A 56,000-nucleotide genomic window follows, 5' to 3' on the forward strand; every position below is an offset into this window, starting at 1 on the left:
GGGGTCATGAGCAGATCGTGCAGTTGGGCGCGCAGCACGAGTTCGGCCGAGTGGCCGTCGCGTCCCAGCGAACGCGGACGAGCGATGTCGATGTCCACGATCTGCCGCAGCCGGCCCGGTCGCGGGCTGAGTACGACGACCCGGTCGGCGAGCAGCACGGCCGTCGACCGAGTGCGTCACGAAGAGCACCGTCGAGGCGTGCTTCATCTGCAGGCGCTGGAGTTCGACCGTGAGGTCGGCGCGGGTGAGCGCGTCGAGTGCGGAGAACGGCTCGTCCATCAGCAGCACCCGCGGCTGCTGGATGAGGGCCCGGCACAGCGAGACCCGCTGCTGCATCCCGCCGGAGAGTTCGTGCGGCAGGCGCTTCTCGAAGCCGTTCAGCCCGACCAGGTCGAGCAGTTCGTGCGCGCGGTTACGGGCGTCCCGTCGGTCCTGCCTGAACACCTCGGTCGGCAGCAGCACGTTGTCGATGACCGACCGCCACGGCAGCAACGCCGGGCGCTGGAACATGAAGCCGATGTCCCGCCGTGGCCCCCGGATGGGGGTGCCGGCGACGGTTATCTCGCCCGAGGTGGCCTCCTGGAGGCCCGCCACCAGCCGCAGCAGGCTGGACTTACCCCACCCGGCGCCCGACGATCGCCACGAACTCGCCGTCGGCGACTCCCAGCGACACATCACGCAGGGCCTCCACGTCACCGGCCGGGTGCGGTAGATCTGCGAAACGTTACGAATTCCGATCATGGTTTCGCCCTCGCGGTGACGCGGCAACCAGCCGCGCGCACCGCCGTCGAAGAGGAAGTTATGGCTTTGCGATGTCGTAGACGCCGAGGTCATCGGCGCTCGGCGTCGACTTGAGGGTGCCGGTGCCGGCGAGCAGCTTGATCATCGCCTCCACCCGCGCCCGGTCGAGCTTCCCGGCGGTCCCGCCGTCGACCAGGACGTACGGGCATCTCGGTGAGTTCGGCGGCGGCGACCTTCTCGTCGGCCGTCCGGTCGTGCTTCTTGAGCAGCTGGGCGGCTTCCTCGGGGTGCTCCACCGCATAGATCAGGCCCTTGACCAGCGCCGCCGTGAACTTCTCGACCTCTGCGCGGTCGCTGTCCAGCTTCGTGGCGGAGACCAGCAGGCCGTTGCCGTACAGGTCGGGCAGCTTGTCCGCGTACGGCAGCATGGTGACGGTCTTGCCACCGGCCGCCTTCTCCAGCAGCGGCTTGCCGGCGGCGAACTGGCCGATCGCGTCCACCGAGCCGGCGGCGAGCAGCTGCGGCAGCGACTGCGGCGAGGACGGGACGAACTTCACCGACTTCGGGTCGATGCCGGCCGCCTTGGCGTACGCCGGGAAAATGATCATGTTGGGTGGAGCCGGAGCTGTCCGCGATGCTGGCGCCGGGCAGCTTCTCCGGCGAGTCGATCGCCTTGTCCAGCGAGGCGATGCCGGCCATCGACCGCTGGTGGATGGCGGCCACCGCGCGCACCGGCATCTTCTCGTTGGCCATCGTGGTGATGACCCCGGAGAGGTCGCCGGTGCCGTAGTCGGCCTGCCCGACCCGATCAGCTTCATGACGTCGACAGTGCCGGTGCCGGGCTTGATGGTGACGTTGAGCCCGGCCTCCTTGAAGTAGCCCTTCTCCAGGGCGACGTAGGCGTACGAGTCCCGACCGAACGTCCCGAAGGAGGTCAGGTAGGTGACGGAGGCGGCATCGGGGGAAGAATCGGCCTCCTCCGAACCACCACAGCCGGCGACGGTGAGGGCGAGAGCCGCTGTGGCAACGGCCGCGACGAGACGGGTACGAGCTGACATGAGACCTCCTGCATCGGCGGGATTTATCAAATGTCAAACTTCCCGACTCGTCAAGACCTTGTTTTGGAAACACCGCCCCACCCGGCGGCCCCAGCCGGCGACCTCACCCCACCAGGCCCACTGACCTGGCCGTACGCAACCCCGCCCTGGCGGCAACCACCTTCCCGGTTGGATCAAGTCACGCTCCCACCGGCGATCCCGTCGTCGCACGACTCGGCACCGACCCGGTGGTTTCAAGCTGTGCTCGGACGGCCGGTTGCATCGGAAACCGTTCGACAGAGGACTTGTACAGACTTACAATTTGTATCCATGTACAGATTTGACCGAGAGATGACATCGTGCGGGCCATGAGTCGGGACGAGGTGCGGGGTGCGATCGCGAACCTGGACGTGGTCGAGAGCAAGGTGCGTCTGCCGGCCTGGTTCGACGAGATCGCGTGGGGCAAGCTCGACTACCTCGGGTGGCGGGATCCCCGAGCGCCAATGCGCGCCTACCTGGTCACCGACATCGACGGTACGGCGTCGGGCGCAATGCTCCGCCAGAGTCCGAGCCGGGCTGAGCTCGGCGGGCGAGCGGTCATGTGCTCGCTGTGCCACTTCATGCGCCGCTTCAACGAGGTCGCCCTCTTCGCCGCACGCGCCCCTCTGCGGACAAGCGCCAGCGGCTGAGCACGCTCGGCATCCTCGTGTGCACCGACCTCGACTGCGTCACGAAGGTGCACAGCGCGCCCCGTCCTCGGGCCGCTCGACCCACCGGTCGACGAGATGATTCAGGCGCGCAGGGAGGGGCTGCGGGGTGCGTACCGTCTCGTTCCTACGCTCGGTGTCGAGCACTCCGCGAACCGTACGAGGGAGGGGATGATGGCGTACCTGGCGCGTGCAGAACGGCGACGCTCGATCGTGGAGGCGGCGGCCACCGTCGTCGAGCGCGATGGCTTGAGTGCGGTGACGGCCAGAGTCGTGGCGGACGAGCTTGGTGGGTCGCAGGGCCAGATCCACCACCACTTCGCGTCGACCGACGAGCTCGCCGGGGAGGCCTGGCGACACTACGCCGCGCAGCAGATCGATGAATACGAGCACGAAATCGACGGCCTCGATGCGTACGACGCGCTCGTGCTCTTCTTCGCCGACCTCGTCAGTACCGACGGGGACGGGCACGCACTCGCGCGGTGGGCCGAGGCGAACGCACACGCGCAGCAGCGTCCCCTCGTCGCGAAGAGCTACGTCGAGACGCTCACCCGGCTGACCGACGTCCTCGCCTCCGTCTTGGCCGGGGACTCCGACGCCGCGCGTGCGCGAACGGCCGCCTGGCGGATCCTCATGCTTGGGGTCGGGCTCGCCGGGCTCACCCGCATCACCGAGGACTCACCCGTGCCGGCCCGTGACGTCATGCTGTCGGCGATCCGAGCAGAGACGGATTGACGTCTCGCCTGCGGCGGGAGTTGCAGTGCCGATCAGCGGTACGGTTCGGGCGTGCTTGCCGTCGGCACGCGTCCGCCGATCTTTGTCGACATCGATGGTGTGCTCCTTCCGTTCCGGATCCGTCCGACTGGCGCGGATCGCCGTTCGAGCGTTGGCGCGAGCGCCGCTCCCGACCACTCCGGCAACCCGCTCCTGGAACGACTCGACCCCGGTGACGGGAAGCGTCTGCTCGGCCTGCCCGGCGACCTGGTCTGGGCGAGTACCTGGATGGCCGAGGCGAACGAGGTCGTCGCGCCCAGGCTCGGACTTCCCGCTCTGCCGGTCGTCGATTGGCCCGATGCGCGTACGGCACCAAGACCGGCATTCGGGCGGTCGCCGGGTCCGCCCGGCACGATCACGGCGAGGACGACGTCCGCCCGCGCTCGTGTGGTGTCCGGCTGCGGCGCCTGTCCGCAAACGGGCGCCGCGGGGCAGGTAGCGCGATGGTGGCGGATAGCCGCCGGGCGACCGCCTGCGATCAGTGCGCTACCGCCGGGCGGTGGCGGCCCGTGGCGTGCCGATTCGTACCAGCACGACAGTCGCGGCGGTCGCCGCGTTCAGGGAGCTGGCGGACCCGAACATGGGATCCGGACGAGTTGGTCGCATGCCTCGCGCCACCCGGAGCTGAGGCCGGTGGTCTCGTTGCCGATCAACGTCAGGGTGGGTTGTGTGAAGTCGTACTCGGCGGCGTCCAGGATGCCGTACTCATCTGTTCCCATGATGCTCATGCCGTGCCGTCGGCGCGGACGTCAGCGACCCAGGATAGAACGGCCTGGTGGGAGGGCACCCGGACCCGGGCAAGGCGAACAGCGAGCCGGTGCTCGCCCGGACGCGCTTCGGGTCGTACACGTCGGCGGCGTGGCCCGGTGACGATGACGCCGCCGGCGCCGAAGGCGTCCGCCGACCGAACGAGGTCCCGATATTGCCGGGGCTGGTGGGCCGATCGAACACGACGGTGAGCATGGTCGGACCGACCGGGATCGGCGCAGGTTGTCCTCCCGCAGCGCGACCACGGCCAGCAGCTCTGGAACCGTGTCTGCCTTACCTCCCAGTTCGTGCATCAGTTCACGCGAGACGGCGAACTTCTCGGCCCGGACTGTGTCCGGGCCTCGCGTGCCCAGCTGGACAGCTGCGCGCTGGTGTCGTAGAGCAGCTCCCGGATCTGCCAGCCGTGTTCGACGGCCATGGTGATCGGACGCACGCCCTGCACGAGGAACTCGCCGCGGTCGCTGCCGCTTGGTCCGATTGCCGAGGAGAGCTTTCCACTGCTGGACCGCGCATTGCGGCCACTCACTCGCAGAACCACTGCCACCGCCTCCGTCGCACGTAGCCCGCCCATGCCCTGCCTGCCACACTTCACCCGGCTCTGGCTCCCGAGGTTTCCGACAAGGCCTTCGGCCAGGCGCTCAGGAACGGACGGGGCTTGTCGCCCCGGCGCCGCGGTCGGTGCCGTCTCCGTCCGGACCGAGGGCGTCCTGTCCGAGACCCTGACGGATCGCGATCTCTACGGGTGAGTATGCCCCGTCGGCCCGCTCCAGTTCGTACGGTGCGGCTGGCATCAGCGGCGGTTGGGCCATAAAGCGAGGCCGCGTTCCGTGGTGCGGTTGCGCCGCGTGCACCAGGAATGGGTGGCACAGGAAGACGTCGCCCGGAGATCCGGTGGCGAGGGCGAGCGGCCGGTGTTCGGACGCCGCCACCAGGTCGGGCGCAAGGGCCAGTCCGCTCGCTCCGTCCTCCCCGTACTTCTCCAGCACCTTCGGCACGTCGAGGTGTGAGCCGACCCTGATCCGGGTCGGGGCGTCCTTCTCACCGACCTCACTGAACAGGAACAGCATCAGCAGTGCCCGGCCCCGGGAGCGCACATTGGTGAAGTACCAGCTCTCGCCCTCCGGCAGATAGCTGCCCTCGATGTGCCAGCCCGCGTCGTTCGGCTCCTCTTCGTGCGGGAAGCGCAGCGGGAATGTGCCCAGCGAGTAGCGCGGCTCCCAGCGGCCCGCGCCGACGAGCAGGTCGTACGCGTGATGGAGGAACGGGGAGTTGGGAGCGGCGACGAACGGCCCCTGCGCCATGCCGGGCACCCAGTGCACGGGCTGCGTCCACGTCGCTGGATCGTCCGGGTCGCAGCCCGTCTCCCGCCACAGCAGCCGCGCGCAGTCCGCTGCCACGCGCGGCGCGACGGCGCCCTCCAGCTTCACGAAGCCGTCGCGAAGAAAGCGGGATACCAAGGTCGTGTCATCCATGCCCCCATCGTGCGGCGGCGCCGGTCTCGATCACCCGACATTTTCCGCGCCGCTTTTGTCGGGCGCTGCCCGGTGCGCTGCGACCAAGGTTGACGTCGGACAGAGGCTTGATGATCTCGACTCCGTCTGACCGTCGAAGGGAGCGAACACGTGGACGCCCGCATCGTCGACCATCCCGAGTTCCGGCTCGTGGGGCACGCGGCCCGCGTCCGGCTGGTCCATCAAGGCATCAACCCGCACATCCAGCGGCACATCACCGCACTGCCGACCGAGGAGCACCTGCGCTTGAAGGCTCTCGGCAACACTGAGCCGAGCGGCCTGCTCGCGGTCAGCGACGACCTTGACCCCGACTACGCCGAGGGCAGCGAGCTGACCTACCTTCACGGGGTCGCCGTATCCCCGGTACGCCGGTCCCCGACGGCCTCGACATCATCGAAGTTCCGGCCGGCAGATGGTTGATCATCCGGACCACGGGCCCGCATCCGCAGACCCTGCAGAAGGCCTGGGCCACGGCCGCAGCCGCGTGGTTCCCGTCCAACCCGTGGCGTCTGCGGCCAGGTCCGGAGATCGTCGCGGCGCTTGAGCCTACGAACGACTTCAGCACCGCGACCTGTGAACTCTGGCTGCCCGTCGAACCGGCGTAACGATCTGGCGAGCATCCAGACAGCATCAGGGGTCCGGCCCGGCGGCCAACAGGATGGCCCAGCCGCGGCAACCGAGCGCGAATATCCGGATCTGCCGCCGTCCGTGCGCGCACACTGATCGCGGTTGTGGTCACGCTCAGTAGCTGATCTTGAGCCGAGCAGGCATCCTGATCTACCGAGTTGAGTGCGTTGGTTTTCCGGACGATGTAGGGTTTTCTGTCGGTTTAACGGAAGGCGATCACCGTTCCGATCGCGGCGGTGGCTGGTACGAAAAGCTCTCCGGATGCTGCTCGACAGAGCGGAACCTTATTGGTTTGGAGGAGGTCCTTCGTCGCGGCTAGGTCGCGGACTTCGACCGTGTAGGCAACGAGGGCGGGCAGTGCCGGTGGTTGCTGTCCGGGCAGAGCCTCGGCGAGGCGGGATGCCTGCACCAGGGTCAGTGTTGCCGCGCCTAGATCGAACACATACCCACGCCCGTTGGCCCTGGGTGTGCGGTCAAGGTAAGCCTCGTAGCGTGTCCGGACAGCGTCCAACCCAGAGTCGGCGATGCCGAGCGTAGCGTCGACGAGACCGAAGGCGCCGTTGGGATGGTCGGCCGCGCGGGAGCTCTGGATTCCGGGATCCAGATCCGCGGCGACGCCGATCCTGCCTTCTGCCTCCACGCCAGGTTGGACGCCGTCGATCTCCAGATATCGGACTGTTTCGACTCGGGGGCCTACTGGGCGTCGCACGGTGTTGACCCCGCCGTGCTTTATCCCGGAGTTCGTTAGACGAGCTGCCGTCGCCTCGATATCGGACGAGGACAGCATCAGGATGTGCAGGCCCTCGTACCGGTCCAGGCAGTCGGACAGGTTCGCGCTGGTGGCGTTGATCCGCTCCATCAGCGATGGCAGCACGCTGGGCGGGGCGTTCAGCGGGACCAGTCGCGCGTCGGCAGGCACTCGACTACCTACGCCGTCGACGTTGACGACGGTCACCAGTTCGACGAAGTCCTGAGGAAAGTCGGCGTGGGTGTTGGCTGCGCCGAACGGCTCGAGTGTGCCTCCGTCCTGCGGCACGATCGCGGGATAACTCGGCGTGGGCAGCGCGAACCCTAGCCGTCGATACAGCTTGAGCGCGGCGGTCATATCGCGGACCACGTGACCGATGTGGTGCAGGCGGGTGATCTCAGGAGTCATGTCGACCACGCTAGAAGTAGCCTGACCGTATGGTCAAGCTACTTTGGGGGTGGGTACCCTGAGACGAATGAGCGCGCAGCACGTAGACGGCAGGCGTCTGCGTTACCAGCACCGGCGGCCCGAACTGCTCGATGCCGTGGTCAACTACGTTCTCGCGCATGGGTTAGCGAATCTGGCGATGCGGCCGTTGGCCGAGGCAGTAGGGGTCAGCCACGGGGCTCTGCTGCACCACTTCGGCACAAAGGAGGCCCTCCTCATCGAGGTGACCGATGTGCTTCGCCAGCGGTTGGCCGACGCGGCCGGCCTGGCCGACTCATCCGGCAGCCTGGCCGACCTCGGCTCGTGGTGGCGGCGGTCGATGACCGCAGACCGCCTGCCGGTCTATCGCTTGTTGTTCGAGGTCTACGCTCAGGCCACACGAGAGCCGGAGCGCTACGAGCGTTTCCTTCAGCAAGCAATGCACGACGCGCTTGGGCTCGTACAGCGGCTAGTCTTGGCAGAAGGATGCCCCGGCGAGCAAGCGCCCATGGTCGCATCGATGATCGTGGCCCAGGCACGCGGCCTGCAACTCGATCTCCTGGCTACCAACGACCGCGAACGCGTCGACCACGCCTTCTCTGTCTTCATCGGCCTGATCGACCGCCTGAGGCAAAGCTGGACCGGCGAGCAACCACCAACGCAGCCGCGCTGACGAGGACCGCGAACTCCCACCCCCTCCTCCGAGATCGCTTCGCAGTGCACGCTCATGGCCGCGGGGTGCGCGTTGGACCGCTCGCCGATGTCCGCTAATCCTCGAAGTCGAACGCGAAGGTGCCCGCCTCGATGCGGTCGATGAGTTCGCCGACATCATCGGCTTGTCGGATGGCGTTGTCCCATCCGCTGCTGGTGATGTCGACCAGCAGTACCGGTGCGGGGTCGCTGCGCAGGTCGAGCACGAGCTGTTCACGGGATCCGTCACCGCCGATGATCGCGATGCCGGGGTGCGCGTCGGTGCTCTCGTCCCATGCGTGGTGCAGCTCAAGCATCTCGCGTGGCGTGTTGAGCCAAACATAGGCTCCGCCTGTCATCCACCCTCGCCGGAACCACGACGCACCTTGCAGGTAGGCCCGCCACGCGGCCGGTAGCGCTCTGCCCAGCGCGTGGTGGGCGTCGGTGAACTCCTGGTCGCCCACGGGACCGCGGTAGTCGGCTTCCTCGATGATCGCGCCGACGATGTGGGCGTTGAGGTCGGCAAGCTCCTCTGCGGGGATCCAGTACTCCAGCACGTCGCGGCCACCGACCTGATGAACCTCGTAACGGTCCAGGTACGCACGCTGGACCTCGAACCGGGTCACGTAGCCGACGCCACCGGCAGGAACGTTCCACTCGCGGGCGATCTTTGTGGCGTACCAGCGGTTGAGTACCGGATAGAAGATCGGCTGGTCCGGCAGGCGGGGTGGCCAAGCCCGCCATCCGGACGCCGCGACAAGGTCGAGTTCGGCCTGCCCGGTGGGCCGCCACAGGATGATCGTGTCAGAGGCGTCGATGGGCCTGCTCCCCGCATTGATGGTTATCGCGCGATCGTGGCGAGCCACGCCTGCAACTTTCTGATGCTGTCGGCCCCGGACGTTACCGCGGCCAGTTCGGCCAGGGTCGATGACACATGGAACCCAGGCACGGATCTGCCGCAGCCCGCGCGTCGTGGAGCGCAGCCGGCCGACGGAGGGCAACGCGCAACCGTGTCGTTGACAATGCACAGGTCCAGCCGGCGGCTTGCCGGCAGCCATCGGATGTCGTCGGCGCTAGTCGCCGGGCCGGGTCTCGGGCGGCGAAGGCGAGAGTGCTGCGCTGAAGCGGGCCGCGACCGTGGCCACGGCGGCATGGAGTTCGGGGCCTTCTTCCACAGAGAAGTCGAAGGGGACAACGGCCAGCCACTCCTGGGCGTACATCGCCGGGTTTCGGGTGCTGCCGACCAGTACGCACCGGTCGCCGTCCGGCTCGAGGCGGCCCATCGGTGGCCGGATCCACGGTGCCACCTTTTCCCACGACGCGTGGAACCGCACGCGGGTGCGGTACTTCCATCCTGCGCCGAGGTTTTCCTCAAGTGCGGCAACCGGATCCAGGTCGTCGGGCGGTGTGAAGCCGTGCGGCAGATGCCGCACGGCCCGAACCCGGTCGATACGGTACGTGCGGATCGCGTCCGCGCGGTACGAGTGGCACAGCAGATACCAGCGCCCGTACCGCACCACGACCGCCCACGGGTCGACCTCGGCGTCCCACTCCTCGCCGCTCTTGCCTCGATAGGTGACCAGGACGCGGCGCCGGTCGGCGACGGCGGCGACCAGGGCGCTTGTGGTGGCGGCGTCAGGACGGGCCGAATGTCGGTCAGGGGTGGCCGAGGCGTACGCCCGCAGCGCCGCCGCCTGCCGTCCGACGCTGTCGGGGAGAGCCCGGATGACCTTGCTGAGTGCCGAGCCGATCAGGTCGTCGGCGTCGATCGCGGCCGGCTGCCCGTCGAGCACGGCCATGACCAAGCCGAGCGCCTGCTCCTGGGTGAAGACGACCGGCGGTAGCCGGGTGCCGCGGCCCAGCCGGTAGCCGCCGTACGGCCCGCGGATCGATTCGACCGTGATGCCGGCCTCGCGAAGGATCCCGACGTAGCGGCGCGCGGCCCGCTCTGTCACGCCCAGGAGGGAGGCGAGCTGGTCGGCAGTAACGCCGGGACGTGCCTGCAGGATCTCGAGCGCGCGCAGGGCCCGGGCGGTGGGGCTCGGACCGGTTCGCACAGCGGAGAGAGTAGCGGAAGTAGAACGTCCGGAATCGCCTCTAGGTTGATTCCATGACTGCAGAACAGATCGTGCTCGTGGGTGGCCTGTGGCTCGACGGGTCGGTGTGGACCAGCATCGCATGCGAGCTCGAAGAGAGGGGCCGCCTTGCGGTGCCGGTGGCCCTACCGGGGCAGGGCGACGGGAACATGGCGGCGACGCTGGCCGATCAACTGACCGCGGTGCTCGCCGCCGTGGACGCGGGTCCCGGCAGGTCGGTGGTGGTGGGGCACTCCGCAGCCTGCACCCTGGCCTGGATGGCGGCCGACGCGCGGCCCGGGCGCGTGGCCAAGGTCGTGCTGATCGGCGGGTTTCCCTCAGGCGACGGGCAGCCGTACGCCGACTTCTTCGAGATCAGCGACGGTGTCATGCCGTTCCCAGGCTGGAGACCGTTCAACGGGGCGGACGCGGCCGACCTGGACGAGCAGGCCCGGCAGGCCTTCGCGGCGGCGGCGATCCCGGTTCCCGAGGGCGTGGCCAGGGGCGTCGTACGGCTGACAGACGAGCGGCGATTCGACGTTCCGGTCGTGGTGGTGTGCCCGGAGTTCACACCTGCCGAGGCGCAGGAGTGGATCGCCGCGGGAGACGTACCCGAGCTGGGCCGGGCCAAGCACATCGGCCTGGTCGACATCGACTCCGGACATTGGCCGATGATGACGCGGCCCACAGAGCTGGCGCGGATCCTCGCCGCGGTCTAGCGGGATACGGGACCGTATGTGCGGCGTCGTGGTCTGCTGCCGGCTCTATAGAGCGTGGACTCTGCTAAAACGCGGCATCCGAATCTGCCGCTGACCGTGCACCGGTCAGCGTCCGCTCCTGCCGATCACCGGATGCAGGGGATTCAACCGGACGGAAGTGCCGAGCAGCGATGGATCTACGGGCCGCTCGGCGATGCGGTTGTCCGTGCTTCGTCGCGACGAGGCAGCCGGTCAGGCTCAGGCAGGGAACGAAGCAATGCCGGCAGGGCGCCAAACACGAGGGGAAGGCCACCCAGCTCGCTGATCCTGACCCATGCGATGTCGTCATGCTCCTCAGGTGCACGGTTGGTGGGAGAGCCGACCCAGTCTCTGATTTGCCAGACGCCCACGTGGACGGCGTCCTCGCCACTGCCGGCATGCAGGTCGCCCAACCGTGACGAGGACTCCGTCACAATGTGAACCCCTAGCTCCTCGTGCATCTCACGCGCGAGGGCCTGTAGTTCAGACTCACCCGCTTCGACGTGCCCCCGGGCAGATCCAGAGATCCGGGTATGCCCGGCGGGTCGGGCTGCGGTGTACCAGCAGGACCGCGCCGTTCTCCACGAGTGCGCCGCAGACGACGACATGCATGACGGGATTAGAGCATAGGAGTAGGACAAGCCCGCTCCAGCCAGAGGGCACGCGCAGACATCCGGCTCTGCCACGCGGCGTGTGCGCTGGCCGTCGGGGCAGCGCCCGGCTGGCTGCTGCCTCCGGCGTAGCGACTCTCGGCGGTGTGCCAGCTGGGGCATTCGCCATGGTCACTGACGACGGGGCACCAGAGTTCGGGATGGGACGGAGGTTCAACCTGCCGGTGTCCTGACCTGGCTGTGAGTCGCACAGTCGGTCCCGACCCGGCAGCCCTCTTCGAGCACAACGGCACCGTAGAGGGCTGTGAAGACGCGGTCCCGCAGGATCTCGTACTGCTGGCGGCATCGCCGAGGTGGGCCCGGCGGGCGTTGCTGGACTTGACCGCCGACAACGACTTCCGGTGGCTGGAACTGGTCAGCTGTCAGGTCGACCTCGCGGCCGTCGGCCAATCGATTCCAGTAGTGGTAGCCGACCTTGACGTCTCCGGCGAGGACCTCGCCGAGGATCAGCTCTCCGCCGAGCAGGTCCTGAATGATCAAGGCAGTCACCCCGCATTGGCCACGGGCTGCGTTGCTGGCGTGCCAATCCTGCACATCGTGCGGGTCGCAGGTATCCGCTCCCCAGCCGTCGCGCAGTACCGGCCGCAGCATCTCCAGGTCAATCGCGAGAGGGACTGATCGTTGGTCGCGCTTTTCATACGTCACCCAGGAAGGGTCAGCCCTCCACCGGGTCGAGAGTCAAGAAATACCCCGCCTCGGGTCCTGGCCGGCCGAACGGCGCCACTAGCGGGCGCGCTCATCTGCCGCCGACCGCGGTGCGATACCCCGAGCACACACTCATTTGCCGCCGACAGGGCGTTGAGGTACGCGTCATGTGAGCGGCTGTGTCCGGTGCACGGTCGTGCCGATGACAGAGTGGTACCCGTGGGCAGTGCGACCGAGGTTGAGATTCGCTGGGTTGAGTCGACCTGGCAGCGTCGGATCACCAGGGTGCGGCGTCTCACGGGTGGTTGGACGTCCACCATGCTGGGCCTGACCGGACACGACGGTGAACAGGCTGTACTCCGGCTGGTGACGAAGGAGCCGTGGCGTCGACACGCTGCCGGACTGCTTTCCAGAGAGGCGGCTGTCCAGCGGCAACTGCAACGGTCATCGATCCCGGTGCCTCGAAGTATCGCCCTGGATCTGTCCGGGGAGACCGCCGGGGCACCGGCACACCTCATGTCCTGGCTGCCCGGGCGGCTTTGCTTGACCTCTGCCGCGGACGGCATCCTGGAGGCAATGGCGCAGGTTCTCGTTAGCATCCATCAATTCGCTCCTGGGCAGGACAGGCCACGGCAGTACCAGTCGTGGGCTGCGCCGGGCAAACGAGTCATGCCACCGTGGGCGCAGCGGCGACAGCTATGGCATCAGGCGTTCGAGCTGCTGGAACAACCCGTGCCGGCCTATGCCGGTACGTTTCTGCACCGAGACTTTCATCCGGGAAATCTACTGTGGTCGCACGGGCGTATCAGCGGCGTAGTGGACTGGGTCGAGACATCGTGGGGACCGGCGACCCTGGACGTCGCACACGCCGCGACCTATCTGGCCATGTTGCACGGCATTGAGGCTGGGGCCAGATTCACGAACGCGTACCGTCGCCGGGTCGATGGCCGGCACGACGAGGACGAGTTCCGGTACTGGAACGTCATGGACATTGTCGGCTACCTGCCGGACCCAGCGAAAGTCGTCCAGCCATGGCGCGACTCCGGACTGGACATCAGTGACGACCTCGCTCGCAGCCGACTCGAACAGCGGCTTGAGCACGTTCTACGAGCTCACTGACGACCCAACTGAATCCTGCTCGGTGCCTGAACCCGCCCGCCCACCAAGGCTGCGACGCTGACGTGACGCCGACGAACGGGTCTGAGGTGAGTGCGCGGATTTGCCGCAAAGCGCGCGGCACCGAAGGTGACGTCAGCGCCCGATCACTGGTGTCCGAACAGCGACAACACTCGGGTCGTGCTGCTGAGCGCGGAGGCCTTCGCCGCCCGGCAACCAGGCGACGGCCTGCTGGAGATGGAACCAGCCACCTGATCGTCGAGGTCTCGGACTACTAGCTGTTGCGGGGCAGGGGGTTGTTGACGGATCGATCGCGACCAGCCGCAGGCCCCTCGGGCGCCCTGATGCTCGGATCGTCTTCTCCGAAAGCGCGTTGGGTGAGGATCCGTAGTGCGTCTGCCGAGGAGGCATCGTTTGGGGTGTAGATCTCGAGGCGGTGATCGGGGCTGTCGGGCTGTAGCCAGACTTGGTAGGCGATGCTCGCCGCACCGACCGTGGGGTGTTGGAGATGCATGTCGCCGGTGGTGCAGTCGGCGACTTCACCGGTTGCCCACAGGGAGGCGAACTGGTCGCTGCGCATGGTGAGTTCACCGATGAGGTTCGCTAGGCGCGCGTCGGTCGGGAACCGTCCGGCGGTGAGACGCAAGTAGGCGACGTGGACCCGGGCGAGTTCGTCCCAATTGCGGTGCAGATCCCTGGTGAGAGCGTCGAGGAAGAACATCCTCGGGATCGAGGGACGACAGCCCGGGTCACGGGGCGCCTCGAAGTCGACGTGCTCGGCGAGCAGCGCGTGTCCGGTGCGGTTCCAGGCGAGGACGTCGCCGCGGCGGCCCAGCACGATCGCCGGCGTCGCCTCGGCCAGTGATTCGAGCAGCGCGAGGACGCGCCGGTGGGGCTGCTCGACTGGTGGTTCGGCGAGGCCGGACCGGGAGGGCTGGCGGGCGAGATTGTGAAGGTGTACGACCTCCACGTCGTCCAGTTCCAGAACTCGTGCGAGGGCGTCGAGAACCTGTTCGGAGGCCGTCTCCGCCTGGCCCTGCTCCAGCCGCGTGTAGTAGCCAGCGCTGACCCCTGCCAGGTGGGCGAGCTCCTCGCGGCGCAGCCCCGGAACTCGGCGGGCGCTCCCGTAGGTGCGTAGCCCGATCTCGTCTGGGGTGACCCGGTCGCGGCGGCTCTTCAAGAATGCTCCGAGGCTCTCCATGACATCGAGACTAGGCGCCCGTCGCGGATGGCTGGGTGTACCTGCTGGGTGTATGTCGGCGGCCAGTGAAAGATCCCCATAGGCGGCCATTTACCGCCCCGCTGATGGCCAGGGTTCTCCCCGTGGACGGCCAGATACCTCCCCGCTGATCATGACGAGACGCTGGTCGGCGAGGGTCGGCGGCGTGAAACGCGGCAGGGAGATCGTGGAAATTTTGGAGGCATACGACCTCACGGGTAGTTACCGTGCGGCGGCCGAGCTGGCCGGGTGTGATCACCACACCGTGGCCCGGTATGTGAAGTTGCGGGCCGAGGGACGCAGCCCCGAGGAGCGGACCCAGCGGGCTCGGCCGATCGACGAGTTCATGGACAAGATCGAGGAGTTGGTGGCCCGCTCGGGTGGCCGGGTCCGCGCCGATGTGGTGCACCGGCGGATCACCACGATGGGCTTCGCCGGCGGAGAGCGCACCACCCGCCGGGCGGTCGCGGCGGTGAAGAAGTCCTGGCAGGCCGGGCAGCGACGGGTGTTCCGCCCGTGGATCCCCGAGCCCGGTTTGTGGCTTCAGTTCGACTGGGGCGAAGGCCCACGCATCGGCGGCCGGCGGACCACGTTGTGGTGCGCGTGGCTGCCCTGGTCCCGGTTCCGGGTCGTGATCCCGGTGCTGGACAAGACCCTGCCGACGGTCGTGGCCTGCCTGGATGCCACCCTGCGGCGCCTGGGTGGGGTGCCGGCCTATGTGTTGACCGACAACGAGAAGACGATCACGGTGGAGCACGTCGCGGACATCGCCGTGCGTAATCCGGAGATCGTGCAGGTGGCCCGGCATTACGGGATGACGATCCGCACTTGCGTGCCGGCGGACCCGCAGTCCAAGGGCGGCGCCGAGAACACCGTGAAGATCGCCAAGGCGGACCTGGTCCCGACCAGCGCGAACCTGCTCGGCCAGTACCGCACGTTCGCGGAACTGGAGGCGGCCTGCCGCGACTTCACCGACGAGGTCAACGCCCGCATCCACCGCGACACCCGACGCCGCCCGGCCGAAGCCCTCCTGGACGAACGCGACCGGCTGCATCCGCTGCCGGCGCAGCCGTTCACCGTCGCGTTCGGCACCACCCGCCGAGTGAACTGGGACTGCACCATCTCCGTCGACGGAGTCCGCTACTCGGTCCCGCACCACCTGGTCGACACCCGGGTCTGGGCCCGGTTCCACGGCGACGAACTCATCGTCACCGCCGTCAGCGAGGACGGGCCGGCCGAGGTCGCCCGCCACCAGCGGGCCCAGCCGGGCCGCCCGTCGATCCTCGACGAGCACTACCCGCCCCGATCACGCCAGTCCGACACCGCCGATCGGGTGCCGCGGGCCCGCACCGCCGACGAGGCCGCGTTCCTGGCTCTCGGCCCCGGCGCCGCCGCGTGGCTGGTCGAGGCCGCAGCCGCCGGGGTCCGCGGGGTGCGCCGCAAGATGGCCGAAGCCGTCGCTCTCGCGAAGCTGCACGGCGTCGACCACGTCGACCGGGCCCTCGGCACCGCCGCTTTGGCGGGCAGGTTCGCCGACAACGACCTGATCCGCATCCTGGCCCACCAACGCGACGACGACACCCCACCCACTCGGGCCAGCGAAACCCACAGCCTGCAACCAGGCACCTCTGCCTGGTCAACCTTCGGCACGACGACTGGAGAACAGTGACCATCACCCCGTTGCGGGTCACCGGCGCAGCCGGTGACCCGCTGACCGAAGCGATCGAGCTCACCCGCCGGCTGAAACTGCCGCACCTGCGCCGGGCCATGGCCGACCTCATCCCCACCGCGAAAGCGCAACGCTGGGACCCGGCCGAAGTCGTGCGGGTCCTCCTCGCGGAGGAGGCAGCCGGCCGGGACCAGGCCAACCTGCGCACCCGGCGCAAACGCGCCGCGTTCCCCGCCGGCAAAACCTTCGGCGACTGGGACGAGCAGGCCTCCTCGATCCCGCGGCCGACCCAGGACGCCCTGCGCAGCCTGGAATGGGTGCAGCGCAAGGAGAACCTGTCCATCTGCGGCCCGTCCGGCACCGGCAAGAGCCACTTCTGCGAAGCCCTCGGCCAAGCCGCCGTCGAGGCCGGCATGACCGTCGCCTGGTTCACCATCGAAGACCTCGGCGTCATGGTCCGCCGCCACCGCCCCGACGACTCCGTCGCCCGAGCCATGGCCAGACTGATCCGCACCGACCTGATCATCATCGACGACATCGGCCTGCTACCGGTCTCCCCGGACGCCGCCGAAGGGTTCTACCGCCTCGTCGACGCCGCCTACGAACGCCGCAGCCTCGCGGTCAGCTCGAACCTGCACCCGTCCGGTTTCGACGAGATCATGCCCAAGACCCTGGCCACCGCCACCGTCGACCGACTCCTGCACCACGCCCACGTCGTCGTGACCCAGGGTGACAGCTACCGGTTCAACCAAGCCACCGCCGGACAGGGCGTCAAAGCCTTGCACTGACCCCAGCACCACCCCACAGGCGGGGAACTATCTGGCCGCCACTGGGGAGAAACCATGGCCGCCAGCGGGGAAAACTACTGGCCGCCTACGGGGAGATCTGATTGGCCGTTGACAGGTGTACCCACACCAGGTGGCTAGCTGCTCCCGGCTCTGCGCTGGAGCGTTGCCGGCATGACGCAACACACCTCACGCACGACCAACGTCCGAGCTTGGCTCGGTCTGCTGGTCGTCCTCGGCCCGGTGCTCTTGGTCTCGATGGACGGGTCCATCTTGTTCCTCGCAATGCCACGGGTCAGTCAGGCTCTCAATCCCAGCGCTGACCAAGCGCTGTGGATCCTGGATGTCTACGGCTTCTCGGTCGGCTCCCTGCTTATCGCATTCGGAAATATCGGCGACCGCTACGGGCGACTCAAGCTGCTCATGATCGGCGCGGTCTTCTTCGGCATCGGTTCGGCCGCCGCCGCGTTCGCGCCCACACCGGCGCTACTCATCGCCGCCCGTGCCGTGATGGGGATCGCCGGCGCCACCTTGCTTCCGTCCGCCTTGGCGGTGCTCAGTGAGCTGTTCACCGACCCGAAGCGTCGGGCCCAGGCCATCGGCATCTTCGCTGCGGCCTTCGCCGCGGGATTCGCAATCGGGCCGGCCATCGGTGGCGTGCTGCTGGAACGCTTCTGGTGGGGATCGGTGTTCTTGATCAACCTTCCCTTGATCGCGCTGTTCCTGTGTTTCGCACCCATGTTGCTCAGCGAGGTGCAAACCACCCGCCCCGGTCGAGTCGACCCGATGAGTGTCGTGACCTCTGCGGTCGGTCTGCTGCTAGCGATCTACGGGCTCAAGCACGCTGCCGCCGAGGGCCTCTCCGTATCGGCGGCGCTCGCCGGGCTCATGGGGGTCGCCGTGCTGGCATGGTTCGGCGTCCGTCAACGACACCTGGACCATCCACTCATCGACTTCTCTCTCTTCCGGGATCGAGTCTTCACCATCGCGGTGATCACCGGGCTTCTACCGTTGGCCGCGTGGTCAGCAGCCGCCTACCTGGCTGGCATCTACTTGCAGTCCGTCCTTGACATTCCGGTCCTGCAGGCTGCCTTGCTGGCGTTACCGGGAGCCGTTGTGCTCATCACGACTTGCATCATCACCCCTGTGGTGGTCGATCGCGTCGGGAAACGCTCCGCGCTGCTTGTCTGCCACTTCTCCATCGCCACCGGGCTGCTCCTGCTCTTGCCCACCACCATCACTGGCGGGATCGGCTGGTACGTCGCTTCCACTGCGATCGCTGGCATCGGCTATGGCATCTCCTTCGCAGTCGTCGCTGACACCGCCGTCGGCGCGGTCCCGTCCGAGCGAGCAGGCTCAGCAGGCGCGATCGCCGAGACCAGCAACGAGGTCGGTAACGCCCTGGGCATTGCACTGCTCGGCTCTCTGGCAGCACTGCTGTTCCGGCTCCAAGGGCCCGACCTCGCGCCGACCCTGGACGAAACGCTTCAGCTCACCGGCCTGACACAAACGTTGATCACCGACGCCAAGTCAGCCTTCCTCACCGGCATGCACGTGGTCGCAGCTACAGCCAGTTTGTTGCACCTCGTACTCGGCCTCATAGCACTCCGCTGGCTACCCCGTCCCGCCAGGGACGACATCCCGGCTGATGGCAAGCACGGCGAGGCGGTCGAGGCGCGATGACCTGGCAACAGGCGGTTGACGAGGCATTGTGCTTCGGTTGGATCGACGGGCAGGCCCGCAAGCGGGATCAGGAGACCTCTTGGATCCGGTTCACCCCGCGCCGGCACCGCAGTTCCTGGTCACAGCGCAACGTCGCCCACGTGGCCCGGTTGGAGACGCAGGGGCGCATGCTGCTCTCGGGCCGCGCCGCAGTGGAAGCTGCGAGGGCGGACGGGCGGTGGGCGGCTGCCTACGCTCCGCCGTCGGAAGCTGAGGTGCCGGCCGACCTCCTTGCCGCGGTCGCCGCCGACCCCGCCGTCCAGGCCATGTTCGACGTACTCACCAAGACCAACCGCTACGCTTTCATCCACCGCGTCGGCTCCGTCAAGCGGGCTCAGACACGCGAGCGAAAGATCGCCGAGTTCGTCGCGATGCTGGCCCGTCACGAGACGATCTACCCGCAGAAGGCCAAGCCTTCGAGCCCGCCGCAATCGGCACCCTTGATGATCAAGCGCGTGCTTTGCCGCGTTCGAGGATGAGCACGTACGAGAACAGGCCCGGCCGCTGCCGGTCACCCGCTCGTGGGCGGCACGGAAGTGCCGTTCACAGGGGACTCCTGTGTGGCAGGAGGTCAGTGGGGAAAGGTGCGGGGGTGCCGTCGGTCGGCTGGCCCCGCCACATCCGCCAGATCAGTGGCCCTTCGGTGGGCAGGTGGATCGGGGCGCCCTGGCGGTAGCCGAGGCGCTGGTACAGGTCCCTGTTGCGGGTGTTGCTGGCTTCCAGGTACGCCGCCCGGTTGGCCGCGTCGAGGGTCTGGTGGGCGTTGGTGAGCAGCGCCGTTCCGACGCCTCGGCCCTGGTGGCGTGGGTCGACGGCGACGTAGGCGAGGTAGTCGTGTGGAGCATGTGGGTGGTGCGTTTCGAAGATGGCGTCGAGCAGCAGGAACCTCGGGGCGTACCTGCCGGTGGCCCGTTCCACCTCGTAGTAGTGGCCGGTCGATTCCACCAGTGGAACCTGGTCGCGGGTGTACCAGATCGCGACGGCCGACTGGTCGTCGGTGGTGTCCACGCGTCCGTGCTGAAGTCCGTGGTTGAAGACGAGCTTGAAATAGCGGAAGTAGACGGTGCGGCGGTTGGCCGCCACCGCAACCCCACGAGCGATACCACCCACCGCCACCTCAGGCATCATGGCATCGGCCGGAAACGCCGTTGCCGCAGCAGCCTCCGAGAGCAGGGTATCGGCGGACCCGGCCCCGCCGCAGCGGCATCAACCCGCTGGTCGCCACCACCATCCTAGTTACCGCAGTGATGGCCTCATTCGTTGTGTGCGTGTTGGAACCGGTGGTCGGCTGCCCGCTGCTGGCGGTGGCGCTCGCCGTGTACGGGAGTGTGATCGTTGCCAGCCGGCGAGGCAAACCCGGGCGCCGAATCCTCTGAGGCCACCACCGGATGGTGCCGTAGCCGCCACCATCCGGCCACAACCGCAGTCGCCTACCCGACAACGGTGGCGACACCACCCCCGCCCGCCACCAGCATCAGCCAGGCCAAACCGCATCCGAGGAGCCACCTTGACCTACCCGCAGCCCGGACCGCCGTACGGCCCGCCGCCGATCTCCGGCCCGCCCACCAGTCCCGGCTATCCGCCCGCCGGCTACTACCCGCCGCCGCAGGTGATCGTCGCCCAGGTGCCGCCAGCGTCCGGGCTCGCCACCGCATCCATGGTGTTGGGCATCATCGGGGTGCTCGGCGGCTGGTGCCTGTTCGGGCTGCCATGCCTTGCCGCAGTGGTCCTCGGGCATATGGGGCTGCGGGACACTGCGGACGGCCGGAAGTCGGGGCGGGGCATGGCGGTGGCTGGTCTGGTGCTCGGGTATGTGTTCGTTGCCCCGATGATCGTGTTCACGGTGATGATCTTCATGGGTGGGGTGATGGGGGCGGTTTCGCCTACCCCAACCGCAACGCCCTGACAGGTCCGCAAGCTCAAGCCGCTGCTGAAAGAAGCCCGCCCCTCCGCATCAAGAACCACCCGAAGGAGCAGCATTGACCGGGAAGCTCACCCAGGCCGACCAGTACACCGTCATCGGCGACGGACTCGCCGTCGGCTGCCTCGACCTCGGCGTCACCGGACTCACCAGCCGGAAACTCGAACTCGAACTCTCCTTCAACCACGCCTGGCGAAACTTCCCCCTAGCCGCCCGGTTCCCCCAGGTCAAAGCCGACCTGAACCGCTGCGACATCCTCACCATCCTCAACCGCAGCCCCCGCCGCCGCTGGTCCCGCGGCAGCTGGATCCAGAACCGGGCATGGTGGGAGCCTCAACTGCCGGACTCGTACGACGATGCTGGCGAGGTGGCGGAGGACATCGCCAGCGTGTACGGCATCAGCCGGGACCAGTGGACCAGCCTGGCGCGACCACTGGTGGAACGCCTCGGCGACGACTGCGTCCGACGGCAGTGACCTGACGTCCTGCTAATCCATATGCAAAGAAGACCCCGGTCAAGCATCAGCTCGACCGGGGTCTTCGCCTACCCGGCAAGGGAGCGTCAGCTACCCGACACCGTTCACCCGCAGCAACAACCCGCCACTACCGTCCATGCGGTGAGCACCGAAGGTGTCGCCGGAATTGTCGGACTCGTCGCCGTCATCGGCATCGGCTACGCGTGGTGGAACCGCGACCGCGGCGACAGCCACGACGACGGCGAGTACGAAGAGGTGTGGTACGAGGAGTGGCATTACGAGGAACACTGGCGCGAGGACTGAACGCCCCAGGGGTGCTACTCGCACCGGTCTTCGGCGCCCCGCCCGTACAACTCGCAGCAGTCCGGCCGGTGCCGAAACACGGGCAGGGTGCGGCCGTGGCGTTCCTCGCGGTCGCCGGTCCGCTCGTACAGGCACGCACCCCACACGGCCGTCTCGCCGTGGCCGTCGACCACCTGCCCGTCACCGGGACCGTCCCGCAGCAACACCCTCACGCCGGCGACGCTACCCGCGAACGCCCGCGGGTTGCCGCAACTCCCGCAAGGCGCTGAGGCCGCCCAACCTGGCTGGGTTGGGCGGCCTCAGCCATCCCCGCTGGTGGATAGCCACTCGACAGGAAGCGGATTGGCCATGCCGTAAGAATCGGATAGCCTATCCGCCCCTTGCGACCTGGACTGCCGCATAGCAGGTGCTACAGCAGATGGGTAGCAAGTGCCATGGCGTTTGCCACCCGCTTGCCACCAGCGGGCCCGCTAGTCCTCGCCGGGCTCCCAGCCGAACAGGGCAGCCTGCCGGCGGGCATCCGCACGAGCCTTCGTCAGCGCGTCGATCATCGCGCCCATGTCCTCATCCGACAGCAACGACCGGCACGAAAACACCATGTCGTAGTCCCCGCCGGTCACCTGAAACCTCAGGTTGGCGTACGGGCTGTCGCAGCTCGGATCATCGAACGGCACAGCCTGCACCTCCAACACCGGCCCGTGACCCATATCCAACTCCACTCGGTAGGCGGGATGCTTCTCCGGCGGCTCCACGACGTCGCTCACGCCCCAGCACCGCCCGGCAGGGTGAGCCGGTAGTCCACGCTGTCCCCGTTGCCCCGGGTCGCCAGCAGACCCGCCGTCACCAGCTCGAACATGAACACCGACAGGGTCATCGCCGAGAACCGGTCGTAGGTGAGCTTCCAGCCCGGGTCGTCGTCCTCGTCGCGCATCGCATCCGACAGCGTGCCCTCGTAGAACTCGTTCGGCCGGTAGTCGAGGATCAGCCCTTCGCCGTCAGCAGCGAGAGACAAGCCATCCGTGAGCGACTGAAGGTAGAAGTGGCGGCGGTTGATGTAGTCCAACCGGTGCTTATCCCACTCGTTGGGGCCGACGAAGCGGGCGCCTGTGCGGTAGCCCCACCGGTCGGAGTCGGTGGTGATGTCGTCAGGGGTCAACGGCACGGGGGATCTCCAAGGGTTCCCGGAAGGGTTCCCGGAAGGGTTCCCGGAAGGGTTCCCGGAAGGGTTCCCGGAAGGGTTCCCGGAAGGGTATCGGCGGAACTGGTCCCGCTGCGGAACCAGTCTCCGTGTCGGACTAGTCCCGCTGCGGGACCACTACGCGGGCTCCAAACCGAGCGTCAGCAGCCAATCCTCAACGCCGTTGTCAGGGTCCCGCTCGGCCATGCCCTCGATGTACGCCCCCGGAAACCCGATCGGCTTCTTGGTGCTCTTGAGCTTGCGAAACGCGTTGTAAAAGGCATCCACCGTCCACACGCCCTTCCCGAAGGTGGTGCCGTCGGAGCGCAGGTGTCCAGCGTTGATGAGGCTGAGGAACGTCGCCCGATCGTCGATTCGCTGCTGGGTAAGCTTCTTGGCTGTGCTGGGTTGCCGCTGGGCGGGAGGATTCCACTCGTCGGCAAAGCGGCTTTGCGTCTCGTCGGCCCCGGAGGGAGCGAAGCGACCGGAGGGGAGGCTGCTCTGGTCTGATCTTTGGTCTAGTTCATGTTCATCTAGTTGTAGTTCTTCTAGTTCGGGTGCGCTGTGGCTCACTAGGGTGGTGTTCTTCAGCGCACTAGGGGTGGTGTGCTGTGGCGCACCACCCCTAGTGGCGGGAGTCTTCGGCCACGACACCAGCAGCAGCGTGTACCGGTTCGTGTCGTTGGCCTCGCCCTTGCGTCGCCGCTCTGTCTCGATGAGCCCCGCGGCGGCTAGCTCGGTGAGATAGCGGTCAACCGCCCGCGTATTCTTGAACTGCATCCGCTTGGCGAGGTTGCTGCGAGATGGCCAGACGTGGGCGTCGCCGCGCGTGTAGTTGATGTGCCTCAGCAGCAAGCCGTACAGCCAGGCCGCATGGATGGTGAGCTTCCCCGCGGCAACGAAATCCTGGATCTCGGTGGGGATGCGTAGGTGAGAGGTCTCATCGTCGGTGGCGCTCATCGCACACCAGCCGGTCGCACAGACGTGCGGGCAAGGAAGACTTCCACCCTAGACATGGGTCGCCTCCTGCTAGGCGATCAGGGCCCGGCGCAAAGGTGCTACCAACACCTGCCGGGCCCGTTCTGTATTTGTGCCCCCATCCTACCGTGTGTCCGGATCATGCTGACCGGGGCCGATGGGTCGCAGGCAACGATGAAGCCTCCACCGCGAGCAGGGTGGAGGCATCATCTGCGTCAGGGTGTTACCGCAGCAGACGGCGTCGCTGCGGGCGTGCCCGACGGCGGAACCGATGGGCTGACCGTGACCGCCGGAGTTGCAGGCGGCCCCAACGGGGGCAACTCCTTCGGCTTACCCGAGACGCACGAGTCCACGAAGAACGCCTCCACCTGGGCGATCCACTCCTCTTGGTCAATGGAAGTTCCCCCAACGCCCGGGGCGTCGTCATTGAGAGCAATGTGTGCGGCCTTGCACCGCTCCGCGTCCGGCTTGCCCTCCGACGATGCGATCAGGCTATGCGTCTCCGCGCCCCGGAACGCAACCGTGCGCAGGTAGTCGCGCCTGTCGTCGTAGTCGAGGGAGCAGCCGGTGAGGGTGAGGGCAACAAGTGTTCCTGCCGCCACGGCACGTCCAAGTTTCATGACCGCAGAGCGTAAACCTAGCAGTGCCAAGGGTCATCAATACGGCAGGCTGGTTACGTGCCGGCTACGGCATCAGCAGATGTTCACGCCACAGCCACGCCAACTCAAGGCACCCGGCCCCGGCGGGTGCGAGACGCCCCGCCCTCGCACGCCGGCTTCGGTGAACGGGTACCGCTCGGCCACCACCTGGCCCTCATCGTTGCGGTCCACAAAGTCGGCGGCCAACTCGTCGAACAGGTCGGTGTCGATGACGAGCACCGTCAGGATCTCCCCAACCAGAGTGAGCAAGTCCAGGGCGACCCCGAGACAGGCGACCCGCAGGCGCCCGTCGGCACGCGCCTAAGCCCGACGCTCATCCACAGGTTTCGAGCATTGCTCGGCAGCGGAATCGTGGAGGGGCGATCGTCTTACCTGGAGCTTCGCCCTCATCGATACCCGGGCTCGCCGCGCACCCTGAGCTGCAATATCAGCTCGGAAAAGAACTCGCTCCCTGCCCCTTCTAACGTATAGCGCACAGGGGGGCTTGCGACAAGACCCGGGTTGTGCCGCAGAATCGGCGGCCGGACCAGCACCGACGAGGAAATCGGGGGTACGACGTGGGTGCGTTGTCGATGGTCATTGCGGTACGGAGCACGGCTGCCGCGGAGGTATCGCAATGACCGAGCGGTACGTGTTGGACCTTCAAGAGGTCGACGAGACGCGGGGCGCGGTTGTTGGCGGCAAGGCCGCGCACCTGGGCGGGCTGTCGCGGATCGAAGGCATCCGCGTGCCGGCCGGGTTTTGCGTGACGACGGACGCCTTCCGGCGGATCATGGCGGAAGCGCCGTCGATCGACGATCGGCTCGATCAGCTGTCACGCCTGAAGCCGGACGACCGGGAGGCGATCCGCACACTCAGCGCGGACATCCGCCGGACCATCGAAGGGATCGCCATCCCCGGCGACCTGACGGCGGCGATCACCCGCGCGCTCGCCCAACTCGGCGAGCAGGCCGCCTACGCCGTCCGATCCAGCGCGACGGCAGAGGACCTGCCGACAGCCTCCTTCGCGGGCCAGCAGGACACATACCTGAACGTCGTGGGGCCGGCGGCGATCCTCCAGCACGTCAGCCGGTGCTGGGCGTCGCTGTTCACCGAACGGGCCGTGACCTACCGCCAGCGCAACGGCATCGACCACCGTGCGGTCCACATGGCCGTGGTCGTACAGCAGATGGTCTTGCCGGATGCCGCCGGCATCCTGTTCACGGCCGACCCCGTCACGGGCAACCGGAAGGTCGCCACCGTGGACGCCAGCTTCGGCCTCGGAGAGGCCCTGGTTTCCGGCCTGGTGAACCCGGACGTCTTCAGGGTGCGCGGCGGCGAGATCGTCGCCAGGACGGTCGCCGCCAAGCAGCGTGCCGTGCACGCCCTGCCGGCCGGCGGCACGCGGGAAGTGGCGATCGACCCGCGGCGGCAGGAGCAGCCGGCGCTGACGGACACTCAGGCCGTGCGGCTCGTGCAGCTCGGGCGGCGGATCGAAGCGCATTTCGGCCGCCCGCAGGACGTCGAATGGTGCCTCGTCGACGATGACTTCCAGATCGTGCAGAGCCGACCGATCACCACGCTGTTTCCCATCCCAACGGCCGGCGACTCGGAGAACCACGTCTATCTCTCCGTCGGTCATCAGCAGATGATGACCGACGCCATGAGGCCACTGGGGCTCTCGGTGTGGCAGCTGACGGCCATGGCGCCGATGCAGGAGGCCGGCGGGAGGCTGTTCGTCGACTCCACCCGGCACCTGGCCTCGCCCGCGAGCCGCGCCGGCTTCCTGGAGATGGTGGGCAGGTCCGATCCGCTGACCAGGGACGCGCTGGAGACCGTCCTGGAGCGCGACGACTTCGTCCCGGCGCTCCCGGACGCCGGTCCCGGCGGGCTGCCGGTCGGCGGCGCGCCCGCCCCGATCGAGACCGATCCGGCCATCGTCACCGAGCTGGTCGAGCGCAGCGAGGCGTCCATCGCCGCCCTGCGGCGCGACATCCGGACGAAGACCGGACCGGCGCTGTTCGACTTCCTGCTGGAGGCCTTCCAGGAGCACAAGAGGGTCCTCGCTGATCCACTGAGCATGCAGGCGATCATGGCGGGGATGGAGGCCACCTGGTGGCTCAACGACCAGCTACGGGAATGGCTGGGCGAGAAGAACGCCGCCGACGCCCTCACGCTGTCCGCTCCCGGCAACGTCACGTCGGAGATGGGGCTGGCGCTGCTCGACGTCGCGGACGTGATCCGCCCGTATCCGCAGGTGGTCGCGTTCCTGCGCGGCGTCGAGGACGACGGTTTCCTGGACGGGCTGCCGAAACTCGCGGGCGGAATCGAAGCGCGCGACGCCATCGAGGCCTACCTCGACCGGTACGGCATGCGCTGCGTCGGCGAGATCGACATCACGAGGCCGCGCTGGAGCGAACGCCCCGCCACCCTCGTGCCCGTGATCCTCGACAACGTCAGGAACTTCGAGGCGGGCGCCGCCAAGCGGCGCTTCGAGCAGGGGCGGCAGAATGCGCAGAAGAAGGCGCAGGAGGTGCTCGTACGCCTGCGGGCGCTGCCGGACGGGGAGCGGAAGGCCGACGAGACCAAGCGGATGATCGACCGGGTCCGCACCTTCGTCGGCTACCGGGAGTACCCGAAGTACGGCATCGTCAGCCGCTACTTCGTCTACAAGCAGGCCCTGCTCGACGAGGCCGAGCGCCTCGTGCGGGCCGGCGTGCTTCCCGAGAAGGAGGACGCCTTCTACCTCACGTTCCAGGAGCTTCACGACGTCGTGCGCTCGAACCAGGCGGATGGCGAGCTGATCCAGCAGCGCAAGGACGCGTTCCGGTCGTACCAGGCGCTCACGCCGCCCCGGGTGCTGACGTCGGATGGCGAGGCCATCACCGGGGCGTACCGACGCGACGACGTGCCGACCGGCGCCCTGATCGGCCTACCGGTCTCCGCCGGGACCGTCGAAGGGCGCGCCCGCGTCATCCTGGACATGGCCCAGGCCGATCTCGAACCGGGTGACATCCTCGTCACGGCCCACACGGACCCGAGCTGGACGCCCCTCTTCGTCGCCGTCGCAGGCCTGGTCACGGAGGTCGGAGGATTGATGACACACGGCGCCGTGATCGCCCGGGAGTACGGCCTGCCGGCTGTCGTCAGCGTGGTGGATGCCACCCGGCTGATTCCCGACGGGCAGCGGATCCGCGTGCACGGAAGCGACGGGTACGTCGAGATCCTGCCGTGACCGACCGCTGCCCTGCCGAGCACCTGTCGCCTGGCGTCCCCGAACCGCTCCACGTTGATGTTGTCCTGTTCCGGATGGTGAACTGATGCTGGCTCCGCTGCGGTATGGCGCGTTTCGATACCTGGCTGCTGGCCGGCTGGTCAACATGCTGGGCAACGGTGTCGCTCCCATCGCGCTGGCCTTCGCCGTGCTCGACATGACCGGCTCGATAGGCGACCTGGGTCTGGTGGTCGGCGCGCGATCGGTGATGACCGTGCTGTTCGTGCTGTTCGGCGGGGTGGTGGCCGACCGGATTCCACGTCGGCTGGTGCTGGTCGGCTCCAATGTGCTGAGTGCGCTGACCCAGGCGGCGGTGGCCGCCCTGGTGCTCACCGGCACGGCGACGATCCCGCTGCTGCTGGCGCTCGGTGCGGCCAACGGCATCGTGAGCGCCCTGTCCCAGCCAGCCTCGGCCGCCGCGACGCCGCAGACTGTGCCGCCGGAGCTGATCCAGCCGGCCAACGCGCTCATCCGGCTCGGCATCAACGCGGGCATGATCGGCGGTGCCGCGTTCGGCGGCCTCCTGGTGGCCGCCGTCGGGCCGGGGTGGGGCCTCGCCATCGACGCGCTCACCTTCGCCATCGCGGCTGTCGCGTTCACCGGAGTCCGGGTCACTGCCTCGCCGGCGAAGCGCACCCGTACGAGCATCGTCGCCGACCTCCGGGAGGGCTGGACGGAGTTCACCGCGCGGAGCTGGGTCTGGGTCGTGGTGCTCGGCTTCATGGTCCTCAACGCGGCCCTCGCTGGCGGCGTGAACGTGCTCGGCCCGGCCGTCGCGGACGAGACGATCGGCCGTAGCGCCTGGGGCATGGTGTTGGCGGCGCAAACCGCCGGCATGGTCGTGGGCGGGTTGATCGCCCTGCGGATCCGGGTACGCCGGCTGCTGCTGCTCGGGGTGGCCTGCATGTTCGCCGAGTCGTTCCTGCTGTTGGGGCTGGCCCTGGCGCCCAACATCGTCGTGCTGTTGTCGGCCGGAGTGGCGGTCGGCATCGCCGTCGAACAGTTCGCGGTGGCCTGGGACACGTCGATCGCGCAGCAGATTCCGGCCGACCGGCTGGCCCGCGTCTACTCCTACGACATGTTGGGGTCATGGGTCGCCATCCCACTCGGCCAGATCGCGGTCGGACCGGTCGCCGCGGCGATCGGCACCCGTGACACGCTGCTGATCCTGGCGACATTGGTGGTGCTCGCCGTCCTCGGCATGCTGGCCAGCCGGGACGTCCGCCGGCTACAGGCGGTAGCCCCCGCCCCCGCTGCCGACGCAATGCAGACCGAGCCAGCCGACGGTGGACCGAGCGACAGCCCTACCACGAAGCCCACCGAACCAGCGGCCCGCGCCTGACCCGGTCCCCGATGCCAACCGCGCCCCCAGTTCAGAGCGCAGCCTCAGCCGCCGCCACGCACTTCGGCTCACTCTTGTGGCGCTGACCGTGCGCCGGTCAGCGTCCGCACATGCCGATGAGCGGATATGCGAGAAGAAGCGCCTCGGGCATCATGATCGGGTGACCGGACAAGATCCGCAGTTCTACTCCCATAAGCCCGACCCGTTGACGTGGCTTCAAGCGTGGTACGCCACACAGTGCGATGGGGACTGGGAGCACGAGTACGGCGTGTCGATCGAGACGCTTGACAACCCGGGCTGGTTCCTGAAGCTGGACTTGCAGGAAACCGCCATGGACGGCTTGACGTTTCCCAAGCGTGAGGTCCACCGAAGCCAGCACGATTGGTTCATCGCTCAGGTGGTCGAAGGCCGGTTCGAGGTCGCCTGTGGGCCACTCAATCTCGGTGAAGCGATCCACCAGTTCCGGCTTTGGGTGGCCGACCAACATCGAGGCGAGTCCTGAACCGATGTTCTGATCGTCGTATCCGCTCATGCCGCAGGTCGCGCGTCGCCCGACGACGGTGTACGGAGAGAAACGCCGCACGCCGGCTCTCGTCAGGCCTTGAGCCCGTAGCTTGCCATGAACTCGAGGAAGTCCTGGGCGACGAACTCGTCATCGCCGGCGTCGTGAAAGTGGAACCAAACCTGCTCGTGGCAGTGGCCGTCGATCACCTGGAAGCCCCAGTGGTCGCCGGTGCCGACCGAGGCGACCGCGACGAAGCTGCGTTCGGGAAACTCCCGGTCGTTGAGGGTACGGAGGTCGTGCCACGACGAGGGCACGGGCCCGATCGGGAACAACTCGACGAAGCCGAACAACTCGCCCCCGCCGTAGCGCATCATGAACGCCTTGTACTTGACCGGCAGAGCTACCGCCATCTTCCGCTCGACGCTCGCAATCTCCTCCGGGGTGGCGGTATGGCCTTCGATAAGCGCGAACCCGTACTCGGCTTGTGCCGCAGCCGACTTCCGACGAAGTGGTTCCGCCAGCGCCTCGAACTCCGCAAGCTCCATGCGCGGATACTACGATCGGCCTTACCAACCGCCGGGTCACTCAACTGCCGCTGATCGAGCGTCACAGGCCGTGACCGGTCCACGATGTGCTTCAGCTTCCGGTACTGCCGATGAGCGCTAAACCGTTTCTCGTTCCCCACGACCGGCTGACAGGATGTCGGGATGGTGTCTAGCCCCTGGCCGATGCGCGTCGGCCTTCTCCTTCTTCGGGAAGCACACGAGAGCGACATTGAGCAGATGCTGTCCTTTCGCAACGATCCCGCAGTCAACCGGTTCATGCTCCGCACGAGTGTCGACCCGGGGACGTTTCGCCAGGAATGGCTGGCTGTGCCAACCAGTGGTACCGATTTCTCCTGCGTTGCCGAGGTCGACGGGACTGTTGTCGCGATGGGCTTCCTCGATGTCGTAGACGGCATGGGCCAGCCTGGGATGCCGAAGCGCACAGAAGGGGTTATCGGATACATCGTCGAGCCGGGCTCCACGGGGAAGGGCGTGGCGAGTGATCTCGCCCGCGGCCTGCTCGCGGCGGCGTTCGACCGCCTGGGGCTTCGGCGTGTCATCGCAAGCTGTAACGCCGACAATCCTGCCTCTGCACGGGTGCTCGAGAAGGCGGGGATGCGGCGTGAGCAACACGGAATCGAGGACTCGTGGCATGCCGAGTTGGGCTGGGTCGACGGCTACCAGTACGCGATCCTCGCGCGCGAATGGCACGCCATACACAGCCCAGAGCGAACCTTGAACTGAAGTCTTCGAGTGGGTCTCGCGATTCTGCCGCGCCGCTGCCGCGCCTCCAACAGTGCGGCGCGACGTCCGGATCTGCCGCCGACAGAGCGCTACCCACCGCGACAGACCTTCGCGGAGGCCCTGCTTTCCAATCGTGCCACCGGCCGGCGTCGGCCGGTGGCGCGAGCTGGCTCCGAGCTGGGGCACCCCATCGCTGAGTGCGCTGGTCGGCCGGTTCAGCGGACTCGGTCGTAGACGAGAGCCAAGGTGCCGTGCTCGCCCGCGGCCTGGCTGACGAGCGCCCACTGCCCCGCGGGCAGGCCGTCGTCGAAGAGGCGCGGTCCGCCACCGAGGAAGACCGGGAAGATCGTCATGGCCAGCCGGTCGACCATGTCGGCGGCCAGCAACGCCTTGATGACGCTCGCGCTGGAGAGCACGAGAATGTCGCCGCCTTCGGTTTCCTTGAGGTCCGAGACCACCTCCGCGGTCGGCTTGTCGACGATTGTCGTCCGCGCCCACGGCGCCTCGCCGAGGGTGGAGGAGAGGACCACCTTGTCGGTGTCGACGAGCCACTTCGCGAAGCCCTCGTCGCGCGGGTCGGCCCCCTCCATGCCGATGACGGTGGGCCAGAAGCTGAGGAATCCCTCGGCGTTGACCCGACCGAGCAGGGCTGTCGTCGCCGACTCCCGGAGGCTGGTCATTTGGTCGCGGGCCACGTCGGTGACGGCGTACGGCATCACCCAGCCCATGTCCTCAGGGGCGTCCGGCGCAGCGTAGTGGCCGTCGAGGGAGAGGCTCATGTTGGTGACCACTCGGCGGCTGGCGCTCCGCTTCGTCATTTCGTGCTCCTTGTGTCGGTGTCGGCGCCGACAGTGTCGACGGTGTGGTGCGCGGCGAGGGTCGCCGCGAGCTTGTCGAGGCTCTGGCCGAAGCCGATCTCGATGCCTGCGATGAAGTCCGCGGAGTCGACGGTGCTGTCGGTGATCCGCCAATGGACATCGAGGTCCGTGCCGGTGTCGGTGGGCCGGAGGCCGAGGTCGACGTGGGCGGTGAAGGCGAGGCCGCCGTCGGGGAGCAGCGGGGAGAGCCGGTAGGCGAGGCGCTCGTTGGGGCGTACGTCGTCGACGACTCCCTCCGCGCTCCCGGCGACCAGGTCGGAGCGGTCTACGTCCTCGGCATCGCGGTACTCCTGGACGATTCGCCCACCCGGTCGCGTCTCGAAGACGAGTTCGGAGACGCGGAGGTCGTCGGGCGTCCACCACCCGGCGAGCAGCGAGGCCTCGGTCAGGTGACGCCAGACCAGCTCAGGGTGCCCTCTCAGCGACCGGAGGAACCTGAACGAGCGGCCGTCGGCCCACCCCGACTCGTCTGCGGCGAGCCGCTCCGTCTGGAGGCTGATCCCGTAGCGGTCGTAGGTCTCGCGGGTGCCACCGGCCTGGTCCGCGGTGTCGGCGAGCCGGCTGAGCACAGCCGCCAGGTCCCGCAGGAGAGCGGGCTGGAGCGCGTAGATGCGGCGCTGGCCGGTGCGCTGGGAGGTGACGACGCCGGCGCGCTCGAGGGTCTGTAGGTGCTTGGTCGTCTGCGGTTGGCGCGCCTTGGCGAGCTGGGCGAGGACGCCGACCGAGCGAGGTCGCTCGGCCAGCAGGTTCACGAGCCGCCAGCGGGCCGGGTCGGCCAGTGCGGTGAGGACTGCGTCCATGGGAGAGGAGCATTCTTCACAGGGAATATTCTTGTCAAGGAATAATCAGAGAAGCTCTTGCTCCTCACGCGGCGTCATGGCACATAGTCGGTGGCGTGGATGAGCACCTGACCGTGGGGCGGGTGGCGGAGTTGGCCGGTGTCAGCGTCCGCACCCTGCATCACTATGACGAGATCGGCCTCCTGGAGCCGTCCACGCGGACCGCGGCTGGGCACCGGGCCTACTCCGTGGGCGATGTGGAGCGACTCCGGGAGGTCCTCGCCTACCGGCGGCTCGGCTTCGGATTGCGGGAGATCGCGGATCTGGTTGACGATCCGGCCACCGACGCGGTCGCGCACCTGTGCCGGCTGCGCGGCCTGCTGATGGACCAGCGCGACCGCGCTGCTGCCATGGTGACCGCCATAGACAGGGAACTGGAGGCACGGGCAATGGGGATCAGGACGACGCCGGAGGAGCAACTGAGAGTGTTCGGCACACAGTTGTACGACGTCATCGGTTCTGCTTACCCGGCGACGCGGCGCACCGAGCCGCGGATAGCCGCACGCATCTGGGATGCGCTGGGAGACGCACGAACGGTGCTGAACGTCGGGGCCGGCACCGGCTCCTACGAACCACCCGACCGCGACGTCACGGCGGTGGAACCGTCGGCGGTCATGCGGGCGCAACGTCCCCCGGGCGCGGCGCAGTGCGTGGCCGCCGCTGCGGAGAGTCTGCCGTTCGAGGACCAGTCCTTCGACGCCGCGATGGCGGTCAGCACCGTCCATCACTGGCCGGACCCGGTCGCCGGGCTGCGGGAGATGCAGCGGGTGGCCCGCCGCGTGGTGGTGTTCACGTACGACGCCGATGACACCGGCTGGCGTGAACGGTTCTGGCTCACCCGTGACTACCTGCCTGAGTTCGCGGACCTTCTCGTCGGCTGGCCCTCACTGGCCGACCTGACCGGCGCGATCGGAGGACGCGCGGAGCCGGTGCTCGTTCCGTGGGACTGCGCCGACGGCTTCTTCGAGGCATACTGGCGCCGGCCCGAGGCATACCTGGACGAACATGTCCGCCGCGCGGTTTCGGTATGGACCAGAGTCGGACCGCAGGCTGAGCAACGGGCAGTCAGCACACTCCGCGAAGACCTCTCCTCGGGCCGGTGGGCCGAGCGCAACCGCGACCTCGTCGCCCTCGACACGGCAGAGCTCGGCCTCCGCCTGCTCGTAGCCTGACCACCGTGCGGCAGCCGGGTGCGACAGGACGTTCTGTCAGGAGATCTACATGCGTCTTCTCGTGTTCGGCGGCACCGGCTTCCTCGGGTTGGAGATCACGCGTCAGGCACAGCTCGCAGGTGACGACGTCGTGGGCACCTTCCACACCCGCGTTCCGGCCAGCACCGGCGTGGACTGGCGCAGGGTCGACATCCGGCGCCGCGACGACGTCACGGCGTTGGCCCGGCAGGCCCGACCCGACGTGGTCGTCAATGCCGCGTACCGGCAGACAGACTGGGCAACCACCGCCGACGGCGGCACGCACGTCGCTCTCGCGGCGGCAGCGGTGGGAGCCCGGCTCGTGCACGTGTCCAGCGATGCGGTCTTTTCCGGTACGACCGCCAGCTACGACGAGACCCGACTGCCGGACCCCACGACACCGTACGGTGCCGCGAAGGCCGCGGCGGAGACTGCGATCAAGGGCATCGACCCGACGGCGATCATCGCCCGGACCTCACTGATCGTCGGTGACGGCGGCTCCCCGCACGAGGAGTACGTACACGCGCTGGCATCCGGTGCCGTGACCGGTGCCCTCTTCACCGACGACGTGCGCTGCCCCGGGCATGTCACCGACCTGGCTGCGGCGCTACTGGAACTGGCCGCGTCCCCGTACACCGGAGTACATCACGTCGCCGGGGTCGACGCCGTCAGCCGCTACGAGCTCGGCGTGCTGATCGCCCGACGGGACGGTCTCGACCACACCGCTCTCCCCACCGGCCTACGGGCCGCCACCAGCCTTCCAGGCCCCATCGACGTACGTCTGGACTGTGTCAGGACTCAGTCGCGGTTGACCACCCGCCTCCGGGGTGCGCGCGAGTTCCTCGTGCCCTCCCCGACCTGACGCGTTCTGCTGGTCTGGCGGTCGCGACGCACGGCAGTCACCTGCGGATATCCGTCGTCAGGAGGGCCGGTGCGAAGCATGGCACCGGATTACCCTCGCCGATATGAGCCATGCCGATCCGGTCCGGCGTCCCCTTTGGCGTGATCGCAACTTCGGCGCCTACTGGGTTGCACAGTCGCTCTCCGCCGCCGGCGACTCGTTCGCCTACATCGCGGTGCCGCTGCTCGTGCTCCACGCGACCGGGTCGGTCGCCCAGATGGGCCTGCTCACGGCTGCGGCCGGTGCCGCGTCCGTCGGTGCGGGGATCTTCGGCGGCATCCTGGTCGACCGGTACGACAGGCGGACCCTGATGATCGCCGCCGACCTGGCCCGGCTGGTGCTCTACAGCCTCATTCCGCTCGCCTGGCTCGGTGGTCCGCAGATCTGGCTGCTCTTCGTCGTGCTGCCGATCTGCGAGGCGGCCGGCATGGTGTTCCAGGTCGCCGCGGTGACCGCCGTGCGCAACCTCGTCGACCGGCCCAGGATCACCGAAGCCAACGGGCGCCTGCAGGCGACGTACGCGGCGGCGGCCGTGGGTGGGCCGCTGCTCGCCGGCGTGGTGTCGGCCCGGTTCGGCCCCACGGCGGCCATCGCCATCAACGCGGCCAGTTTCGCCCTGTCGGCCGCCGGCCTCTGGCTGGTGCGGCTCCGCAGGCCAGACGAGGATGCGGGGGGCGACGGCGCGGTGGGGCGGGAAAGCCGGCTGGCCGAGTTCCTAGCCGGCGCCCGGTTCCTCTGGCATCAGCCCGTGCTCCGCTCGCTGACCGTCCTCCTGTCGGTCTTCATCTTTCTGACGTACGGCTTCACCGACGTGCTCGTCTACCACGTCAAGCACGACCTCGGCGGCTCCGACGGCACTGTCGGCACGGTGCTGGGGTTGGCGGCGCTGGGCACGATCGTCGGAGCCCTGCTGGTGGCGCCGCTGCGCCGCAGGCGTGGCTTCGGCATCACCTGGATCGGCGCGCACACGGTGTGCGGTCTCGCCATCGTGGGCATCGGCCTCGTCGGGGACGTACGTGGTGTCACCGTGCTGACGGCGGTGTACCTGTGCGGCCTCAGCGTGGGCGGAATCTGCTCGATGTCGCTGCGCCAGGAGATCACACCCGATCACCTGCTCGGACGGGTCACGTCAGCCTTCTGGAGCACGCACTACTCGCTCGGGCCGGCCGGCGCCGCCGTGCTGACCTGGGTCGCGAGCCGGTACGGCGTCACCACGGTCACCCTCGTCGCGGGAGCGGGGTGTCTCCTGGTCGGAATCAGCGGGCTGTTCACGCCGATCCGCCGAGCCGGGTCGGAGCCGATGGTCCGCCGGTCGGAGGTTCAGCAGGCCGCGACCAGCCAGGCGTCGTGAACTCGCCGGAGTTCACTCAGGTGCTTGTGGATCCCGCGACGAGTGCGCGTGCCGTGTCGGTCCACCAGTAGAAGACCTCCCGGCCCGACCTGCGCCGGTGCAGCATGCCGGCTTCAAGCAGGACCTGCAGGTGGTGCCCGACGGTACCGAGGGGCATTCCGGTGGCGCCGACCAGGCCACTGGTGCTGACCGGTTCCGCGGTGTGCTGCAGGACGGCGGCGCGCGCGGCACCCAGCAGGCGGACCAGGGATCTCGGCGTCGCATCCTCGGCACCGGTGAATATGCCGGTGACCGGATAGATGATCCCGAACCGGTGGGGCAGCCGCCAGGAGACCCAGCCGCCACGACAGTGCGTGGCGTAGAAGGCCAAGTCCCGGCCACGAAGGTTGTAGCGTTCCTGCGGCAGTTCGTCGATTTGGAGCTCGCCGCCGCCGAGCCACCGCATCCCCGGCCGCATGTCCCGCACGACCCCTTCCCAGCCCTCGCTGGCGAGCCGGTTGATCCGCGACACGACATCGGCGCGGAGCAGTCGCTTCCGGCGGGGCCACTCCGGCGCGATGCTCCGATCCCACAGCCAGCGCACCAGGGCCACCGCGCGTTCGGCCAAGCCCGGGGCCGTCAGCTGGGCGGGCAGCGGCTGGCGAACCCGTTCGAGGTCGGCCCGGATCCGGGTGTCCGAGACCGTGGCGAGTTCCACGAGTTCCTCGTCGATGGTGAGATCCGAGTGTGCCGGCGGAACGGTGAGGAAGTCGGCGATCCAGACCGGTGACACAGCGTGCGCCACCAGGGCCCCGGTCACCGGATCGTCGGCGAGGTATTCGCGGAAGGCCGGAAGGTGGGTGTCTCGCCAGGCCTGGTGCCATGGCAGCGGCCTGGGACGCATGAGGATGCTCAGGGCAGCGACGGACTCCGCGAGCTGTGAGGTGCCGAATCGGGCTCGCGCCAGCACGTCGGCGTCCACCCGAAAGATGGTCATGTTTCCGCCTGAGTCGAAACGCTGGCCCCATGGCGTCCGGTGTCACACGCTGCGGAGATGTCTGCCGATACCGCACTGCCACCTGCGCCGGCCACTTTTCGGCCGAGGAACTTCACCGCGCTCTGGGCCGGAGCCGCAGCGACCAACCTGGCCGACGGGATCTTCAAGCTCACCCTCCCGTTGTTGGCGGTGTCACTGACCAGTTCGCCGGCTCTGGTAGCCGGTGCGTCGTTGGCGAACACCCTGCCATGGCTGGCGCTGGCGCTCCCCGCGGGTGCATTCGCCGACCGGGTGGACCGCCGCAGGCTGATGATGGTCACGACGGCCGTGCGGGTGGTGCTGATCGCTCTGCTGGTGGCCGCCGTCCTGGCCGACGCGCTGCCACTGATCGGCCTGTACCTGGCTGCCCTGCTACTCGGCACCAATGAGGTGTTCGCGGACACCACCCGGATGTCGGTGATCCAGATGGTGGTGCCGCGCCATCGGACGGAATCGGCCTTCGCGAAGCTGACCGGTACCGAGACGGTGGCGAACGAGCTCGCCGGGCCTCCGCTCGGAGGGCTGTTGGCCGGCATCGGTTTCGCCCTGGCGCTGGGTGTCAGCGGTCTCGGTTACGCCCTCACGGTGGTCGCCCTGGCCGTCATGACCGGTCAGTTCCGCTCGTCCCGGTCGACAGGCGCCACCGCCCGGCCATCCGTGCTGAGCGACATCCGCGGCGGCCTGACCTATGTCTGGCACGAGCGCATCCTGCGCCTGCTGCTGCTGAGCGCCGGCGGAGCGAGTGCCTGCTGGGCGGGATGGATGGCGATCATCGTCGTCTTCGCGGTCGCCCCTGGCCGGCTTGGCCTGAGCGAATCCGGTTTCGGCCTGCTGATGGGGGCACTGGGGGTCGGCGGCGTGTTGGGCGCCTTCGCCGCCCCCGTGCTGAGCCGCCGGCTCGGCCGGCGCGTGGTGCTGGTCGGCTCGATGGCGTGTTTCACCGTCTTGATCGGTACACCCGCGGTATCGGACACGCCCGTCGTGATCGCGCTGGCGACCTTCGTCGGGGGCGCCGGCAGCGGCGCGTGGAACGTCGCCTACAGCTCGCTACGCACCTTGGTCGTGCCGGACGAGATGATCGGAAGGTACAGCGGAGTGAGCCGGTTGAGCAGTTGGGGCTCGATGCCGCTGGGGGCTGCCGCGGCCGGGGCGCTGGCCGAGTTCATCAGTGTCCGGGCGGTGTTCTGGGTGGGCGGCACGATGACCGCGGCTCTCGTGATGCTGGTGCTGTGGACCGTGTCCAGTCCCGACTTCCGGGAGATCGAGGCTCGGGCCGAGACGTCGGTTCACCCGGCCACGGCATGACCGCGAGCAGGTCGGGGTGCCTGGACCACGCCGCGGCACTCTGAAGTTCGAGTCCACCCACCCCTCCTTACGTTGAGTGACTTATTGACCGCCCGGTGCAAGTTCCATATGGTGACGCATATGAATTGAGGCACTTCCCGCGGGAAATCCGCAAAATCATCGGGGACGCAGCCGCCTGGTCCGGCAATTTGCGCTAATGCCCGGATCAGTGGTTGATGCACCAATACGAGGGTGAGGGTAACCGTTTTGACCACCGCCCCGGCCGGTCGGCTGCTGCCACGCCTCCGGATAGGCCCGGACGAACAGGCTCCCGCAAAGTCGGACGTCGCCGGACCGGCCCGATAACGGTCTGTGCCGCCACCTCGAAGGGATCCCTCGTGGCGCTCCGCACCCCGGACACACCCATCGCATACACCGCCGTCCACGATCTCGCCTTGCCGGACGGCAGCGTTTACACGTTCGTCCACGGTGCGGCCATCGCGAGCGAACAGAACGGCGCCAGAGCACTGTCGGACCGAAGCTGAACCGGTGGCGTCACGCATGTCTGGTCTTTTTCGCCCTCCCGTTGCAATATCGCCGCAAGTGGGGAGGATGGCCGCGGCGAACCTGTTCGCCAGCCTTGGATTCGGGATGTACACCGCGGGAAGTGCGGTCTATTTCACCCGCCATGTCGGAATCCCGGCGTCCCAGGTCGGTGCGGGCCTCACCGCCGCCGGCTTGTTGTGGCTGCCGCTGTCGTTGTACATCGGACGGTTCTGCGATCGGATCGGCGCTCGCACCGCGGTCGTCTGGACGGGCGCTGCTCAGGCTGTCCTGCTGCTGGCCGCCACCACCGTCCACGGTCTGGCGGGCTTCCTGATCGTGGTGACGCTGCTCGGCGTCGTCGTGCAGGGCGGATGGATCTGTCGCGAGGCGCTGGTCGCCGACGTGGTCACGGGCGACGCCCTGGTCGGGATATCCGCCTACCTTCGAAGCCTCTTCAACGTCGGAGTCATCGCGGGCGCGCTCCTCAGCGGCCTCGCCCTGAGTTGGGACAGGACCCCCGGCTACCAGGCGCTGATCATCGGCAGCGCGCTGGCCGAGGCGACGGCCGCGGTCATCTGTCTGCGGTTGCCGAAATACCGGCAGGAACATTTCGGAGTCTCGGAGGTGCCGCTCAGCGACGCGGTACGAGACGTGCCATACCTGGCACTCTCCGTCCTGCTCGGAATCCTGGCGGTGGGAGACACCATTCTGTACGTCGGCATTCCGCTGTGGGTGCTGTCTCAGCCTGCTCTCCCCCCGGGGCTGGGTGCCTGGTTGTACGGCCTCAACGCCGTCCTGGTGATCGGACTACAGGTTCGGCTGAGCCGGGCCGCTGACACCTACCGCGGGGTTCGGCGGCTCCTGATGCTGGCCAGCATCGCGACGGCCGTGTCATGTCTGGCAGTGGGGGCCAGCCAGGGGCGTTCCGTCCTGGCCGGCGTGCTCTGGCTGGTGGTCGCGGTCGTCCTGCTGTCGCTCGGTGAGGTGTGGAGTGCCGCCGCCGGTTGGAAGATCCGCTACGACATGGCTCCGCCGCAGGCCCAGGGCACCTGGGGCGGCCTGTTCGCCCTGGGCAGCTCCGTCAACCTTGTGCTCGGTCCGGTCCTGGTAACCGTGCTGACAGCGCGTTACAGCGCGATGGGCTGGGTGCTGCTGTCACTCGCCTTCGTCGCGATGACCACTGCCGTCGTGCCGGCGATGTCCTGGGCACTGCGAACCCGCGCCCCACGGACGGGTTCGTGGCCGGAGACCACCACGGGCGGCACGGCCGAAGACCCGGCACCGTACCCGGCCGCACCCCGGAGCCCGATCCCCGATCAGAGAGGATGAACGACGTTGGCGCACGAAGGTTCACCGACGCTCGACGTGGCAGACGCGATACTCCGCCGTGCTCAGGATGACCCGGATCGGCCAGCCGTTGCCGACGGCCACGGGACCTGGACCTACCGGGAGGTCAGCCGACACGCGCGCGCCATCGGAGCCGGTCTACGTGACACCGGCGTCAGGACCGGGGACATCGTCGTGGTCCAGGGACACAGCAGCCCTCGGACCATCGCCACGTTGCTCGGGGTCCTGCTCGCCGAGGCGACGTACCTCGTGGTGGACGGTGAACTGCCAGCCGGCCGGCTCGCCCACGTGTTCGGCGAGGCATCGCCGCAGGTGGTGATCGCCGACGATCCCGGCATGTTCTCGTCCACCGGCGCCAGGATCGTGACCCACGACGAGGCCGGGCAGTGGCACCCGGCCGGCACGGACAACGTCTTCGCCACCGTGCCGCGACACCTGCCCGGCTACGTGGTCTACACCTCCGGCACCACGGGCCTACCCAAGGGCGTGGTGATCAGCAGAGGTTCGCTCGCCTGGCACTCCTCGGCCGTACGGTCGCTGTTCGGCCTGTCCGCGAGTGACCGGGTCCTGCAGGCCGCTTCCTTCGCGTTCGACGTGGCGGCGGAGGAGATCTGGCCGACCCTGTGCGCGGGCGCCTGTGTCGACATCCTGCACGGCGGGTTGAGGGCGATGAGCTACGCGGAGCTGACGAGGACCGTCCGCGATCGAGGCATCACCGTGGTCAATCTGCCTGCCTCATACTTCAGTGGCTGGGCGGAGTACCTCCACCAGACCGGGCAGCTGCTCCCTTCCCTGCGACTTGCGGTGACCGGCAGCGAGGAGTTGCCCGCGGACACCGCCAGGAACTGGTGCTCGACCGGTACGCGCCCGCGGCTCATCAACGCGTACGGGGTCTCCGAGGCCACGATCACCTCCGTGGCCTTCGAGGTGCGGCCGGAGGCGATCGTCGACGATCGGGTGCCCATCGGAACGCCGTTGCCCGGTGTGCGTGCGGTGATCGTGGACGACCAGGGGGAACCGGTCGCGCCGGGCTCCGACGGGCAACTGCTCCTCAGTGGGCCGGGAATTGCCATCGGCTGTCTCGGCACCGATCCGGCACCCGCTGAGCGGTTTCCGCCGACCGCGACCGGCGACGCCGAGCACGGCTACCTGACCGGGGACCGCGTACGCGAGGAGAACGGCCTGCTGTACTTCCTCGGCAGGACAGACGATCAGATCAAGGTCAACGGGGTACGCATCGATCCCGGCGAGATCGCCGCGGTGCTGGCCGGTGGGAGCGGAATCACCGACGCCAGGGTGATGAAGATCGGTGACCGGATCGTGGCGTGTGTACGCGCCCACGACGACATCGACCCGGAATCTGTCCTGCTCCAGTCGGGCGCCGTGCTGCCGTCGGTGATGGTCCCCGATGAACTGGTGGTCCTCGCCGAGTTCCCCCTCACCGCAGGGGGGAAGGTCGACATGGGCTCGCTGCGGGCGACAGTCGAAGCGAGGCTGGCCGCGGGGAGCACCGCCGAGGCGCAGGAGGACCTCAGCGAGATCCTGCGACGGCTCTGGCGGGAGGCGCTGGGGACGTCCGACATCGACGCGCACACGGACTTCTTCGCGCTGGGTGGCGACTCGCTGGGAGCGGCCCGGCTGTCCGGCGCCCTACGCCGGGAGACAGGCCTGGGCTGTCACACGAGGAGCGTCTTCGCCCATCCGCGCTTCGACGACTATCTCCACTACCTCCGGCTTCTTCGGGCCGGGCGGGTCTGACCGTGTGCGCCGAGGAGGCGAACGTGCCGCCGATCAATCACCCGATGTCGTTCGAGCAGGAGTCGATCTGGCTCAACGATCAGTTCCGTGAGGGCCGCTCGCTCTACCTGGAATCGTGGGCCTACCGGTTGCGGGGTCGGCTCGACATCGCCGCCCTCGAAGCCGCGGTCTCCGAGATCGTCCGGCGCCATGAGGGGCTGCGGAGCCGGCTTCACCTGGTCGGGGATCGCCCGGTCCAGACCGTGTCGCCGGCTCGGCCGGTGCGACTGATCAGACGCCCGGTGCCCGTTACACGGCTGCCGGAGGCCGTCCGGGAGGCGTTGTCCGAACCGCTCAGCCTTGATCTCCCGCCGCTGCTGCGGGCCCATCTGTTCGAGTTGGGCGAGAACGACGCCGTGTTCATGGTGACCATCCACCACGCGGCCCTGGACGGTACGAGTATCCGGGTGTTCGACCGCGAGTGCGGCGCGCTGTACCGCGATGCGGTCGAGGGCGTCGCGTTCACGCTGCCCGGCCTGTCTCAGCAGATCGGCGGCTACTCCGCCCGGCAGAGGCGGGCGGAGCGGTTGGTGGGACCCGCCAACCTGGCGTACTGGAAGGCCGCCATGGAGGGCGCACCGCGAGAATCCGTGCTGCCCGTCGACCGTCCCAGGCCGCACATGCCGAGTCATCAGGGCGCAGAGATCCGGTTCCGGGTGCCGGACGACGTCGCCCGAGGTGTCCGGCGACTGGCACAGGAACAGCGGACGACGCCGTACCTGGTCATGCTGACCGCCCTGACCGTTCTCCTGCACCGCCTGAGCGGACAGCACGACCTCGTCCTCGGCACTCCGGTCTCGATGCGGGACGCTCCCGCGTTGGACTCCCTCATCGCCTGCTTGGCCGAGGTTCTCCCGTTGCGCCTGCGAGTCACCCCGGCAACGACCTTTGCGACGATGCTCTCCTCGTCCCAGGAGGTCGTCCTGGACGCTGTCGACCATCGTGAGATCCGATTCGGTCAGCTGATCAGCCAGCTGGGCGTCGAGCGCGCCCTCGGCCGTTTCCCGCTCTTCCAGGTCGTCTTCACCGCGGAACACACGGAACCCGCCGGCCTGTCGCTACCCGGAATCGTGGCGGAGCCGTTCCCTGTGCACAGCGGCACGGCGAAGTACGACATCTTCATGAACGTCGTTCCGGATGGGGAGGGCTTCCGCGGTTCGCTGGAGTACGCGACCGATCTGTTCGACCGGGAGAGCGCCGAACGTCTGGTCGAGCGCTACCACACCGTGATCGCGGATGCTGTTTCCCACCCGGGCCGCCTGGTCGGTGACCTGGCTGTCCTGCCACAGCCGGAACGTGAGTTCATCCGCCGGACCTGGACGCACCGCGGCCTGCCCGAAGCAACGCAACCGCTGCTGCACGAGGCGTTCACCGCATCGGCCCGGCAGCATCCGGACCTGCCCGCGGTCGTTCTGGGAACGGCGAGCCGGTCGTACGCCGAAATCGAAGCGGCCTCCGACGCGCTCGCCGCGCTGCTCGTCCGGTCGGGCCATGCCGGTCGGGCTGTGGCGATCTGCCTGCAACGGTCCTTCGACCTCCCCGTCGCGGTGCTCGCCGTGCTCAAGGCCGCAGGTGTCTGCGTGCCGATCGATCCGGCGTATCCCGGCGAACGGAAGGCCTTCATGCTGCGCGACAGCGGAGCGACGGTGGTACTCACCGACCACGCCCGGGCCGGTCGGATCCCGCTGCCGGACGGCGTCGCGGAGATTCTCGTGGACGATGTTCCGCTTCCTCGCCCGACTGCGGGCGAGGTCGGATCACCGTATCCGGTCTGCGCCGAAAGCCTTGCCTACGTGCTCTACACGTCCGGTTCCACGGGGCGGCCCAAAGGTGTGGCCATGCCGCACGGCTCCCTGGCCAACCTGGTCGACTGGCAGCGTCGCCGGTCGGGCTGCGGCCCGGGCGCCCGCACCCTCCAGTTCGCGCCGCTGAGCTTCGACGTGGCATTCCAGGAACTCTTCTCCACCTGGGCGTCCGCCGGCACCGTCGTCCTGGTGGAGGAAGAGGCCCGCACGAACCCGGAACACCTGTACGACGCACTGATCGAGCAGGGTGTCGAACGGATCTTCCTGCCCTTCGTGGCCCTACAGCAACTGGCCGCGTACGGCAGCACCGCACGGCGTGCCTGTCCGTCGCTGAAAGAAGTGATCACCGCCGGGGAACAGCTCTTCATCACCCCGGCGATCAGGGAGTTCTTCACGGACCTCACCGATGCGTACCTGGAGAACCAGTACGGCCCCTCGGAAACCCACGTCGTCACCGCGGAACGTCTCATCGGGCATCCGGCCAGCTGGCCCCGGCGGCCCCCGATCGGCCGCCCGATCGACGGGGTCCGAACGTACGTCATGGATGATCGGCTGCGTCCGGTGCCGATCGGATCGACGGGGGAACTCTGCATCGGGGGCCGGGCGCCCGCCCGCGGCTACCTCGGTCGGCCGGACCTTACCGCGGAGAAGTTCCGGGTCGACCCGCACGCGTCTGGATCCGGCCGCCTCTACCGCAGCGGCGATCTGGCGCGGCTCCTGCCGGACGGCCGTATCGAGTTCATCGGCCGGGCGGACGACCAGGTCAAGATTCGCGGCCACCGCGTCGAGACGGGCGAGGTCGAGTCGGCCGTCAGAGCCGTCGCCGGGGTGGTGGACGCGATCGTCGCCGCCGCCGCCGACGAGCCCGGCGACGGCGGGCGGCTGATCGCCGGATATCTCACCACGGCGACCGGCGGTGTGACGCCGGACAACCTGCGTGCGACGCTGCGAGACCGCCTTCCCACATACATGGTGCCGGCCGTCTGCGTTCCGCTCACGTCGTTCCCGCTGACACCGAGCGGCAAGGTCGACCGAGCGGCCTTCGTCGGTACAGCACTCGCCGCGACATCGTCCGGTGCCGGGTCCGAGGGCCCTCGGACCACCACTGAGAAACGCATCATCGTCGAGTACGCCCGGGTGCTGGACCTCGTAGAAGTCGGCGTCGAGGACGACTTCTTCCAACTGGGCGGCGATTCGCTGCGGGCCGTGAAACTCGCGCTCGCTCTCCGCGCCGAACTCGGTGTCAATCTGCCGATGAACGCCGTGTTCACCGCGCCGTCCGTCGCCGCTCTTGCCGTCCTCGCCGACAGTCTCGACGAGCAGCAGGAGGACATCGTTCCGACTGCGGACATCGCGCTTCCCACGGAGATCGCTCCCACGCCACCGGTGGTACCGGTCGCCTCGGACCCGCGGGAGATTCTCCTCACCGGCGCCACCGGCTTCCTGGGCGCGTTCCTCCTGCGTGAACTGATCCGATCCACGACAGCCAGGGTGCACTGTCTCGTCCGCGGGGACGACATGACCGGGGCGGCGCGCAGGCTACGGGCGGTGCTTGAGGGGTACGGCATCTGGGAACCGGCGATGGGAGCTCGCATCGAGGTGCTGCACGGAGACCTGGCAAGGCCCGGGCTCGGTCTGTCCCCGGAGATCCTCGACGGGCTGGCGCGGACGGTTGACGTGATCTACCACTCCGGCGCCGCGGTCAACCTGGCCCAGTCATACGCCCAGTCCCGGGCCGCCAACGTCATGGGCACGACCGAGATACTGCGGCTCGCCGCAGCCAGGCGTACGGTCCCGGTCCACCACATCTCCACGACGGGCGTGTTCGCCGGTCCACTGGTCACGGGCCGCCGGATCACCGCGGACGAACCGCTCACCCCACTCGACGGACTCATCCACGGTTACACCCGAAGTAAATGGGTGGCCGAAAAGGTGATCGATGCCGCTCGCGGTCGCGGGCTTCCGGTATCGGTGTACCGGCCGACCCGTATCTCGGGGCATTCCAGGACGGGGGCCTGTCAGAGCGCGGACTATCTGTGGCTGCTACTCAAGGGCTGCATCCAGGCACGGCTCGCGCCGCGACTCAGGGACGTGGCCTTCGATCTCGTGCCGGTGGACTACGTGAGCCAGGCCATCGTCGCCTTGTCCACCAGCACCGCAGCCGCTGGCCGTAACGTCACCCTCGCCAGTGACCAGCTGCTGCCATTCGGCACGGCGCTGGAACACCTGCGGGCCATGGGATACCCGATCGCGACCGGGTCCGATCAGGAGTGGATGAAGGCCATTGCGACGATGCCGGACAATGCCGCGTTTCCGCTGCTCGGAGTCATGTCCGGCGACGGCCAGGACAGTGATCAGGAAGGCAGCACGCGTTTCGACGCCACAGAGACCGGCCGGCTTCTCGGCAGTACCGACATCGCCTGCCCGGAAATCGACGAAAGACTCTTCGGCACCTACGTTCGCTACTTCCTCGACTCCGGATTCCTTCCGCACCCGCAGAGAGAGACCACGAAGCGTTGAGCACACACCTTTCGCCGCCACGCATCCTGATGCTCGGTGGCACCACGACCAGCACTCGCAAGGCGGCCGAATGCGGCCTGTCCGTCGTCAACGTCGAGAAGGCCGGTCTCTTCGAACCCGACGCCCGGGGTACTGCGCGCAAACCCACCTGATCGACTATCAGGACATCCCGCTGGTGACGGCTCTGGCCAGGACACTCCATGAGCTTGCCCCGTTCGCGCGGGTGATCAGCCACACCGAGGCCGGGCCGCTGGTCGCCGGCCACCTCACCACCGTCCTGGGGCTCCCTGGCAACGGCACCCGGGTGACCCGGCTGCTGCACGACAAACTCTCCCTTCGCGCGGCACTCAACGCGGCCGGAATCGGCCCGGTCAAGGCCGAACCGGGCACGTCCCGCGAAGCCCTCATGGACTTCGTCGCCCGCAACGGCGCTGCGGTGGTGAAGCCGACCATGGGATCGGGCAGCCTCGGCGTACGGAAGATCCGTTCTGTTGCCGAAGCGGCCGAGAGTTGGGAATGGCTGACCTCATTCGGACTACGACAGTTCATGGTCGAGGAACTGCTGGACGGCACCGAGATCAGCGTCGAGACGTTCTCCGACGCCGGCCGGCACACCGTGCTGGCCGTCACCGGCAAGGACATCGGCGACGGTGTCGTGGAGCTGGGGCATGTCGTCCCGGCGGCGTTGAGCGAACACCAGACCGCGGAGGTCGTAGCGTTCACGCAGGACGTGCTGAATGCCATCGGGCTCGTCGAGGGTGCCAGCCACACGGAGATCATCCTCACCCCGAGCGGCCCCCGGGTGGTGGAGTCCCACAACCGGTGCGGCGGCGACCACATCGTCGACCTCGTCGAGATGGTGCGCGGCGTCGACCTCGAACGGCTCACGTACCAGTTGGCTCTTCCCGCCGGGGTCGCCCCGTTCACCGCCACGGACGAGGGCGCTGCCGCCATTCGCTATCTCACCCCGCCCGCCGGACGCATCGAGTCAGTGATTGGAATCGACCAGGCACGCGATGCCGAGGGAGTGGTGAAGGCCGAGGTCACGGTCGAACCCGGGCAGACCGTCCGGCCCCTGCTCTGGTCGGAGGATCGGTGCGGCCTGGTCATCGCCCGTGCCGAGCACAGCGCCGAAGCCGTAGAGCGCGCCCGACGCGCTGCGGACCTGATCCGGATCCACACCACGCCGGCCGCGCCGCCGCCGGCGACGACCATGGGCGATCTCCTGTCCAAGGCCGACGAGGTCCTGGATCCCTTCATCACCGAGGCGGCCACATCGACACGCTGACCCCGGGGATCACCCACCATTTAGGACAGCCGCGAGCAAGCGCCATGTCGATCTATGTGACACTCTGCGAGTGACGTTGCCTCCACCGCCGAGCATGCCCGACCAACCGGGCGCGACTCCACCAAACCCCGGGGCGGCACCACCGCAGCCGCCAGTACCACCGCCGACCCCACCGAAACGCAACACGCCCCTCATCATCGGTGTGGTCGCCGCAGTGCTGGCACTGTGCCTGGTCGGGGTCTGCGGGGCCGCAGTGGGCGGGGTGGCCATCTTCCAGGCCAGGAGCGGCCCGCAGGACCAGTCCGCGGTCAGGCCCTCGCCTGCGCCGATAGAGACGACCGGGGCACTTCCGCAGGTTGAGCCGGCGGACCCGCCGACCCGGATTACCCCCACAACCCCGGCGGCCCCACCACCGCCGCCAGCGAAGATCGGGCAGTGCATCGTAGTCAGCGAGATGGGCAGCTTTCAGGGCATCGGCAACTGCAACGGCACCCGTGGCACCTATCGGGTGGTCTCCCTGGATGCCTCCCAGGGCGAATGCGCTGACCCTGATTCCGCGTACATCACCGAAGCCGGCTATCGACTGTGCCTGGAGCGTCACCTGGTGCGCTTCTACTGTTACAAGTTCCCGAAGGACGATGGCTGGATCGTCGGCGCATCGAAATGCAAGGCGAAGGGCACTGTCCACATCATTGACATAGTTCCCGGCGCCACCAACGGAAACAGGTGCACGCAGGACCGCAAATGGAATCGTTGGTACCGGTTCACGAACCCGACTGTCGTCTACTGCGTGATGAGGTACTGAACAGCACCGCTGGCGAACGCGTTCGACGGGCAGATCGCTTCTACGCTGTGCGGAGTGCTTCGTTGGGTGTGAGTCGGGTGGCTCGCCAGGCGGGGTAGGCCCCGGCGATGATTCCGACGGTGAGAGCGAGTGCGGGTGCGGCGACGACCGCGGTGATGGGAAGAGCCGCGGCCTGCGCGTTGACTGCGGCATAGCCGATGGTGGCCAGGACGCCGATGCTGATGCCGACGGTCGCGCCTATGGCGGCGAGAGTGAGCGCCTCGAAGATGAACTGAGTGGCGATGTGTGTGCGTCGCGCTCCGAGGGCGAGCCGGAGTCCGATTTCGCCACGACGTTCGACGACGGAGACGATCATGGTGTTGGCGATGCCGACCCCACCGATCAGGAGCGCGATTGCGGCAAGGGCCGTGGCGAGGTTGGTAAGGCTGGTGTCGGCGAGTTCGCGCACGTCGGCATAGTCGGAGAGCTGGGACACTCCGACGTACTGGGGTGCGGCGGGATTGGCGGTACCGGCGAGCACGGGACGCACCTGAGCGGCGGTGCCGGGGTGGGTGTTCACGTAGATCGTGGCGATGCTGCCTGGTGTGGCGCCGGTGGCGTCGGTGAACTGCCGCCAGATGGTGTCTCTGGCCCAGTCGTCGCCGAGGAAGACGGCGTGGTCGATACCGTCTGCGAGGACGACCGGGTGCAGAACGCCGATGACGGAGTGCCACTGGTCGGCGACCCAGATGCGCTGTCCGGGGTAGGCGATGCCGAGCGCCGTGGCGGCTTGTGATCCGAGCACGACGGTCGGGAGGATGCGGCTGGCGTTGCTGAACCACTGCCCCCAGGCCAGGTCGGCGTCGATCGCTGCCGGGAGACCGGGGCCTGCGGCCTGGACGAGCAGTCCCCTGGTCTGGTTGATCGGGACGCGATCGGTGCGGTATGCACGCACCGTACTGGGTACGGCATACACCGCGGCGGCATTCGTGACGGGGGCGATGCGTTCGATCATCTCCAGCGCCGTGGCGGGCAGCGGTACGGTCTTGTCGTTGGTGTCCTTCCCGGGCTCGACGGTGAGCAGGTTCGCGCCCATGCGATCGAGCTCGTTCAGATACTGGGCCTTGTTGGAGCCGGCGACGCCGGTGATGGCGACGAGAGCGGCGATGCCGATCGCGATCCCGATGGACGACAGGACAGTACGCAGCGGTCTTGCCCAGGTTCCGGCGGTGGCATCGTCGAGGAGGTCTCGGATGCGGATCCGGATCGGACGAAGGTCAGAGATGCTCATGCGGTGGGCGCCCCGGTATCGGTGGTGACGCGGCCGTCGCGGATTCGGACCCGACGCGGCATCGGGTCGGCGATGGCGTGGTCGTGGGTGATGACGATGACCGCCGTTCCGGAGCGGGCGATCTCACTGAGCAGACGGATGATGTTCTCCCCGGTGGCCGTGTCGAGGGCACCGGTGGGTTCATCGGCGAACACGATGCTCGGCTGCTTGACGAGTGCGCGGGCGATGGCGACGCGCTGTTTCTCGCCTCCGGAGAGCTGCCCGGGCCGATACCGGGTGCGATGGGCCAGCCCGACGGCTTCGAGGGCGTCTCGGGCGTGACGGAGGCGTTCAGCGTGTCCGGCGCCGGTGTAGAGCAGTCCGGTCGCGACGTTCTTCTCTGCCGTGAGGGTGGGAATGAGGTGAAACTGTTGGAACACGAAACCGATGTGCCGTGCCCGCAGTGCCGCACGCTGCGCATCGCCGAGTCGAGCGACCGGGTAGCCCCGCAGACGCACCGTTCCGCTGGTGGGGTCTTCGAGGGTGCCCATGATCGAGAGTAGAGTCGACTTGCCCGACCCGGACGGTCCCACGACGGCGACCAACTCTCCGGCCCGCACTGCCAGGTTGGCTGCGCGAAGTGCGTGTGTCGGCGGGTCGGTGGGATACGTCTTGGACACCTCCTCGACGGTGAGGACGGGTTCGGTCATGGCGCCACCACCTCCTCTCCTTCTTTGATGTCGCCGGTGATCTGTAGTCGAGAATCGGCGACCAGCCCCACCTTCACGGGCACGAGGACACGTTTACCGTCTCGGAGCACTTCGACGCCGTACCCACCGTCGGCCAGGGCGAGCAGCGCGGTGACCGGCACGACGAGGGCTCCGTCGACGGTGTCACTGGGGATGGTGACCCGCACCGCGGAGAGGCCGATCCTTGACACCGGAGACTGGTCGGCGAATTCGACTACCGCACGGTCCGGTAGTAGTTTTCCGTCCTTGTCGGACCCGCGGTGCTTCTGGATCTGGGTGATCTGAGCGCCGATGGTCGACCCGTCGGGCAGTGCCACGGTCACCGGTTTCCCGGGCATCAACGATCCGGCCTGCGCGGTGCTGAGGTTGGCGAACGCGAGGACGGCGGTGTCGGTGTAGTCGAGGATGTCGCCGTTGGCGGATGCCCCGAGCTTCACGTGAATGGTCTCGACCCGGATCGCATCCGCCTTGGTGACGACGGCATCGCCTGGGGCGAACACACCGGTGCGTTTGACGCGGAGGGAGTCCTGCCAGCGCTTGATCGCCAGGGCGGTGGACCGGGTGAACGTGTCATCCACGGTGAGACCCGCACTGGAGCCCAGCTTGACAAGATTCCGTTCGAGTTGGCGCACGTCCTCACCCGGGCTCACGCCGGTTCTGAGCTCGCGCCAGAACGGCCGGGCACCTTTCAGGAGCACGACGGGTCGCCCGTCCGTCTCGTAGACGCGTTGGCCGACCTTGACCACCTTCCCGAGGGGTGGCAGCACCGTGAGGATGCCACCGCCGCCACCGATGAGAGTGTCCGGGTCGCCGTAGCTGAGCTGTGCGTTCAGGATCGTGTTCGACGTCAATGCCTCTCGCATGACCGTCTGGGTGTTCACCTTCGGCCCCGGTAACGCGGCGTCCTTCCGCCAGGGCTGCCATACGTAGGCGGCGGCCACAGTACCGAGCACCAGGACGGCGGTCGCAGCGGCGGCGACACGGATACGGCTTCGCACTGATCGCCTCGCCTAGGAGTTCGCGCCATCGATGATGCGTGAGTACAGTTCCTCGCTCCAGGCTGGGTCGAACGCGCCCGTGAAGTTCGGGGCAACGAACGTGCCCTTCTTTTCGCCGGCCGGTATGATCGTCTTTTTGCATGCCGTGAACATGGCGAAGAACTGTTCCTTCGTCGTTCCGGCCGGCACTGCCATCTCCGCGGACGCACCCTCCGGATCGGGGAACGCGGCGATGCCGTTCTCCCTGGCACACTTCGCGAACGCACGAGACGCCTCCGCCAGGGCCGGGTCGGTCCCGTCGTCGTTGCGTGGCGGCTCATACTGGGGCACTCTCGCCCGGCAGACCTTCTCGGCAGCCGCGAACAGTTCGGCCGCTGCTCCGTCGAACTTGACCGCGCCGGGGCTACTGTTTCCCTGAGCGGAATCAATCGAAATACCCGGTCCGACATGGCCATCCGGCCCGACCATCACGTTCTGCACCCCTTCGGTGCGCAGACAGTCCGCGTACGCTTCCGCTCCCGCCTTCGCATCACCCTTGGCCACGGGCACGTCGCCGGCGGAAGGCACCTCGGGCGTGGACGTGCAGCCGGCAAGGGTGAGAGCTGCGGCAAGCGCGGCTCCCGCGACGAACAGTCTCGTCGTGGCTGGCCGGTGGTCGTTGCTGAACATGGTCTGTCCTCCCTGACGGGTTCGCATCCCGCTGTCGCGGGATCGGTCAGGAGAAGTTCTAGACGGTCGGCGGTCAGCGAACGGTCAGCGCGTTCCTGACCGTTCCCTTACCTTCCGGACCGGACAATGGGGCGATGAGAGTGCTGATCGTGGAAGACGAGATCGACCTCGCCACGAGCCTGGCCGAAGGGCTACGCGCCGACGGATACACGGTCGACGTCGCTCACGACGGTGCGACCGCGCTCAGCCGGATTCAGCTCGGCGATCCGGATGTGATGGTGCTGGACCGCAACCTGCCCATCCTCGACGGTGACACCGTCTGCCGAACCCTGTCGGCCATGCGCCACCCGGTACGCATTCTCATGCTGACCGCCGCTGCCGGACTTGACGACCGCGTCGAAGGCCTGGACCTCGGGGCGGACGACTACCTCACGAAACCCTTCGCCTACCGTGAGCTGACCGCCCGTATCAACGCCCTCACCCGCCGACTCGACCCCGGTGACACCTCCCGCAGCGTTGCGGACCTCGTCCTGGACACCGCCGGGCAGAAGGTGACCCGACGTGGAATGCCGGTGCGCCTCAGCACCAAGGAGTACGCGGTGCTCGAAGCCCTGGTTGTCGCCAACGGAGGCCTCGTGACCTATCGGCAGCTCATCGACCATGCCTGGGACGAGGACTACGACACCGAACGCGCCGCCGTGAAGATGGCCGTCTACGCCCTCCGCCGTAAGCTCGGCACACCGGACCTGATTGTCGCTGAGCACGGACGCGGCTATCGAATCGAGGCCCCATCATGAGTCGACGTACGCCCCGCCTGCACAGCTTCCGCACCCGACTCACCGTGACCTTCACCGCAGCGTTTCTCACCGCCGGAATCGTCCTTCTCGCCGTCGTCTATCTCGCTGTGGCTCACCTGTTCGACACCGCTCAGCACGGCGGGATCAATGAGGTCATCAGCACCGACGGCACGGTGGTCGCATGGCAGAGCAGCGAACCGCTACTCGAACCGGGTTCCGTCACATACCCCAACGGGCTGCCGGCGGGAGGGATCCAAGGAGTCATCGATCGGACCCAGATCACGCTCCGCGACGACATACTCGCCGGCCTCGTGTGGTGGTGTCTGGGAATCCTCGCCGTCTTCGCCGTCTTCGCGGCTTTCGCCGCATCCAGGCTCTCCCGAGCCGCGCTTACCCGGATCGCCAACATCACCTCATCCGCTCGCTCCATCACCCAGCACCAACTCGACGCACGGCTGAACCTGCCCGGCCCGACAGACGAGATCAAAGAACTCGGCGACACGATCGACCAGATGCTTGACCGGCTCGAAGATTCGTTCGCCCGGCAACGTGAGTTCATCGCCAACGCATCCCACGAACTGCGTACCCCGGTCGCGACAGCCCGCACGGCCCTCGAAATCCCCCTCGAACAGGGACGAGTCCCAACCCAACTCGAACCAGCCGTCACCCGTGCGCTCACCGCGACCAAACGCAGCGAGACCATCCTCAATGCCCTCCTGGATCTCGCCCGTGCCGAAACCTCCCAGCTGGGGAAGCCAGAGCCGATCGACCTGGCTGCGGCAATCCGCGAAACCCTGACCGACCTCGACGGGCTGATCGCCAGCCGCGGTCTGGACATAACCGTCGAGACAACGGACCGGCAGCTCACCGCGGACAAGACTCTGATCGAACAGTTCCTTCGCAACGCCATCATCAACGCCGTACGACACAACATCGACAACGGCGAAGTCGACATCCAGACCCAGGCCCGCGTCGACGGAATCGACATCGCCATCTCGAACACCGGGGAATCCATCGACCCCGACACGATCGACGATCTCACCGCACCCTTCAACCACGGCAGAACCACTCGCCTCGCCCAAGAGCAGAACCCGGGCTACGGGCTGGGCCTGGCCATCATGAAGCGCATCATCGAACGCCACAACGGCACACTGACCATCACCCCCCGGGAGAACGGCGGCCTCGTCGTTCACGCCCACGTGCCGGACCACGCCTTGGCCAAGGCGTTGCCGGTGAGATCGGCATGCCAGGAAGTAGGACAGACGGGGGCGAGTCGCGTGCTCCACCGCTGAGTCAGCGACACCGTCGGGCGCCGTTGAGGCGGGCGGCCTGGCGCGTCAGGTGGTCGCGCTCGGCGAGGTTGGGTGCCTTCTGGGCCGCCTCGGCGTACAGCCGTGCCGCCGTCGCCAGGTCGCCGTCGCGCTCGTGCAGGTACGCCGCCACCGCCGCGTGGCGGGGCAGTGAGTCGTCCAGCGCCGCGAGCGCCGCCAGGCCGGCGCGCGGTCCGACGGCCTCGCCCACGGCCACCGCGCGGTTGAGCCGGACGACCGGGCTGTCGGTCAGGCGCGCGAGTTCGTCGTACCACTCGACGATCTGTACCCAGTCGGTCTCCTCGGCGGTGGGCGCGTCGGCGTGCAGTGCCGCGATGGCGGCCTGGGCCTGGAACTCGCCCAGCCGGTCGCGGGCGAGGGCCGCCTGGAGGATCTCGACGCCCTCGGCGATCGACGTGGTGTCCCACCGGCTGCGGTCCTGCTCGGCGAGCGGCACCAGGCTGCCGTCGGGCGCGGTCCGGGTGGCGCGCCGGGCGTGGTGCAGCAGCATGAGGGCGAGCAGCCCCGCCACCTCGGGGTGGTCGATCGCGGTCGCGAGCTGCCGGGTGAGCCGGATTGCCTCGGCGGCGAGATCGAGGTCGCCGGAGTAGCCCTCGTTGAAGACCAGGTACAGGACGCGCAGCACGGTGGCGATGTCGCCGGGCTGGTCGAACCGCACGCCGGAGACGGTGCGCTTGGCCCGGCTGATGCGCTGCGCCATGGTCGCCTCGGGCACCAGGTAGGCCTGGGCGATCTGGCGGGTGGTCAGCCCGCCGACGGCGCGCAGCGTGAGCGCGACCGCGGACGACGGCGTCAGCGACCGGTGGGCGCACAGGAAGTAGAGCTGGAGCGTGTCGTCCACCCCGGCTGCGGGCCCGGGCGCCGGCTCCTCGTCGACGAGGTCCTCACGCCGACGGCGGGCGGCGTCCGCCCGGGTCGCGTCGAGGAACCGGCGCCAGGCCATGGTTACCAGCCAGCCCTTCGGGTCCCGCGGCGGGTCGGCCGGCCAGACGCGGACCGCCTCGACCAGCGCGTCCTGCACGGCGTCCTCGGCCGCCGCGAAGTCAGCTCCGCGGCGGACGAGGATCCCGAGCACGCTCGGCGTGAGGCTCCGGAGCAGGGCCTCGCTCAGCTGAGAGGTCACTCCGTGATGGTGGGCGGCGCGTTCAGGAACGGGCGCACCTCGAGCCACTCGTGGATCGGCTTCCCGCCCGCCCCGGGGGCGGCCGACAGCTCCCCGGCCAGCTCGATGGCACGCTCGTAGCTGTCGACGTCGATCACCATCCAGCCGGCGATGAGGTCCTTGGTCTCGGCGAATGGGCCGTCGGTGACCGGTGGGCGCCCCTGCCCGTCGTACCGGACGAAGGTCCCCTCGGGGGCGAGCGCCTGACCGTCGACGTACTCGCCGGTCCCCTCGATCCGGGCCGCGAAGTCGTTCATGTACTGGATGTGCGCCGAGATCTCCTCCGGCGTCCACTGGTCCATGGGCACGTCGTTGACCGGAGCCGGAGCGCCGCGGTAGTGCTTGAGCAGCAGGTACTTGGCCATCGTGTTTCTCCTCGGTGCTGGTGCGACCCATTTTGGTCGCGTACACCCCGGGGACGGAGCCGGTCACGGGTTCTCGACATCGCCGTCCGAAATTCTCTGGCTCTCGTAGATGAGCCTGGGTGAGCCGTCGCGGGTCAGCAGACCCGCCCCAGAGCACCTCACCGCCCGGCCACCAGCATCCCTCGCATCCGGCCTCGCGGTCGCCATCGGGGTATTGGTCCCGATTCCACCCGCCTGTCGATGGTGTTGGTGGAACGATCGAAGACGTGGGAGCTGCCAAAACTGCGATGCCTGCCATCTCGCCGCTTGCTGGCGAGCCGATCAAGCGCGCCGATGCCGAACGGCTCGCGGGAGTCCTGAAGGCCTTCGCCGACCCGGCCCGGCTGCGACTGCTCAGTCTGATCCAGTCCGCTCCGGAGGGCGAGGCGTCCGTGAGTGACCTCACCGCGCCGCTCGGGCTCTCCCAGCCGACCGTGAGTCATCACCTTCGGATCCTCACCGAGGCCGGCCTGCTCGAGCGCGAGAAGCGCGGTGTCTGGGCGTA

At 68.1% G+C, this 56,000-nt stretch carries 55 protein-coding genes and 6 pseudogenes (1 of these 61 running past the window's edge); 33 read left to right on the forward strand and 28 right to left on the reverse strand.

Annotated features, from left to right (window positions below; translation table 11 throughout):
- Positions 1 to 691: pseudogene (locus tag GA0070608_RS00475) on the reverse strand (ABC transporter ATP-binding protein); the annotation flags it as partial.
- 139 nt (positions 692 to 830) lie between these two features.
- Positions 831 to 1,349, reverse strand: a complete 519-nt coding sequence (locus tag GA0070608_RS33180; RefSeq protein WP_245715643.1) for an ABC transporter substrate-binding protein — start codon at positions 1,347 to 1,349, stop codon at positions 831 to 833.
- A 5-nt stretch (positions 1,350 to 1,354) separates the two neighbouring features.
- Between GA0070608_RS33180 and GA0070608_RS33185 the strand changes: the two genes are divergently transcribed.
- Complete coding sequence (locus GA0070608_RS33185) at positions 1,355 to 1,531, forward strand: hypothetical protein (RefSeq protein ID WP_245715644.1); 177 nt, start codon at positions 1,355 to 1,357, stop codon at positions 1,529 to 1,531.
- A gap of 13 nt (positions 1,532 to 1,544) precedes the next feature.
- On the opposite strand, the pseudogene GA0070608_RS34245 reads toward GA0070608_RS33185, so the two are convergent.
- Positions 1,545 to 1,799 (reverse strand): annotated as a pseudogene (locus GA0070608_RS34245) (ABC transporter substrate-binding protein); the annotation flags it as partial.
- A 347-nt stretch (positions 1,800 to 2,146) separates the two neighbouring features.
- On the opposite strand from GA0070608_RS34245, the gene GA0070608_RS32960 reads away from it, so the two are divergent.
- The 3 genes and pseudogenes from GA0070608_RS32960 to GA0070608_RS33190 form a co-directional block, all read left to right on the forward strand.
- Entirely contained in the window at positions 2,147 to 2,467 is a 321-nt protein-coding gene (locus GA0070608_RS32960) for an FBP domain-containing protein (RefSeq protein ID WP_218107475.1), read from the forward strand.
- A gap of 192 nt (positions 2,468 to 2,659) precedes the next feature.
- Positions 2,660 to 3,220 (forward strand): TetR family transcriptional regulator, encoded by a 561-nt coding sequence (locus tag GA0070608_RS00490; RefSeq protein WP_218107476.1) that lies wholly within the window; start codon positions 2,660 to 2,662, stop codon positions 3,218 to 3,220.
- 51 nt (positions 3,221 to 3,271) lie between these two features.
- Positions 3,272 to 3,562, forward strand: a pseudogene (locus GA0070608_RS33190) (HAD domain-containing protein); the annotation flags it as partial.
- Positions 3,563 to 3,745: 183 nt separating this feature from the next.
- On the opposite strand, the pseudogene GA0070608_RS00500 reads toward GA0070608_RS33190, so the two are convergent.
- Together GA0070608_RS00500 and GA0070608_RS00505 are read right to left on the reverse strand one after the other, a co-directional pair.
- Positions 3,746 to 4,571 (reverse strand): annotated as a pseudogene (locus GA0070608_RS00500) (TrmH family RNA methyltransferase).
- Between the two features lie 94 nt (positions 4,572 to 4,665).
- The gene (locus tag GA0070608_RS00505; RefSeq protein ID WP_091619704.1) at positions 4,666 to 5,499 is read right to left on the reverse strand and encodes a phytanoyl-CoA dioxygenase family protein; all 834 of its coding nucleotides are present in this window, start codon (positions 5,497 to 5,499) and stop codon (positions 4,666 to 4,668) included.
- Positions 5,500 to 5,649: 150 nt separating this feature from the next.
- Between GA0070608_RS00505 and GA0070608_RS33195 the strand changes: the two genes are divergently transcribed.
- Positions 5,650 to 5,958 (forward strand): GyrI-like domain-containing protein, encoded by a 309-nt coding sequence (locus GA0070608_RS33195; protein WP_245715645.1) that lies wholly within the window; start codon positions 5,650 to 5,652, stop codon positions 5,956 to 5,958.
- Positions 5,955 to 6,143: a GyrI-like domain-containing protein gene (locus tag GA0070608_RS33200; RefSeq protein ID WP_245715646.1), complete on the forward strand. Its 189-nt coding sequence runs from the start codon at positions 5,955 to 5,957 to the stop codon at positions 6,141 to 6,143. Before GA0070608_RS33195 ends, GA0070608_RS33200 begins: the two co-directional genes overlap by 4 nt.
- Before the next feature lie 224 nt (positions 6,144 to 6,367).
- Here GA0070608_RS33200 and GA0070608_RS00515 read toward each other — a convergent pair whose 3' ends face one another.
- Entirely contained in the window at positions 6,368 to 7,321 is a 954-nt protein-coding gene (locus GA0070608_RS00515; RefSeq protein ID WP_091634008.1) for a VOC family protein, read from the reverse strand.
- Between the two features lie 67 nt (positions 7,322 to 7,388).
- Between GA0070608_RS00515 and GA0070608_RS00520 the strand changes: the two genes are divergently transcribed.
- Entirely contained in the window at positions 7,389 to 8,012 is a 624-nt protein-coding gene (locus tag GA0070608_RS00520) for a TetR/AcrR family transcriptional regulator (protein ID WP_091619708.1), read from the forward strand.
- 487 nt (positions 8,013 to 8,499) lie between these two features.
- Here GA0070608_RS00520 and GA0070608_RS00525 read toward each other — a convergent pair.
- Positions 8,500 to 8,847: pseudogene (locus GA0070608_RS00525) on the reverse strand (ADP-ribosylation/crystallin J1); the annotation flags it as partial.
- A 255-nt stretch (positions 8,848 to 9,102) separates the two neighbouring features.
- A complete protein-coding gene (locus GA0070608_RS00530; RefSeq protein ID WP_091619712.1) occupies positions 9,103 to 10,086 on the reverse strand; it encodes a helix-turn-helix transcriptional regulator in 984 nt (327 codons plus the stop codon).
- A gap of 53 nt (positions 10,087 to 10,139) precedes the next feature.
- Between GA0070608_RS00530 and GA0070608_RS00535 the strand changes: the two genes are divergently transcribed.
- A complete protein-coding gene (locus GA0070608_RS00535; protein WP_091619715.1) occupies positions 10,140 to 10,823 on the forward strand; it encodes an alpha/beta fold hydrolase in 684 nt (227 codons plus the stop codon).
- A gap of 176 nt (positions 10,824 to 10,999) precedes the next feature.
- On the opposite strand, the gene GA0070608_RS34110 is transcribed toward GA0070608_RS00535, so the two are convergent.
- Entirely contained in the window at positions 11,000 to 11,614 is a 615-nt protein-coding gene (locus GA0070608_RS34110) for an NUDIX domain-containing protein (protein WP_342672590.1), read from the reverse strand.
- Positions 11,615 to 11,665: 51 nt separating this feature from the next.
- Positions 11,666 to 12,157: a YunG family protein gene (locus GA0070608_RS00545; RefSeq protein WP_176733598.1), complete on the reverse strand. Its 492-nt coding sequence runs from the start codon at positions 12,155 to 12,157 to the stop codon at positions 11,666 to 11,668.
- Between the two features lie 285 nt (positions 12,158 to 12,442).
- Between GA0070608_RS00545 and GA0070608_RS00550 the strand changes: the two genes are divergently transcribed.
- Entirely contained in the window at positions 12,443 to 13,276 is an 834-nt protein-coding gene (locus GA0070608_RS00550; RefSeq protein WP_266317986.1) for a phosphotransferase family protein, read from the forward strand.
- A gap of 271 nt (positions 13,277 to 13,547) precedes the next feature.
- Here GA0070608_RS00550 and GA0070608_RS00555 read toward each other — a convergent pair whose 3' ends face one another.
- Positions 13,548 to 14,474: a helix-turn-helix transcriptional regulator gene (locus tag GA0070608_RS00555; protein WP_091619721.1), complete on the reverse strand. Its 927-nt coding sequence runs from the start codon at positions 14,472 to 14,474 to the stop codon at positions 13,548 to 13,550.
- A gap of 184 nt (positions 14,475 to 14,658) precedes the next feature.
- Between GA0070608_RS00555 and istA the strand changes: the two genes are divergently transcribed.
- The 4 genes and pseudogenes from istA to GA0070608_RS00575 form a co-directional block, all read left to right on the forward strand.
- A complete protein-coding gene (gene istA, locus GA0070608_RS00560; protein WP_088999612.1) occupies positions 14,659 to 16,161 on the forward strand; it encodes an IS21 family transposase in 1,503 nt (500 codons plus the stop codon).
- On the forward strand, positions 16,158 to 16,949 hold the full coding sequence (gene istB, locus GA0070608_RS00565) for an IS21-like element helper ATPase IstB (RefSeq protein WP_088999046.1): 792 nt from the start codon (positions 16,158 to 16,160) through the stop codon (positions 16,947 to 16,949). The genes istA and istB overlap by 4 nt, the downstream gene beginning before the upstream one ends.
- Before the next feature lie 171 nt (positions 16,950 to 17,120).
- The gene (locus GA0070608_RS00570; RefSeq protein ID WP_091619725.1) at positions 17,121 to 18,629 is read left to right on the forward strand and encodes an MFS transporter; all 1,509 of its coding nucleotides are present in this window, start codon (positions 17,121 to 17,123) and stop codon (positions 18,627 to 18,629) included.
- Positions 18,626 to 19,147, forward strand: a pseudogene (locus GA0070608_RS00575) (YdeI/OmpD-associated family protein); the annotation flags it as partial. The gene GA0070608_RS00570 and the pseudogene GA0070608_RS00575, both read left to right, overlap by 4 nt.
- A 64-nt stretch (positions 19,148 to 19,211) precedes the next feature.
- On the opposite strand, the gene GA0070608_RS00580 reads toward GA0070608_RS00575, so the two are convergent.
- Positions 19,212 to 19,793, reverse strand: coding sequence for a GNAT family N-acetyltransferase (locus tag GA0070608_RS00580; RefSeq protein ID WP_425413221.1), 582 nt, complete (start codon positions 19,791 to 19,793; stop codon positions 19,212 to 19,214).
- Positions 19,794 to 20,175: 382 nt separating this feature from the next.
- Between GA0070608_RS00580 and GA0070608_RS32455 the strand changes: the two genes are divergently transcribed.
- From GA0070608_RS32455 to GA0070608_RS32460, 3 genes are all read left to right on the forward strand, one after another.
- Positions 20,176 to 20,574 (forward strand): DUF4190 domain-containing protein, encoded by a 399-nt coding sequence (locus GA0070608_RS32455; RefSeq protein ID WP_176733600.1) that lies wholly within the window; start codon positions 20,176 to 20,178, stop codon positions 20,572 to 20,574.
- Between the two features lie 73 nt (positions 20,575 to 20,647).
- Positions 20,648 to 21,064: a hypothetical protein gene (locus GA0070608_RS00590; protein ID WP_091619741.1), complete on the forward strand. Its 417-nt coding sequence runs from the start codon at positions 20,648 to 20,650 to the stop codon at positions 21,062 to 21,064.
- 141 nt (positions 21,065 to 21,205) lie between these two features.
- A complete protein-coding gene (locus tag GA0070608_RS32460) occupies positions 21,206 to 21,367 on the forward strand; it encodes a hypothetical protein (RefSeq protein ID WP_176733601.1) in 162 nt (53 codons plus the stop codon).
- A 14-nt stretch (positions 21,368 to 21,381) separates the two neighbouring features.
- Here the strand turns inward: GA0070608_RS32460 and GA0070608_RS00595 are convergent, their stop codons facing one another.
- The 6 genes from GA0070608_RS00595 to GA0070608_RS00620 form a co-directional block, all read right to left on the reverse strand.
- Positions 21,382 to 21,579 carry a hypothetical protein gene (locus GA0070608_RS00595; RefSeq protein WP_091619744.1) on the reverse strand — a complete coding sequence of 66 codons (198 nt, stop codon included), beginning with the start codon at positions 21,577 to 21,579 and terminating at the stop codon, positions 21,382 to 21,384.
- A 258-nt stretch (positions 21,580 to 21,837) separates the two neighbouring features.
- Positions 21,838 to 22,131 (reverse strand): hypothetical protein, encoded by a 294-nt coding sequence (locus tag GA0070608_RS00600; RefSeq protein ID WP_091619747.1) that lies wholly within the window; start codon positions 22,129 to 22,131, stop codon positions 21,838 to 21,840.
- Complete coding sequence (locus tag GA0070608_RS00605; protein WP_091619751.1) at positions 22,128 to 22,529, reverse strand: hypothetical protein; 402 nt, start codon at positions 22,527 to 22,529, stop codon at positions 22,128 to 22,130. The genes GA0070608_RS00600 and GA0070608_RS00605 overlap by 4 nt, the downstream gene beginning before the upstream one ends.
- 153 nt (positions 22,530 to 22,682) lie before the next feature.
- Positions 22,683 to 23,504: a helix-turn-helix domain-containing protein gene (locus GA0070608_RS00610; protein WP_091619755.1), complete on the reverse strand. Its 822-nt coding sequence runs from the start codon at positions 23,502 to 23,504 to the stop codon at positions 22,683 to 22,685.
- Positions 23,505 to 23,737: 233 nt separating this feature from the next.
- A complete protein-coding gene (locus GA0070608_RS00615) occupies positions 23,738 to 24,142 on the reverse strand; it encodes a hypothetical protein (protein ID WP_141719384.1) in 405 nt (134 codons plus the stop codon).
- A 72-nt stretch (positions 24,143 to 24,214) separates the two neighbouring features.
- Entirely contained in the window at positions 24,215 to 24,430 is a 216-nt protein-coding gene (locus tag GA0070608_RS00620) for a hypothetical protein (protein ID WP_245715648.1), read from the reverse strand.
- A 367-nt stretch (positions 24,431 to 24,797) separates the two neighbouring features.
- On the opposite strand from GA0070608_RS00620, the gene rph reads away from it, so the two are divergent.
- The 3 genes from rph to GA0070608_RS00635 all read left to right on the forward strand — a co-directional run bounded on the left by rph (position 24,798) and on the right by GA0070608_RS00635 (position 29,278).
- Positions 24,798 to 27,395 (forward strand): rifamycin-inactivating phosphotransferase, encoded by a 2,598-nt coding sequence (rph, locus tag GA0070608_RS00625; protein ID WP_091619761.1) that lies wholly within the window; start codon positions 24,798 to 24,800, stop codon positions 27,393 to 27,395.
- 85 nt (positions 27,396 to 27,480) lie between these two features.
- A complete protein-coding gene (locus GA0070608_RS00630; protein WP_091619765.1) occupies positions 27,481 to 28,776 on the forward strand; it encodes an MFS transporter in 1,296 nt (431 codons plus the stop codon).
- Positions 28,777 to 28,852: 76 nt separating this feature from the next.
- Positions 28,853 to 29,278 carry an immunity 53 family protein gene (locus tag GA0070608_RS00635; protein ID WP_245715649.1) on the forward strand — a complete coding sequence of 142 codons (426 nt, stop codon included), beginning with the start codon at positions 28,853 to 28,855 and terminating at the stop codon, positions 29,276 to 29,278.
- Between the two features lie 92 nt (positions 29,279 to 29,370).
- Here GA0070608_RS00635 and GA0070608_RS00640 read toward each other — a convergent pair whose 3' ends face one another.
- Positions 29,371 to 29,826, reverse strand: coding sequence for an SMI1/KNR4 family protein (locus GA0070608_RS00640; protein WP_091619769.1), 456 nt, complete (start codon positions 29,824 to 29,826; stop codon positions 29,371 to 29,373).
- A 183-nt stretch (positions 29,827 to 30,009) separates the two neighbouring features.
- Here GA0070608_RS00640 and GA0070608_RS00645 point away from each other — a divergent pair, with 183 nt between their 5' ends.
- Positions 30,010 to 30,570: a GNAT family N-acetyltransferase gene (locus GA0070608_RS00645; RefSeq protein WP_411970758.1), complete on the forward strand. Its 561-nt coding sequence runs from the start codon at positions 30,010 to 30,012 to the stop codon at positions 30,568 to 30,570.
- 215 nt (positions 30,571 to 30,785) lie between these two features.
- Here GA0070608_RS00645 and GA0070608_RS00650 read toward each other — a convergent pair whose 3' ends face one another.
- Both GA0070608_RS00650 and GA0070608_RS00655 read right to left on the reverse strand, forming a co-directional pair.
- Positions 30,786 to 31,388: a dihydrofolate reductase family protein gene (locus GA0070608_RS00650; protein ID WP_091619775.1), complete on the reverse strand. Its 603-nt coding sequence runs from the start codon at positions 31,386 to 31,388 to the stop codon at positions 30,786 to 30,788.
- Entirely contained in the window at positions 31,385 to 32,248 is an 864-nt protein-coding gene (locus GA0070608_RS00655) for a metalloregulator ArsR/SmtB family transcription factor (protein ID WP_091619778.1), read from the reverse strand. The genes GA0070608_RS00650 and GA0070608_RS00655 overlap by 4 nt, the downstream gene beginning before the upstream one ends.
- A gap of 95 nt (positions 32,249 to 32,343) precedes the next feature.
- Here GA0070608_RS00655 and GA0070608_RS00660 point away from each other — a divergent pair, with 95 nt between their 5' ends.
- From GA0070608_RS00660 to GA0070608_RS00670, 3 genes are all read left to right on the forward strand, one after another.
- On the forward strand, positions 32,344 to 33,459 hold the full coding sequence (locus GA0070608_RS00660; protein ID WP_091619781.1) for a MerR family transcriptional regulator: 1,116 nt from the start codon (positions 32,344 to 32,346) through the stop codon (positions 33,457 to 33,459).
- A 49-nt stretch (positions 33,460 to 33,508) separates the two neighbouring features.
- Positions 33,509 to 34,339, forward strand: coding sequence for a sugar nucleotide-binding protein (locus tag GA0070608_RS00665; RefSeq protein WP_091619785.1), 831 nt, complete (start codon positions 33,509 to 33,511; stop codon positions 34,337 to 34,339).
- A gap of 103 nt (positions 34,340 to 34,442) precedes the next feature.
- Positions 34,443 to 35,729 carry an MFS transporter gene (locus GA0070608_RS00670; protein ID WP_091619788.1) on the forward strand — a complete coding sequence of 429 codons (1,287 nt, stop codon included), beginning with the start codon at positions 34,443 to 34,445 and terminating at the stop codon, positions 35,727 to 35,729.
- A gap of 16 nt (positions 35,730 to 35,745) precedes the next feature.
- On the opposite strand, the gene GA0070608_RS00675 is transcribed toward GA0070608_RS00670, so the two are convergent.
- Entirely contained in the window at positions 35,746 to 36,705 is a 960-nt protein-coding gene (locus GA0070608_RS00675) for an ArsR/SmtB family transcription factor (RefSeq protein ID WP_091619793.1), read from the reverse strand.
- 57 nt (positions 36,706 to 36,762) lie between these two features.
- Here GA0070608_RS00675 and GA0070608_RS00680 point away from each other — a divergent pair, with 57 nt between their 5' ends.
- From GA0070608_RS00680 to GA0070608_RS00705, 7 genes are all read left to right on the forward strand, one after another.
- Complete coding sequence (locus GA0070608_RS00680) at positions 36,763 to 38,049, forward strand: MFS transporter (RefSeq protein ID WP_091619798.1); 1,287 nt, start codon at positions 36,763 to 36,765, stop codon at positions 38,047 to 38,049.
- A gap of 377 nt (positions 38,050 to 38,426) precedes the next feature.
- Entirely contained in the window at positions 38,427 to 38,573 is a 147-nt protein-coding gene (locus tag GA0070608_RS32465) for a hypothetical protein (RefSeq protein WP_176733602.1), read from the forward strand.
- A gap of 4 nt (positions 38,574 to 38,577) precedes the next feature.
- Positions 38,578 to 39,903: an MFS transporter gene (locus tag GA0070608_RS00685; protein ID WP_141719385.1), complete on the forward strand. Its 1,326-nt coding sequence runs from the start codon at positions 38,578 to 38,580 to the stop codon at positions 39,901 to 39,903.
- 36 nt (positions 39,904 to 39,939) lie between these two features.
- Positions 39,940 to 41,679 (forward strand): non-ribosomal peptide synthetase, encoded by a 1,740-nt coding sequence (locus GA0070608_RS00690; protein ID WP_176733603.1) that lies wholly within the window; start codon positions 39,940 to 39,942, stop codon positions 41,677 to 41,679.
- 23 nt (positions 41,680 to 41,702) lie between these two features.
- Complete coding sequence (locus tag GA0070608_RS00695) at positions 41,703 to 46,043, forward strand: non-ribosomal peptide synthetase (RefSeq protein WP_141719386.1); 4,341 nt, start codon at positions 41,703 to 41,705, stop codon at positions 46,041 to 46,043.
- A 223-nt stretch (positions 46,044 to 46,266) separates the two neighbouring features.
- A complete protein-coding gene (locus GA0070608_RS00700) occupies positions 46,267 to 47,331 on the forward strand; it encodes an ATP-grasp domain-containing protein (protein ID WP_176733604.1) in 1,065 nt (354 codons plus the stop codon).
- A gap of 202 nt (positions 47,332 to 47,533) precedes the next feature.
- Complete coding sequence (locus GA0070608_RS00705) at positions 47,534 to 48,136, forward strand: hypothetical protein (protein ID WP_091619815.1); 603 nt, start codon at positions 47,534 to 47,536, stop codon at positions 48,134 to 48,136.
- Positions 48,137 to 48,176: 40 nt separating this feature from the next.
- Here the strand turns inward: GA0070608_RS00705 and GA0070608_RS00710 are convergent, their stop codons facing one another.
- Genes GA0070608_RS00710 through GA0070608_RS00725 form a run of 4 tightly spaced genes read right to left on the reverse strand, consistent with a single transcriptional unit; the run spans position 48,177 to position 51,801 of the window.
- Positions 48,177 to 49,406 carry an ABC transporter permease gene (locus GA0070608_RS00710; protein WP_091619818.1) on the reverse strand — a complete coding sequence of 410 codons (1,230 nt, stop codon included), beginning with the start codon at positions 49,404 to 49,406 and terminating at the stop codon, positions 48,177 to 48,179.
- Positions 49,403 to 50,095 carry an ABC transporter ATP-binding protein gene (locus GA0070608_RS00715; protein ID WP_091619822.1) on the reverse strand — a complete coding sequence of 231 codons (693 nt, stop codon included), beginning with the start codon at positions 50,093 to 50,095 and terminating at the stop codon, positions 49,403 to 49,405. Before GA0070608_RS00715 ends, GA0070608_RS00710 begins: the two co-directional genes overlap by 4 nt.
- The gene (locus GA0070608_RS00720) at positions 50,092 to 51,132 is read right to left on the reverse strand and encodes a peptidoglycan-binding protein (RefSeq protein WP_091619827.1); all 1,041 of its coding nucleotides are present in this window, start codon (positions 51,130 to 51,132) and stop codon (positions 50,092 to 50,094) included. Before GA0070608_RS00720 ends, GA0070608_RS00715 begins: the two co-directional genes overlap by 4 nt.
- Before the next feature lie 12 nt (positions 51,133 to 51,144).
- Positions 51,145 to 51,801 carry a hypothetical protein gene (locus GA0070608_RS00725; RefSeq protein ID WP_091619831.1) on the reverse strand — a complete coding sequence of 219 codons (657 nt, stop codon included), beginning with the start codon at positions 51,799 to 51,801 and terminating at the stop codon, positions 51,145 to 51,147.
- A gap of 134 nt (positions 51,802 to 51,935) precedes the next feature.
- On the opposite strand from GA0070608_RS00725, the gene GA0070608_RS00730 reads away from it, so the two are divergent.
- Together GA0070608_RS00730 and GA0070608_RS00735 are read left to right on the forward strand one after the other, a co-directional pair.
- Positions 51,936 to 52,598 (forward strand): response regulator transcription factor, encoded by a 663-nt coding sequence (locus GA0070608_RS00730; protein WP_091619836.1) that lies wholly within the window; start codon positions 51,936 to 51,938, stop codon positions 52,596 to 52,598.
- A 44-nt stretch (positions 52,599 to 52,642) separates the two neighbouring features.
- Positions 52,643 to 53,890 carry a sensor histidine kinase gene (locus GA0070608_RS00735; protein ID WP_176733605.1) on the forward strand — a complete coding sequence of 416 codons (1,248 nt, stop codon included), beginning with the start codon at positions 52,643 to 52,645 and terminating at the stop codon, positions 53,888 to 53,890.
- 1 nt (position 53,891) lies between these two features.
- On the opposite strand, the gene GA0070608_RS00740 is transcribed toward GA0070608_RS00735, so the two are convergent.
- Both GA0070608_RS00740 and GA0070608_RS00745 read right to left on the reverse strand, forming a co-directional pair.
- Positions 53,892 to 55,040 carry an RNA polymerase sigma factor gene (locus GA0070608_RS00740; protein WP_091634014.1) on the reverse strand — a complete coding sequence of 383 codons (1,149 nt, stop codon included), beginning with the start codon at positions 55,038 to 55,040 and terminating at the stop codon, positions 53,892 to 53,894.
- An 8-nt stretch (positions 55,041 to 55,048) separates the two neighbouring features.
- Positions 55,049 to 55,456 carry a YciI family protein gene (locus GA0070608_RS00745; RefSeq protein ID WP_091619843.1) on the reverse strand — a complete coding sequence of 136 codons (408 nt, stop codon included), beginning with the start codon at positions 55,454 to 55,456 and terminating at the stop codon, positions 55,049 to 55,051.
- 287 nt (positions 55,457 to 55,743) lie between these two features.
- On the opposite strand from GA0070608_RS00745, the gene GA0070608_RS00750 reads away from it, so the two are divergent.
- Positions 55,744 to 56,000 carry the 5' portion of an ArsR/SmtB family transcription factor gene (locus tag GA0070608_RS00750; RefSeq protein WP_091619847.1) on the forward strand. It continues 85 nt past the right edge of the window, so the window shows 257 of its 342 coding nt (coding positions 1-257); it begins with the start codon at positions 55,744 to 55,746; the stop codon falls past the right edge of the window.

This window comes from Micromonospora peucetia, assembly GCF_900091625.1.
Taxonomy (GTDB): domain Bacteria; phylum Actinomycetota; class Actinomycetes; order Mycobacteriales; family Micromonosporaceae; genus Micromonospora; species Micromonospora peucetia.

Bases quoted from the DNA above. Each gene is read 5' to 3' on its own strand.
- GA0070608_RS00520 (WP_091619708.1), top strand. From the start codon at position 7,389: ATGAGCGCGCAGCACGTAGACGGCAGGCGTCTGCGTTACCAGCACCGG.
- GA0070608_RS00535 (WP_091619715.1), top strand. From the start codon at position 10,140: ATGACTGCAGAACAGATCGTGCTCGTGGGTGGCCTGTGGCTCGACGGG.
- GA0070608_RS00505 (WP_091619704.1), bottom strand. From the start codon at position 5,499: ATGGATGACACGACCTTGGTATCCCGCTTTCTTCGCGACGGCTTCGTG.
- GA0070608_RS00515 (WP_091634008.1), bottom strand. From the start codon at position 7,321: ATGACTCCTGAGATCACCCGCCTGCACCACATCGGTCACGTGGTCCGC.
- rph (WP_091619761.1), top strand. From the start codon at position 24,798: ATGACCGAGCGGTACGTGTTGGACCTTCAAGAGGTCGACGAGACGCGG.
- GA0070608_RS00610 (WP_091619755.1), bottom strand. From the start codon at position 23,504: ATGAGCGCCACCGACGATGAGACCTCTCACCTACGCATCCCCACCGAG.
- GA0070608_RS32960 (WP_218107475.1), top strand. From the start codon at position 2,147: ATGAGTCGGGACGAGGTGCGGGGTGCGATCGCGAACCTGGACGTGGTC.
- GA0070608_RS00745 (WP_091619843.1), bottom strand. From the start codon at position 55,456: ATGGCCAAGTACCTGCTGCTCAAGCACTACCGCGGCGCTCCGGCTCCG.
- GA0070608_RS00645 (WP_411970758.1), top strand. From the start codon at position 30,010: ATGCGCGTCGGCCTTCTCCTTCTTCGGGAAGCACACGAGAGCGACATT.
- GA0070608_RS00670 (WP_091619788.1), top strand. From the start codon at position 34,443: ATGAGCCATGCCGATCCGGTCCGGCGTCCCCTTTGGCGTGATCGCAAC.
- GA0070608_RS00665 (WP_091619785.1), top strand. From the start codon at position 33,509: ATGCGTCTTCTCGTGTTCGGCGGCACCGGCTTCCTCGGGTTGGAGATC.
- GA0070608_RS00570 (WP_091619725.1), top strand. From the start codon at position 17,121: ATGACGCAACACACCTCACGCACGACCAACGTCCGAGCTTGGCTCGGT.
- GA0070608_RS00615 (WP_141719384.1), bottom strand. From the start codon at position 24,142: ATGAAACTTGGACGTGCCGTGGCGGCAGGAACACTTGTTGCCCTCACC.
- GA0070608_RS00630 (WP_091619765.1), top strand. From the start codon at position 27,481: ATGCTGGCTCCGCTGCGGTATGGCGCGTTTCGATACCTGGCTGCTGGC.
- GA0070608_RS33180 (WP_245715643.1), bottom strand. From the start codon at position 1,349: ATGATCATTTTCCCGGCGTACGCCAAGGCGGCCGGCATCGACCCGAAG.
- GA0070608_RS00490 (WP_218107476.1), top strand. From the start codon at position 2,660: ATGGCGTACCTGGCGCGTGCAGAACGGCGACGCTCGATCGTGGAGGCG.
- GA0070608_RS00715 (WP_091619822.1), bottom strand. From the start codon at position 50,095: ATGACCGAACCCGTCCTCACCGTCGAGGAGGTGTCCAAGACGTATCCC.
- GA0070608_RS00555 (WP_091619721.1), bottom strand. From the start codon at position 14,474: ATGGAGAGCCTCGGAGCATTCTTGAAGAGCCGCCGCGACCGGGTCACC.
- GA0070608_RS00730 (WP_091619836.1), top strand. From the start codon at position 51,936: ATGAGAGTGCTGATCGTGGAAGACGAGATCGACCTCGCCACGAGCCTG.
- GA0070608_RS00710 (WP_091619818.1), bottom strand. From the start codon at position 49,406: ATGAGCATCTCTGACCTTCGTCCGATCCGGATCCGCATCCGAGACCTC.
- GA0070608_RS00580 (WP_425413221.1), bottom strand. From the start codon at position 19,793: ATGCCTGAGGTGGCGGTGGGTGGTATCGCTCGTGGGGTTGCGGTGGCG.
- GA0070608_RS00675 (WP_091619793.1), bottom strand. From the start codon at position 36,705: ATGACCATCTTTCGGGTGGACGCCGACGTGCTGGCGCGAGCCCGATTC.
- GA0070608_RS00680 (WP_091619798.1), top strand. From the start codon at position 36,763: ATGTCTGCCGATACCGCACTGCCACCTGCGCCGGCCACTTTTCGGCCG.
- GA0070608_RS34110 (WP_342672590.1), bottom strand. From the start codon at position 11,614: ATGCCCCAGCTGGCACACCGCCGAGAGTCGCTACGCCGGAGGCAGCAG.
- GA0070608_RS00655 (WP_091619778.1), bottom strand. From the start codon at position 32,248: ATGGACGCAGTCCTCACCGCACTGGCCGACCCGGCCCGCTGGCGGCTC.
- GA0070608_RS00650 (WP_091619775.1), bottom strand. From the start codon at position 31,388: ATGACGAAGCGGAGCGCCAGCCGCCGAGTGGTCACCAACATGAGCCTC.
- GA0070608_RS00725 (WP_091619831.1), bottom strand. From the start codon at position 51,801: ATGTTCAGCAACGACCACCGGCCAGCCACGACGAGACTGTTCGTCGCG.
- GA0070608_RS00640 (WP_091619769.1), bottom strand. From the start codon at position 29,826: ATGGAGCTTGCGGAGTTCGAGGCGCTGGCGGAACCACTTCGTCGGAAG.